Genomic DNA, 57671 nt, shown 5'->3' with positions numbered 1-57671 from the left:
GGCAACGCGACGTTCCTGCGGCTGCCCGAGGTGATCGAGGCGCTGGAGGGCGCGGCGCAGGCGGGCAAGCCGCGCATCCGGCTCGACCTGACGGGGGTGACGCACCTCGACCACGCGTGCCGCAGCCAGGTGGAGGAGTTCGTGGCGCAGCAGCGGGGGAAGGGGCTGCGGGTGGAGCTGCTGATGCCGAACGAGAGGCGCGAGAACGACGAGCCTGTGGAAACGCAGGAGAAAACGGTTGCAGCAACACCGTCGCCCGTCCCTTCCGCCACGGCGGAGTGGTTCTACCTCGACACGACACCGGTACCGGAGGAGTACGGGTACTACGGGTCACCCCAGGAGTCGTACGAGTCGTACGGGTATTACGCCAACCGGTGACCCGCCCCGCCCCTCACCCCCCTCGCCTCACCCCTCGTACCCCACCCCCGTCATCCGCTCCGACACCTCCCACAGCCACTCCGCCACCCGGTCGTCCCGGGTGCGCGGCGCCCGCCAGGACGGCGCCGGCGCCCCCCGCCACATCGCGAAGGACGGCCCGGTGAAGGAGTCGGGGCGGACGGCGTCGGCGGTGGCCGCGTAGAGGATGGGGAGCGCGCCGGCCTCGGCGGACTGGGCGAACGAGCGGTCGCCGAGCTCCATCAGGAACCGGCTGCCGCGCCCGCCGACCCCGGACGCGAGCCCGGTCGCCGCGTACCCGGGGTGCGCGGCGGCGGCCACGACGGGGGAACCGGCGTCGGCGAGGCGGCGCGCGAGGGCGTGGGTGAAGAGGAGGTTGGCGGTCTTGGAGCGGGCGTACGCGGTCCAACGGTGGTAGCTGCGCAGGCCGTTGGGGTCGCGGAGGTCCACGTTGGACATGGCGTGCATCATGCTGGAGACGGTGACGACGCGGGCGCCGGGACCAGCTTGCAGGAGCCGGGGCAGCAGCAGTCCGGTGAGCGCGAAGTGCCCGAGGTGGTTGACGCCGAACTGCGTCTCGAAGCCGTCCACGGTGGTGCCGTACGGCACGGCCATCACGCCCGCGTTGTTGACGAGCAGGTCGAGCTGGTCGTACGGGAAGCGGTCCGCGAAGCGGTGTACGGAGCGCAGGTCGCCGAGGTCGAGGAGGCGGACCTCGGCTTCCGCGCCGGGCACCTCGCCCCGCAGCCGTTCGGCAGCCGCTTTCCCTCGCGTTTCACTCCGGCACGCCAGGACGACGTACGCCCCCTTGCGCGCCAGCTCGCGCGCGGCGATGTACCCGAGGCCGCTGTTGGCCCCGGTGACCACCGCCACACGGCCCTCCTGATCCGGAATCTCCCCCGTGCTCCAGCCGCCCATGGCCCGCTGCTCCCTCCTCAAGTGGTGATCTATCCACCCTAGGAGGGTCACTGTCGGGGCGGCGTATGTACGCAGCACGGACAGCGTGAAACCGCGTACGGAAAGTTGCACAAGAACCGCACGGAGGGCGGCGCCCCCGCACAGGGCGCCGCCCTCTCCTGTGGACCGGAACCGCCGCCGATCGGTGAGGGTCGGGGACCGACGGCGGTTCCGGGGCCGGGAGTCGGTCAGCGGTGGTCGCTGCCCTCCGACTGGGTCGCGGCGCGGCCGGCTTCGAGGCGGGCGACGGGGATGCGGAACGGGGAGCAGGAGACGTAGTCGAGGCCGACCTCGTGGAAGAAGTGGACGGACTCGGGGTCGCCGCCGTGCTCGCCGCAGACGCCGAGCTTGAGGTCGGGGCGGGTACGCCGGCCGGCTTCCGCTGCGGACCTGACCAGCGAGCCGACGCCGTCGCGGTCGATGGTCTCGAAGGGGGAGACCCCGAAGATGCCCTTCTCCAAGTAGGCGGTGAAGAAGGAGGCTTCGACGTCGTCGCGGCTGAACCCCCAGACGGTCTGGGTGAGATCGTTGGTGCCGAAGCTGAAGAACTCGGCGGCCTCGGCGATCTGATCGGCCGTCAGGGCGGCGCGGGGCAGTTCGATCATCGTGCCGATGGACAGCTTGAGTTCGGTGCCGGTGGCGGCCTCGACCTCGGCGATGACCTGGTCGGCCTCCTCGCGGACGATCTCCAGCTCCTGGACGGTGCCGACGAGCGGGATCATGATCTCGGCGCGCGGGTCGCCCTTGGCGGCCTTGCGGCTGGCTACGGCCTCGGCGATCGCGCGGACCTGCATGGTGAACAGGCCGGGGATGACGAGTCCGAGGCGTACGCCGCGCAGGCCGAGCATCGGGTTCTGCTCGTGCAGGCGGTGGACGGCCTGGAGGAGGCGCAGGTCGTTCTCGTGCGGGTCCTTGCGGGACTCGGCGAGTGCGACGCGGACCGACAACTCGGTGATGTCGGGCAGGAATTCGTGCAGCGGCGGGTCCAACAGGCGGACGGTGACGGGGAGTCCGTCCATCGCCTCGAACAGCTCGACGAAGTCCCGCTTCTGGAGCGGGAGAAGCCCCTTCAGCGACTCCTCGCGCTCGACGTCGGTGTCGGCGAGGATGAGCCGCTCGACCAGCTCGCGCCGGTCGCCGAGGAACATGTGCTCGGTGCGGCACAGGCCGATGCCCTGGGCGCCGAACCGCCGTGCGCGCAGGGCGTCTTCGGCGTTGTCGGCGTTGGCGCGCACCCGCAGCCGGCGCTTGCGGTCGGCGAACGCCATGATGCGGTGGACGGCCTCGACGAGTTCGTCGGCGTCGTCGGCGCCCGCGTGCATACGCCCCTCGAAGTACTCGACGACCGGCGACGGTACGACGGGCACCTCACCCAGGTAGACCTTGCCGGTCGAGCCGTCGATGGAGATGAGGTCACCCTCCTCCACGACATGCCCGCCCGGTACGGTCATCCGTCGCCGCTTGGTGTCGACCTCCAGCTCCTCGGCGCCGCAGACACAGGTCTTGCCCATGCCGCGCGCGACGACGGCCGCGTGGGAGGTCTTGCCGCCCCGGCTGGTCAGGATGCCCTCGGCGGCGATCATGCCGTCGAGGTCGTCGGGGTTGGTCTCGCGCCGCACCAGGATGACCTTCTCGCCCGAACGCGACCACTTGACGGCCGTGTACGAGTCGAAGACGGCCTTGCCGACGGCCGCGCCCGGCGAGGCGGCGATGCCCCGGCCGACCTGGTCGGCCTTGGCGTGCTCGTCGAAGCGGGGGAACATCAGCTGCGCCAGCTGGGCGCCGGTGACGCGCTGGAGGGCCTCGGTCTCGTCGATGAGGCCCTGGTCGACGAGCTGGGTCGCGATACGGAACGCGGCGCCCGCGGTCCGCTTGCCGACCCGGGTCTGGAGCATCCACAACTGGCCGCGCTCGATGGTGAATTCGATGTCGCAGAGGTCCTTGTAGTGGTTCTCCAGCGTCTTCATGATCGCCATCAGCCGGTCGTAGGACGCCTTGTCGATCGTCTCCAGCTCCGCGAGGGGGACGGTATTACGGATACCGGCGACGACGTCCTCGCCCTGGGCGTTCTGGAGGTAGTCCCCGTAGACCCCCTGGTGTCCGGAGGCGGGGTCGCGGGTGAAGGCGACGCCGGTGCCCGAGTCGGGGCCGAGGTTGCCGAAGACCATGGAGCAGACGTTGACGGCGGTGCCGAGGTCGCCGGGGATGCGCTCCTGGCGGCGGTAGAGCTTGGCGCGGTCGGTGTTCCAGGAGTCGAAGACCGCGTGGATGGCGAGGTCCATCTGTTCGCGCGGGTCCTGGGGGAAGTCCCGGCCGGTCTCCTTCTTGACGATCTTCTTGAAGGTGGTGACCAGCTTCTTGAGGTCGGCGGCCTCCAACTCGGTGTCGACCGTGACCTTCTTGGTGTGCTTGGCCTTCTCCAGCGCCTCCTCGAAGAGGTCGCCGTCGACGTCGAGGACGGTCTTGCCGAACATCTGGATCAGGCGGCGGTACGAGTCCCAGGCGAACCGGTCGTCGCCGGCCTGCGCGGCGAGGCCCTGCACGGACCTGTCGGAGAGGCCGATGTTGAGGACGGTGTCCATCATGCCGGGCATGGAGAACTTGGCGCCCGAACGGACCGACACCAGAAGGGGGTTGTCGGCCTGGCCGAGCTTCTTGCCCATCCGCGCCTCCAGCGCGTCGAGGTGCGCACTCACCTCGTCACGCAGTGCCGCGGGTTCCGCGCCGCTCTCCAGGTAGACCTTGCACGCGTCGGTCGTGATGGTGAACCCGGGGGGTACGGGAAGTCCGAGGTTGGTCATCTCGGCGAGGTTCGCGCCCTTGCCACCGAGGAGGTCCTTGAGGTCCTTGTTTCCTTCGGTGAAGTCATAAACGAACTTCGGGGTCTGCGGTGTTTTGTTCTCCGACACAGTTCTCGACTCCTCAAGGACGCGGCGGCTGCCCTGACGACGAGGAACATACCCAGATCAAAGGCTTCTCGGGAGGTCCAGGCACGCGTCACATGCCTGTAACCCGCCGTGCACCACGGGATCGAAAGTAAAGCCGGGGCAATAAAAAGACCCGCCATGTGTTCACTTCTTGAAATCAATCCCCCTCTTCAACCCAGCTTAGCGCTCATATGAGCGCCATTCAACACGCATGATTTCGATCGATGAACGATCAAAGGGTGGCACTGGGTGCCACCCTTTAAGGAAGTGCAACGGCTCAAGATCCGCTCATGTGAGCACCTCGCCGATCAAAGGTGGTGAGAATCACTCCTGCGGGGTACCCGTCTAATACCCGAGAGCCATCAGCCGCTCCTCCACCCGCTCCGGCGCGTACAGGTGCTCCACGACCAGCGCCCCCGCCCCGATCAGCCCCGCCCGCTCCCCCAGCAGCGAGGTCACGACCTCCAGATGAGCGGTCGAGCGCGGCAGGGCCCGCTGGTAGAGCAGCTCGCGCACACCGGTCAGGAACGGCGTCCCCGCGAGATCCCCGGCGATCATCAGGACGCCCGGGTTGAGGAGGGTGACGACGGTGGCGAGCACGTCGCCGACCTGCCGCCCGGCCTCCCGCGCGAGCGCCGCCGCCCCCGTGTGCCCCGAGGCGAGCAGATCCCGTACGTCGGCTCCCGACGCCGCCGGCACCCCGCTCTCCGCGAGCCTGCGGGCCACGGCGCCGCCGCTCGCGACGGCCGCGAGACAGCCGTACGACCCGCAGCGGCACAGTGCGTCGGTGCCCACCCGGATATGGCCGATGTCGCCCGCGCCGCCGTCGATCCCCCGGAAGATCGAGCCGCCGACGACGACGCCGGCGCCGATCCCGGTGGACACCTTGACCAGCACGAACGCCGAGCAGTCGGGGTGCGTGGCGCGCTGTTCGCCGTACGCCATGAGGTTGGCGTCGTTGTCGACGAGGACCGGGACCGTCGGGGCGCCGGTGCGGTCGGTGAAGGCCCTCGCGAGACGGCCCCGTATGTCGTACCCGTCCCACCCGGGCATGATCGGCGGCTGGACGACGCGGCCGGTCTCCATGTCGACGGGGCCGGGGACCGCGAGGCCGATGCCGCACACCTCGTCCGGCAGGTGGCCCGCCTTCTCCAGCAACTCCGCGAACCAGCCGCCGAGTTCGCCCAGGACCTGGTCCGGGCCGTCCTCGATGACGAGGGTCCCGGAGTGCTCGGCGAGGATCTCCCCCGTGAGGGTGAGGACGGCCGCGCGGGCGTGCCGCGTATCCAGATCCGCCGTGAGGACTACGGCGTGCGCGTCGTCGAACTCCAGGGTGATGGAGGGCCTGCCCCCCAGGGGTGAGTCCACCGGACCCCCGGCGCCCTCGCGCAGCCAGCCCGCCCGGAAGAGCCGGTCGAGCCGCTGGCCGACGGTGGCCCGGGACAGTCCTGTCATCTGCTGGAGCGCGCCACGCGTCGTCGCTCTGCCGCTGCGGACGAGCCCGAGCAGTTCTCCGGCGCTCGCCTGACCCCGAACCTGACCCCGTGCGGACGTACGACCGGTCATGCGCACCCCCTTGTGTTTCTCAAGCTTGCATTACATATTGAGTTTTGCGTGTTAAATAGACGTAACCCTACGGTAGCCACTACCGAACCGGCCGGTCAGCCATGTCGTCGTCGGGGAGCCCCGAGTGGATCGCACTGCCCAGCTCATCGCCCGCTCAGCCGGGCACACCACTGCATACGATCCCGGTGGTACGGGGTCGCCGCCCTCCAGGGCGGTACGGGTACTACAGGAGAACTGGACCGGGACCTCGACGGTCCCCTCGCGCAGCCTGTACCCGCACCAGTGGTCGTGGGACTCCGCGTTCATCGCGATCGGCCTGAGGCACGTCTCGCCGGTGCGCGCGCAGACCGAGCTGGAGACGCTGCTCGCGGCCCAGTGGGGCGACGGCCGGATCCCGCACATCGTCTTCAACCCCTCCGTCCCGCTCGACGCGTACTTCCCGAGCCCCGACTTCTGGCGCTCCTCGGTCGCCGGGCGCGCGGCGGGTGCCCCGCGCACGGTACAGACCTCTGGCATCGTGCAGCCACCGGTCCACGCGCTGGCCGCCTGGCTGGTGCACTGCGCCGACCCCGGCCTGTCGTGGGCGCGCGGCTTCCTGTCCCGGGTCTACCCACAGCTCGCGGCCTGGCACCGCTATCTGCTGCACCGGCGCGACCTCGGGGGCGGCGGGCTGGTCTCCGTCGTCCACCCCTGGGAACAGGGTATGGACAACTCCCCTTGCTGGGACGCCCCGTTGGCGCGGATCACACCGGCCCCCGCGCGGTCCTTCCGGCGCGCGGACCTCGACCACGGCGCTCCCGAGGACCGGCCGACGGACCTCGACTACGGGCGGTACGTCCGGCTCGCGGCCGACTACCGGGACCGCCAATACGCCGACGGGGCGCGGGAGTTCGCCGTCGAGGACCCCGCGTTCAACGCGCTGCTCGTCGCCTCGGAGCACGCACTCGCCCGTATCGCCCACGAGTTGGGGGCGACCGGCACCGCACGGCACGCGCGCGCCGAGCGCCTCACGACCGCACTCCTCGACCGGCTCTGGGACCCGGCCGAGGGGATGTTCTTCTGCCGGGACGTCGTCGGCGGCGACCTGATCCGCGAGCGCGGCGTCTCCGGCCTCGTCCCGCTGCTGCTGCCCGGCCTGCCGCGCGACGTCGCGCAGGCGGTCGTACGGACGCTGTGCGGACGGCACTTCGGGCTCGGGACGTCCACGCGGCTCGTCCCCTCCTACGACCTGCTGGGCGAGGCGTTCGACCCACACCGCTACTGGCGCGGGCCCGCCTGGTTCAACACGAGTTGGCTGCTGGAGCGGGGACTTCGGCAGCACGGCGAGACCCTGCGGGCCGATGCGCTGCGCGCCGACTTCCTCCGGGCCGCCGACACCTCGGAGTTCGCCGAGTACGTCGACCCGTACACCGGCGAGGCCTGCGGGGCGACCGGCTTCGGCTGGACCGCCGCGCTCGCACTGGATCTGCTGCACGACACAGAACTTGACGACATGTCAGACATGGGCATTGCGGGGACCAAGGGAGGGGACCGGGGATGACGGACCGGCATCATCTGCTCGTGTACGGCGGTACGTTCGCCGCCGTCGGCGACCGTGGAGACATCAGCGGCGTAGGCTCCGGGACCTCCCTGGAAGGCCTCTTCGTGCGCGACGCGCGGCACTTGAGCCGCTGGCAGCTCACCGTCGACGGGGCCGTGCCGGAGGCGCTGACGCCCGTCACCGCCGGGGACACCGCCTCGTGCGTACTCGTCCCGCGCGGCGGGCGCAACGAGCCGCCGTCCTGCACGCTCTTCCGTGAACAGGCCGTCGGGGACGGGTCGTTCATCGAATCGCTGCGGGTCGTCAGCAACCGGCCGGTGCCGACCGTCGTACGGCTCGCGGTCACCGCCGACGCGGACTTCGCCGACCAGTTCGAACTCCGCTCCGACCACCGCACCTACGCCAAGACCGGCATCGTCCGGCGCCGTCAAGTCCTCGACGACGGGGTCGAGTTCACGTATCAGCGCAGTGAGTGGCGGTCCTGTACGACAGTTACGGCCGACCCCGCGCCCGACGGGGTCGAGGAGACCGGGACCGGGGCCCGACGGCTCGTGTGGTCACTGGAGTTGGAGCCGCACGGGGCCGCCGAGGTGACCTTGCGGGTGATGGCCCGGCCGCACGGGGAGAAGCGGGCGTTGCGCGTGCCGCGGTCGCCCGCCGCCGTCGGTGAGCAACTCATGGCTCTCGAAGGGGAGTTCATCCAGGGGGTCGCGTTCCCCACCGGGTGGCCCGAGCTGGCCGCCGCCTGTGCCCGGGGGCTCGCCGACCTCGCCGCGCTCCAGGTGCCCGCCGTCGGGCCCGACGGGGAGGAGCTGCGGGTGCCGGCCGCCGGGGCGCCGTGGTTCCTCGCGCTCCTCGGGCGGGACGCCTTGCTGACGTCCCTGTTCGCTCTGCCGTACCGGCCCCAGCTGGCGAGCGCGACGCTGCTGGCGCTGGCCGCGAGCCAGGCCACCGAGACCGGGCCGCACGCCGTCTCCCAGCCCGGGAAGATCGTGCACGAGGTGCGGCACGGGGAGCTGGCGCACTTCCAGCAGGTGCCGTACGGGCGGTACTACGGGTCCGTCGACGCGACGCCCCTGTTCCTCGTCCTCCTCGGGGCGTACGTCGAGCAGACCGGGGACCTCGCCCTCGCTCGGCGGCTTGAGGGCCATGCCCGTGCCGCCGTCGACTGGATGCTCGATCACGGGGGGCTGTCCTCCCGGGGGTACCTCGTCTACCGCGCCGACCAGGGTGGGTTGTCCAACCAGAACTGGAAGGACTCCCCCGGTGCGATCTGCTCCGCCGACGGGACCCGGGTACGGGGGACCGTGATGGCCGCAGGAGCCCAGGGGTACGCGTATGACGCCCTTCGGCGTACCGCCTGGGTATCACGTACCGCCTGGGGGAACGAGACGTACTCCGCTCTGCTCGAACAGGCCGCCGCGGATCTGCGGGACCGGTTCCAGCGGGATTTCTGGATGCGGGACGCGTCCTTCCCCGCGCTCGCGCTCGACGGGGAGGGGCGGCAGGTCGACGCCATCGCCTCCGACGCCGGGCATCTGCTCTGGTCCGGGCTGCTCGACAAGGAGTACGGGGAGGTCGTGGGGCGGCGGTTGCTCGAACCCGACTTCTTCTCCGGGTGGGGTGTGCGGACGCTGGCCGCGGGGCAGGCCGCGTATCACCCTCTCTCGTACCATCGGGGGTCCGTGTGGCCCCATGACAACGCGCTCATCACTCTTGGGTTGGCTCGGTACGGGCTTCATGACGAGGCTCGGACCGTGGCTCATGCGTTGGTCGATGCGGCTACTGCTACCGGGCATCGGCTGCCGGAGGTACTTGCGGGGTACGGGAGGGATACGCAGGGGGTACCTGTGCCTTATCCGCACGCGTGCGTTCGCGAATCGCGGTCCGCTGCTACGCCGTTGGCTTTGTTGACTGCGGTGGGTGGGGCCTAGCGCGGTTCGGGGTGCCTCGGGAGGTTGTCTGGCGGCTGCGGGTCCGTTGTGGCTTGTCGCGCAGTTCCCCGCGCCCCTGATATATGCAGGCCCGTCGCGAGCCTCAAGGGCGATTGAGTTGCCCCTTGGGCCGTCGTTTGCCCTGTGTTTGCCTGCTTCTGCCCCTGGGGGGTGAACACAGGTCCAGAACAGCCCGTACGAAATGATGGCGGACCCGGACCTCCACACCGGGTCCGCCGGCCATCTGGGCCACTGCCTCGTACGGAAGGACCTTCGGGTGCCTGTCTCCACAGACTCACGTCAACAACCGGAACCGACGCCGTCCGAAGAGACGGTGGATGCCGTGAGTACCGAAGCGGAGGCCGGCCAGGTAGAAGAAAGCGAGCCGCCCGCCAAGCGGTTCGCCCTCGTTCGGGAGTGGCGGAGTCGGTATCCCCTCGCCGCCAAGGTCGTCTGGTGGACCGGGACCGTGCTCGCCGTGTTGCTGGTCTACACCTCGTTCCTGCTGCCCGTGTCCATCGCCGCCTTCAAGTGGTCCACGTTCATACGGCTGCCCGGTGAAGCCGTCATCGTCTCCGCCCTGTTGATCTCCCTCCCCCGGCGGCCCCGGTTCTGGTTCGCCGTCGTCGGGGGCATCGGGCTGGCCGCGCTGACCGTCGTCAACGGGCTGGAGATGGGGTACCGGGACTACCTCGGCCGGAGCTTCAACCCCGTGCTGGACTGGGAGTTGCTCGACGACGCGAAGTCGTACGTGGCGGACTCCTCGGGGAAGACGGCCGCGAACCTGCTCGCGATCGGGCTGGTCGTGCTCGTCGCGGCGCTGTTCGTGGGGATGGTGGGCGCGCTCGTCCGGATCGGGAACATCCTCGGGCGGGATATCCAACTCGCCACGCGGGGCACGTTGTTGGTCGGCACCGCGTGGATCACGTGCACGATCCTCACCGTGAACGTCGCGGGGATCCCGTTCGCCTCGTACCGGGCTGCGGCCGGGTTGAACTCCCAACGGCGGCAGGTCGAGGCGACGTTGAAGGACGAGGCCGCGTTCAAGAAGATCGCGAAGAGCGACAAGTTCGGCAACACGCCGCCGTCGCAGCTCGTTCCGGACCTGCGCGGCAAGGACATGCTGTTCACGTTCATCGAGAGCTACGGCCGCAGCGCGATCGAGGACCCGATCATGGCGCCGGGCGTCGACAAGATGCTCACGGAGAACACGGCGGCGCTCGCGAAGATCGGATTCCACGCGAAGAGCGGCTGGTTGACGTCGTCGACGTACGGCGGCGGCAGCTGGTTCGGGCACTCGACGACCATGTCGGGCCTGTGGATCGACAACCAGCAGCGCTACCGCACGGTGATGGCGAGCGACCACCTCTCCCTCACGAAGGCGTTCCAGAAGACCGGCGCGTGGGACACCGTCGGCATCATGCCGGGCGTGCAGAAGAGCTGGCCGGAGCAGAAGTACTACGGCCTCGACAAGGTCTACAACGCCTTCCAAATGGGGTACCAGGGACCGAAGTTCAGCTGGTCGACGATGCCGGACCAGTACGCGCTGGAGTCGTACCAGCGCCTTGAGCACAGCAAGAAGCGGGACAAGCCGCTGATGGCCGAGATCATCCTGACGTCCAGCCACATGCCGTGGGCGCCGATCCCGTCGCTGGTCGACTGGGAGGACGTGGGCGACGGTTCGGTCTTCGACGCGATCCAGAAGGCGGGCAAGAAGTCCTCGGACGTCTACAGCGACGACACCAAGGCCCGCGAGGAGTACGGCAAGGCGGTGCAGTACTCGGTGACCTCGCTGACCCAGTGGATGGAGCGGTACGCCGACGACGACACGGTTCTCGTCTTCCTGGGCGACCACCAGCCGAACGCCAAGGTGAGCGGCACCAAGGCCAGCCGCGACGTACCGATCTCGATCGTCGCGAAGGACCCCAAGGTCCTTGAAAAGGTGGCCGATTGGAACTGGACGGACGGCCTGAAGCCCGCGCACGACGCGCCGGTGTGGAAGATGGACCAGTTCCGCGACCGCTTCCTCACGGCGTACGGCTCGACCCCGCACCCGAAGACCAACTGACGCGTCACAGCGGCTCGTTCATCGCATCGCGCGCCGCTTCCACGAACGCGGCCAGGGAGGCCGAGTAGGCTTCCATGGCCGCGTCGAAGCGGGCGAACGCCTCCGGCTCGCCCGGGGAGATCCCGGCGAGGGAACCGTTGGTGCGGGTGGCCGCCGCCAGCACCGCCTGGGCCGGCCCCACGAGCCCGCCGGGCCCCTCCAGCGAGATGACCCGCACGCTGTGCATCAGCGGGTCGTACGCCTCGCGCGCCTCCACCCGCAGTTCCTGAACGCGTGTCAGAAACCGTTCGGGGTCGGCGGGTCGGAAGCGGACGTCGCCGACCTTCCAGTAGAGCTCGCTCATCCCGTGCGCCCGGCGCATCAGCTCCAGGTACGCGTCCCGCCGCAACTCCCGTATCCGGCTCTCCTGTTGGGCCTTCGCGGACGCCTCCGCCTGGACCCTGGCCGCGCGGACGTTCCCCAAGGTGGTGACCCAGCCCGCCAGTACGGCCGTACCGCCGGTCAAAGCCGCGACCCACACCGCGCTGTCCGCCACGCGATCAGTGTCGGCGGGCTCCGGCGCGGTGTCGAGAGGGCGTCAACTCAGCCGCCGGACGTGTCGAGTTCGGCGTCCTCGCTGATGCCCGCGCAGTCGTACGGGTCCTTGAGCCAGCCGTCCGGGAGGACGACGCGGTTGTTGCCGGACGTGCGGCCCCGGGGGCCGTCGGCGCCGGTCGGCCAGGGCTGGGCGAGGTCCAACTCGTCCAGTCCTGCTCGGAGTTCGGCCAGGGAGGACGTGATCGCGAGGCGTTTGCGCATCTCGCTGCCGACCGCGAAGCCCTTCAGGTACCAGGCGACGTGCTTGCGGAAGTCGATGACGCCCCTCGACTCGTCGCCGAGCCACTCGCCGAGGAGGGTCGCGTGGCGGACCATGACGTCGGCGACCTCGCGAAGCGACGGGCGGGCGAGATCGTCCAAGCGCCCCTCGAAAGCCGCGACCAGGTCCGAGAACAGCCACGGCCGGCCCAGGCACCCCCGGCCCACCACAACTCCGTCGCAACCGGTTTCCCGCACCATCCTCAGCGCGTCCTGAGCCGACCAGATGTCGCCGTTGCCGAGCACCGGGATCTCCGGGACATGCTCCTTGAGGCGCGCGATGGCCTCCCAGTCGGCGGTGCCGCCGTAGTGCTGGGCGGCGGTCCGGCCGTGCAGGGCGATCGCCGTCACGCCCTCCTCGACGGCGATACGGCCGGCGTCGAGGTAGGTGATGTGGTCGTCGTCGATGCCCTTGCGCATCTTCATCGTGACCGGGAGGTCCCCGGCACCGGAGACGGCCTCGCGGAGGATCGCGCGCAGGAGGTTGCGCTTGTACGGAAGGGCCGAGCCGCCGCCCTTGCGGGTGACCTTCGGGACGGGGCAGCCGAAGTTCAGGTCGATGTGGTCGGCGAGGCCCTCTTCCGCGATCATGCGGACGGCCTTGCCGACGGTCGCCGGGTCGACGCCGTACAGCTGGATCGAGCGGGGGGTCTCGGTCGCGTCGAAGCGGATGAGCTGCATGGTCTTGTCGTTGCGCTCGACCAGCGCGCGGGTGGTGATCATCTCGCTCACGAACAGGCCTTTTCCGCCACTGAACTCCCTACAGAGAGTGCGGAACGGGGCGTTGGTGATACCGGCCATGGGCGCCAGGACGACGGGCGGCTGGACGGTGTGCGGGCCGATCTGGAGCGGCTGGGCGGTCGTGGACATTCCCCCATTGTCGCGCATGGGACGAGTGGGCCGAACGGGTGAAGTCCAGAATCTTGTACAGGTCATTAGTTAGACGCACTATCGATACGGGCGTACAGTGGTGGGCATGCCGGAGCTCAGCCCTAACCGTCGACTGCTGGTGCTCGCGATCTGCTGCATGAGCCTGCTGATCGTGAGCTTGGACAACACTGTGCTGAACGTGGCGCTGCCGTCCATGCAGCGCGATCTCGATGCGAGTACGTCGGGTCTCCAGTGGACCATTGACGCGTACACGCTGGTGCTGGCCTCGCTGCTGATGCTCGCGGGGTCGACCGCCGACCGGATCGGGCGGCGCAAGGTCTTCATGACCGGGCTCGTCGTCTTCACGGTCGGGTCCGTGCTGTGTTCTCTCGCGCCGAACCTCGAACTGCTCGTCGTCGCGCGGATGGTGCAGGCCGTCGGGGGGTCGATGCTCAACCCCGTCGCCATGTCGATCATCACGAACACGTTCACCGACGCGCGGGAGCGCGCGAGGGCCATCGGTGTGTGGGGTGCCGTCGTCGGGATATCCATGGCGGCCGGGCCGCTCGTCGGGGGGCTGCTCGTCGACTCCGTGGGGTGGCGGGCGATCTTCTGGCTGAACCTTCCCGTCGGGGTGGCCGCACTGCTCCTCACGCTGCGGTTCGTTCCCGAGTCCCGCGCGGAGCGGGCCCGGCGGCCCGACCCGGTCGGGCAGGTGCTGGTGATCGCGCTGTTCGGTGCGCTCACCTGCGCGATCATCGAAGCGCCGGTCTCCGGGGCCGGGGTCAGCGTGCCGTTCGGGGTGCTCGCCGCCGCCGCGCTCGCCGGGTTGCTGTGGTACGAGCCCCGGCGTGCCGATCCCCTCATCGACCTGCGGTTCTTCCGGTCCGCGCCGTTCAGCGGGGCGACGGTGATAGCGATCTCCGCGTTCTCCGCCCTCGCCGGGTTCCTGTTCCTGTCGACGCTGTACCTCCAGAACGTCCAGGGGCTCGACGCGCTGCACGCCGGGCTGTGGATGCTGCCGATGGCCGTCCCGACGTTCCTCTGCGCACCCATCTCCGGGCGCCTGGTCGGTACGCGCGGGCCTCGCATCCCGCTCCTCATCGCCGGGGTCGCCATGTCCTCGGGCGCGCTGCTCTTCGCGGCCTTCGACGCCGGGACCTCCGACGCCGGGCGCTTCCTCGGCTACCTCGTCTTCGGCATCGGCTTCGGCTTCGTCAACGCGCCGATCACGAACACGGCGGTGTCCGGCATGCCGCGCGCACAGGCCGGGGTTGCCGCAGCGGTGGCCTCCACGAGCCGACAGCTCGGGCAGACGCTGGGGGTCGCGGTGGTGGGAGCAGTCCTGGCCTCGGGCATCAACGCATCGTCGTACCGCACCACCTTCGCCTCCGCCGCGACGCCGGGTTGGTGGATCATCGTCGGCTGCGGGCTGTCCGTACTGACGCTGGGACTCCTCACCAGCGGACAGTGGGCACGAGGGACGGCGGAGAAGACGGCCGCGCGGCTCCGGGCGCCGGAACTTCGGGGAGTGGAGGCGGGAGTCTCAGCGAGGTGAGCCACCGGAAGCGCACCGGCACGTAAGGCACGAAGGGCGACTCCCTCCCGTACCCCCCTGGTACCCCTTCCCCGACTCGCGTCCTCGCCCGACCGGCGTAACCCTGGTAGATGCACCCCAGGGGGATCCCCGTAGAAACGGACGTCACCCATGAACTCCGTGCCCCACAGCCGGATCGCCCGCGCGCTGGCCGCCGGCGCGATGTCCGTGGCGTTGGCGGCAGGCGGGGCGACCGCCTCGTACGCCGCCGCCTCGCACCCCGCCGCCGCCCCGAAACCGAAGCCGAGCGCGTCGTACATGAACGACGCCTCGATCACCGTCAAGGCCGACAAGTCCTCGGTGAAACAGGGCGACGAGGTCACCTGATCCACGAAAACCGGGCCCCTGCGACAGGGGCCCGGTTTCAAAAAACATCACCGATACTTCAGCAGCCGATCAGCCGGCTCGCCAGGTACCCCTCGATCTGGTCGAGAGACACCCGCTCCTGCTTCATCGTGTCCCGCTCCCGCACCGTCACCGCGTTGTCGTCGAGCGTGTCGAAGTCGACGGTCACACAGAACGGCGTACCGATCTCGTCCTGACGACGGTAGCGGCGCCCGATCGCACCCGCGTCGTCGAACTCGATGTTCCAGTGCTGGCGCAGCGCCTGCGCGAGCCCCTTCGCCTTGGGCGACAGGTCGGCGTTGCGGGACAGCGGCAGCACCGCGACCTTCACCGGCGACAGGCGCGGGTCGAGCCGCAGGACGGTTCGCTTCTCCAGCTTGCCCTTGGCGTTGGGCGCCTCGTCCTCGACGTACGCGTCGAGCAGGAACGCGAGCAGCGAGCGGCCGACACCGGCGGCGGGCTCGATGACGTACGGCGTGTAGCGCTCGCCCGCCTCCTGGTCGAAGAAGGAGAGGTCCTGGCCGGAGGCCTTGGAGTGCGCGGTGAGGTCGTAGTCCGTGCGGTTGGCGACGCCCTCCAGCTCACCCCACTCGTTGCCGCCGAACTGGAAGCGGTACTCGATGTCCGCGGTGCGCTTGGAGTAGTGGGAGAGCTTCTCCTTGGGGTGGTCGTACCACCGCATGTTCTCCTCGCGCATGCCGAGGCCGGTGTACCAGTTCCAGCGCTCCTGCATCCAGTACTCCTGCCACTTCTCGTCCTCGCCCGGCTTGACGAAGAACTCCATCTCCATCTGCTCGAACTCGCGGGTGCGGAAGATGAAGTTGCCGGGCGTGATCTCGTTGCGGAAGGACTTGCCCATCTGGGCGATGCCGAACGGCGGCTTCTTGCGCGAAGCGACCTGCACCAGCGCGAAGTTGGTGAAGATGCCCTGCGCGGTCTCGGGCCGCAGGTAGGCGACGGAGCCGGTGTCCTGGGTCGGGCCGAGGTGGGTGGAGAGGAGGCCCGAGAACTGCTTGGGCTCGGTGAACTGGCCCTTGTTGCCGCAGTTGGGGCAGTTGATGTCGGCGAGGCCGTTCTCCGGGAGGCGGTTGTGCTTCGCCTCGTACGCCTCTTCCAGGTGGTCCGCGCGGTACCGCTTGTGGCAGGCGGTGCACTCGGTCAGCGGGTCGGAGAACGTGGCGACGTGGCCGGACGCGACCCAGACCTCGGGGGCGAGGATGACGGACGAGTCGAGACCGACCACGTCCTCGCGCGACGTCACCATGTAACGCCACCACTGGCGCTTCAGGTTCTCCTTGAGCTCGACACCCAGGGGGCCGTAGTCCCAGGCGGCCTTCTGGCCGCCGTAGATCTCACTGCAAGGGAAAACGAAGCCACGGCGCTTGCTCAGGCTGACGATGGTGTCGATCTTGTCGGCGGCCACGGTGCTCTCTTCATAACGACGGTAACGGCGGCGGACGAAGCGGAAACGCCCGCGGAAGAAGCGGAGAAGTGTGCTTCGGGGGCGCGTGCTTCGGAGCGAACCCTCAGGGTACCGGCGGGGACTCCCCCTCCTCCAAATCGGAACCGTCATCCGCTCTTACCCAGCCCTTGTTGACAACGGTTTCCATATTTGTTGAAAATGGCTTTCATGAACGTACGACGACTCATATCGGGCACCGCCCTCGCGGCGGCCGGCACCCTCTCCCTCGCCGCCCTCACCGGCTGCTCCTCCGACAGCGCCGCCGCGAGCAGCGACGGCAAGCTCGACGTCGTCGCGTCGTTCTACCCGATGGCCTTCCTCGCGGAGCAGATCGGCGGCGCCCACGTCAGCGTGACCAGCCTGACCCAGCCCGGCCAGGAGCCGCACGACCTGGAGATCAGCGCCAAGCAGACGGCGAACCTGGAGAAGGCGGACGCGATCGTCTACCTGAAGAACCTCCAGCCGTCGGTGGACGCGGCCGTGAAGCAGTCCGGCGTCAAGACCAAGATCGACGCCGGCTCCCTCACCACCCTGGAGAAGCACGGCAACGAGGTCGGCGGCCACTCCGCCGAGGCCGACCACACCGAGAACGAGGAGCTGGCCGGCCTCGACCCGCACATCTGGCTCGACCCGGTCCGCTACTCGCAGGTCGCGCAGGGCGTCGGCAGCGCGCTGGAGAAGGCCGACCCGGACCACGCGGCGGACTACAAGAAGAACACCGCGGCCCTGGTCACCAAACTCGCCGCCCTGGACACGCAGTTCAAGACCGGGCTGGCCAACACGAAGACCAAGGTGTTCATCACCACGCACGCCGCCTTCGGCTACCTCGCCGAGCGCTACGGCCTGACCGAGGAGGCCATCAACGGCCTCGACCCCGAGTCGGAGCCGAGTGCCGCGCGCGTGAAGGACCTTGAGAAGATGGCCAAGGCCGACGGCGTCACCACGGTGTTCTACGAGACGCTCGTCAGCGACAAGACCGCGAAGACCATCGCCTCGGACGCGAACCTGAAGACGGACGTCCTGGACCCGATCGAGGGCATCACCGAGAAGTCCCGCGGCAAGGACTATTTCTCGGTCCAGGAAGCCAACCTCAAGGCCCTCCAGACCGCCCTGGGAACAAAGTGAGCTCGAAGTGACTTGGAGGACGGCATGACCACTGAGCCCGTCATATCCCTGCGCGGCGTGCGCGCCGAGCTGGGCTCGCGGCCCGTCCTCCGCGGGATCGACCTCACCGTGCGGCGCGGTGAGGTCGTCGCGCTGCTCGGCGCCAACGGCTCCGGCAAGTCGACGGCGATCCGCAGCGTGATCGGACAGGTCCCGCTGAGCGCCGGGGAGATCGACCTGTTCGGCACCCCCCGCAAGCGGTTCCGCGACTGGGCACGCGTCGGGTACGTCCCGCAGCGTACGACCGCCGCCGGCGGTGTCCCGGCGACGGTCACCGAGGTCGTCTCCTCGGGCCGCCTGTCCCGCACCCGCTTCGGCGTCCTGCGGGGGGCGGACCACGCGGCCGTACGGCAGGCCCTGGAGCTGGTCGGCATGGCGGACCGGGCCAAGGACAACGTGGACGCCCTCTCCGGCGGCCAGCACCAGCGCGTCCTGATCGCCCGCGCCCTCGCCTCCGAACCCGAGCTGCTGATCATGGACGAGCCGATGGCGGGCGTCGACCTCGCGAGCCAGGAAGTGCTGGCCCAGACCCTGAAGGACCAGGTCGCGGTGGGGACGACGGTCCTGCTCGTCCTGCACGAACTCGGGCCGCTGGAACCGCTGATCGACCGCGCGGTCGTCCTGCGCGACGGCTGCGTGCAGCACGACGGCCCGCCCCCGCGCGCGCTCGGCCAGCACGCCCTGCCGGGCCACGACCACGTCCACCCCCACGAGCCCGAGCCGATGCGTACAGGACTGCTGAGCTGACATGGACTTCCTCGACTACGCCTTCATGCAGCGGGCCCTGCTCGCCGCCGTCCTCGTCGGCATCACCGCCCCCGCCGTCGGCATCTACCTCGTCCAGCGCCGCCAGGCCCTCATGGGCGACGGAATCGGCCATGTCGCGATGACCGGCGTCGGCCTCGGCTTCCTGCTCTCCTGGTCGCCGGTGTGGATGGCGACGCTGGTGTCCGTACTGGGCGCGGTCCTCATGGAGTTGATCCGCTGGTACGGCAAGACGCGCGGCGACATCGCGCTCGCGATGCTCTTCTACGGCGGCATGGCGGGCGGTGTGATGTTCATCAACCTCGCGCCGACCGGGTCCAACGCGAACCTCACGTCGTACCTGTTCGGGTCGCTGTCGACGGTCTCGCAGTCCGACGTCACCGCGATCTGCGTCCTCGCCGCGTTCGTCGTCCTCGTCACGCTCGGCCTGCGGCGGCAGCTGTTCGCCGTCAGCCAGGACGAGGAGTTCGCGCGGGTCACGGGGCTGCCGGTGCGCGCACTGAACCTGCTGACCGCGATCACCGCCGCCGTCACCGTCACCGTCGCCATGCGGGTCGTCGGATTGTTGCTGGTCAGCGCGCTGATGGTGGTCCCCGTCGCCGCCGCGCAGCAGCTCAGCCGGAGCTTCGCGGCGACCTTCGCCGTCGCCGTCGCCATCGGGGTGAGCGTGACCATCGGCGGGACGATCACCTCGTACTACCAGGACGTGCCGCCCGGCGCGACGATCGTCCTGCTGACCATCGGCGCGTTCATCCTGCTCACGGCGCTCTCGGCACCCCTCGCGCGGCGGCGCGCCCGCGCGCACGCCCTCGCACAGCCCGGCGGGGATCCCGCGGAGTGCGCGATTCCGGCCACCCGGAAGACGGGCGACGGGGTCGGCGTCTGACCGGGCACAGGCCGGGCTGGCACAATGGCCCGGCAGGTGTTCAGACGTTCAGGAGGCAACGGTGACGACCGCTGGACCGCCCGTGAAGGGCCGCTCCACCCGGCAGCGCGCCGCAGTGGCGGCGGCGCTCGACGAGGTCGACGAGTTCCGCAGCGCCCAGGAACTCCACGACATGCTGAAACACAAGGGCGATTCGGTGGGCCTCACCACGGTCTACCGCACCCTCCAGTCCCTCGCGGACGCCGGCGAGGTGGACGTCCTGCGCACCTCCGAAGGCGAATCCGTCTACCGCCGCTGCTCCACCGGCGACCACCATCACCACCTCGTGTGCAGAATCTGCGGCAAGGCGGTGGAGGTGGAGGGCCCGGCGGTCGAGAAATGGGCCGAGGCGATCGCGGCGGAACACGGTTACGTGAGTGTCGCGCACACGGTGGAAATCTTCGGCACGTGTGCGGACTGTGCCACTAATTAGCCTCGATTGAAGCAGCGCTGCAATTCCGTGAAGTCGTAGAACTTGCTGTTCTTCGCCACCGGCTCGCAGTCCGCCTTGAAGGGGATCTCCTTCTCGTTGTAGAGCATCCGTACGAGGTACTGGGTGCCCTTCTGGTACACGTCCCACTGGATGTTGGCGCCCAGGGGAGCCACGTCGGCGCCCCTCCAAGGGTTGTTCTTGTACGTGTACGACTGACCCGGAGTCGCCGGCTTCGTGCTTTCCGGGAGGCCCATCAGAGCGGCGAGGGGGATGATTTCCTCGGCGTGGGTGAAGCGGAGTTCGGCGCCCAGGGTCGAGGTGCCGGACTTCTTCGCCTTCACCTGGTTGAAGAAGTCGTCCAGCAGGACGTTCGCCATCTTGTACGTGATGTCGGAGTCCGAGAAGCCGGGGCCCTTTTCGTAGAAGTCCTCGGCGTCTCCCAGGTATCCGAACCAGGCCGCGTCGGAATGGGAGATGTACCTCTCCAGACCCCAGCCCTTTCCTTCCGGGCTTTCCTGGATCATCGCGGGGGCAATGGCGTACAGGTTGTAGACGGCTTCCGCTGCGGCCACCTGGTCGGAAATGCCGTCCACGAAATCCCGCTTGAAAAGCTTGCGCAGGACGCTGGTCGCCGCCCGCTGCGTCTTCGGCTGGTCCGTGATCGACTTCAGGGTCGACGCGAGGCGCTGGTCGTTCGCGAGGTACTCCTGGTACGCCTTGCCGCCCGCCGCCTTGTGGAAGTACAGGAGGTCCTTGTCGGTGCGGGTCGCGCCGATGAGCGGCTTCAACGCCGGGTCCTTCGCGGCGAGTTCACCGGCGTACGTGTTGGCGCTGTCGATCGCGCGGCCCTGGCCGGAGCTGACGACGTCGATCTTCTCGCCGGATGCTGAAATCTTGCTGAAGAGTCCCGGAAGCCTGGCCGCCATCCGGTCGGCCGTCTCGCGCATCTCCTCGCGGCCCCGCCCGCTCAGGTTCCCGTACCCGACCTTCGCCATCGCCGCAAGCAGCGCCCGCACCTTGGGCCCGAACTCCTCGCCCTTGCCGGTGAGTTGACCGGACGCGGACGCCTGGTCCCAGAGCGCGAGGATCAGGTCGCCGTCGTCGCTGTCGGTGGCGGCGCGGGAGCCGTGCCGGGAGACGTTCTCCGTGAAGACGGGGACGAAACCGGCGGGGACCTTGCCGTAGGAGGCGGGGTGCTGCTTCGGCGCATACGGCGCCTTCGTGCCGTAGCTGTCGGCGTGCGCCGGCGGCCTGGACGCGGCGAGTGCCGGGGGCGCCGCGACCACTACGGCGCAGAGGGCCGCGAACGCGGGGGTTACGTGCTTCATGGGCGGATCGTCCGTGAGCCGCGTGAACCCCCGGTGGCGCTCAGGTGGACGTCTCGTCCTCCGACGTCCTGCCCTCCATCGCGAGGAGTTCCTCGTTCGGGATGGCCCCGCCGAAGCGGCGGTCGCGGGAGGCGAACTCGACGCAGGCGCGCCACAGGTCGCGGCGGTCGAAGTCGGGCCACAGGACGTCCTGGAAGACCATCTCGGCGTAAGCGCTCTGCCAGATCAGGTAGTTGGAGGTGCGCTGCTCGCCGCTGGGCCGCAGGAAGAGGTCGACGTCCGGCATGTCCGGGTAGTACAGGTACTTCGCGAGGGTCTTCTCGCTGACCTTGGACGGGTCGAGCTTCCCCGCCTTCACGTCCTCCGCGAGGGCCTTCGCCGCGTCGGCGATCTCCGCCCGGCCGCCGTAGTTCATGCAGAAGTAGAGGGTCAGCTTGTCGTTGCCCTTGGTCTGCTCCTGCGCGATCTGGAGCTCCTGCGCGACCGACTTCCACAGCTTCGGCATCCGGCCGACCCACCGCACGCGGATGCCGAGCGCGTCGAGCTGGTCGCGGCTCTTGCGGATGAAGTCGCGGTTGAAGTTCATGAGGAAGCGGACCTCGTCGGGCGAGCGCTTCCAGTTCTCGGTGGAGAAGGCGTACAGCGAGATGTTCCTCACACCGATCTCGACGGCGCCCTGGAGGACGTCGAGGACCTGCTCGGCGCCGACCTTGTGGCCCTCTGTGCGGGGCAGCCCGCGCTCCTTCGCCCAGCGGCCGTTGCCGTCCATGACGATCGCCACGTGCTCCGGCACCAGCTCGCCGGGGAGCTTCGGCGGGCGCGCGCCGGAGGGGTGCGGCTCCGGCGCCCGGTACTCGCGCCGCTGACGCCCCAGGATCCCGCGTACGACCATGTCCTTCTCGTCTCCCTAGCTTTTTTCCACGTACCTGAGCGAGCGCAGCCCCCGCTCCAGGTGCCAGTGCAGATACGCGGACACGAGCCCGCTGCCCTCCCTGACGTGCCGGGCCTCCGCCGCGTCCGCCGCCTCCCAGTCTCCCGTAAGCAGCGCGCCCAGGAGGACCAAGGTCTGCGGGGAGGGTACGACGCTGCCGGGGACGCGGCAGTCGACGCAGATGCAGCCGCCGGACCCGACGGAGAAGAACCGGTTGGGGCCCGGGAGTCCGCACTTGGCGCAGTCGCCGAAGCTGGGGGCGTAGCCGTTGACGGCGAGCGAGCGCAGCAGGAACGCGTCGAGGATGAGGTGCGGGGCGTGCTCGCCCCGGGCCAGCGTCCTGAGCGCGCCCACGAGGAGCAGGTACTGCTGCACCGCCGGCTCCCCCTCGTGGTCCGTGAACCGCTCGGCCGTCTCCAGCATGGCCGTCCCGGCGGTGTACCGCGCGTAGTCACTCACGATCCCGCCACCGTACGGAGCGATGGTCTCGCTCTGCGTGCACAACGGCAGCCCCCGGCCGACCAGTTCACTCCCCCGGGTAAAGAACTGCACATCGACGTGCGAGAAAGGTTCCAGACGCGCCCCGAACTTCGATTTTGTCCGCCGCACGCCCCGGGCGACTGCGCGTACCCTGCCATGGCCGCGCGTGAGCAAGGTGATGATCCGGTCCGCTTCGCCCAGTTTCTGGGTGCGTAGGACGATGCCGTCGTCGCGGAACAGGCTCATGGGTCCATTCTCGCATCGAGCGGCTTTTCTGAAGGGCGGGGGCGTTGGTGGGGCGGGACTTCCGGTGGTTGTGGGGGGCCTACGCGGTCAGTGTGTTCGGTACGTGGCTGGCGTTCGACGCGTTTCCGATGATCGCCGTGCTGGCGCTGGACGCGAGTCCGGCGGCCGTGTCGGCGCTGGCTGCGGTGGGGCCGGCCGTGGGGGCGCTCACGGCGGTGCCGCTGGGGCCGTGGGTGGAGTACCGGCGCAAGCGGCCCGTGATGGTCGCGATGGACCTCGTCCGGTGCGTGGCGCTGCTCAGCCTGCCGCTCGCGTACGCGCTCGGGGTGCTGGGGTTCGCGCAGTTGCTGCTGGTGTCGGTGGTGGTCGCCGCCGCCGACATCACGTTCACCTCGGCGAGCGGGGCGTTCGTCAAGTGGCTCGTGCCGAAAGACCAGTTGCTCGCGGCCAACGGGCGGTTCGAGTCGACGATGTGGACGGCGACGATGGTGGGTCCGCCGCTCGGGGGTGCGGCGATCGGGGTGGTGGGGCCGGTCGTGACGGTGATCGCGAACGCGGTGAGCTTCCTGCTGTCGGCGCTGGGGCTGGCGAGGGTGCGCGGCGAGGAGCCCCGGCCCTCGAAGGCGCCCGCGCTCAACTGGCGTGAGCTGCTGGAGGGTTGGCGGTACATCCTCGCGCACCCCGTGCTGCGCCCCCTGCTCCTCAACGCGATGGTGGTCAACGGCCTGATCATGGCCGGCGCCCCGCTCCTCGCGGTCCTCATGCTGGGCGAACTCGGCCTCCCGCCCTGGCAGTACGCGCTCGCCTTCGCCGTACCGTGCATCGGCGGACTCATCGGCTCCCGGCTCGCCCGCAGGCTGGTGCCCCGGTGGGGGCGACGCCGGATGCTGCTGTGGTCCGGCGCGCTGCGGGCGTGCTGGCCGGTGGGCCTCGCGTTCGTGGGGACCGGGGTGGCGGGGGTGGCACTGATCATGCTGGTCGAGTTCGGGCTGATCATCTGTTCCGCCGCCTACAACACGGTCCTCTCCACCTTCCGCCTGGAGTCGACACCGTCCGACCGCGTGACACGGGTCCTGTCGGCGTGGTCGGTGAGCACGAAGGCGGGCATCGCGTCGCTGACGGCGCTGTGGGGGGTGGTCGCGGGGGTGACGGGGACACGGACGGCACTGGGGGTGGCGGGGGTGGTACTGCTGGCAACTCCGGTGATGCTGCGGGGGGTTGGGAGGGCGGCGGTGGGGGCGGAGAAGGTCGCGGGCTAGAACCGGCGTACGTACCGGCTCTGCCAGGGCGTCTCCACGGCCCTTCGGCGATAGTTCCGGCGCACGAACTCCACGGCCTCGTCCGCCGGTACGCCGTCCAGGACGGCCAGGCACGCCCCCGCCCTCCCCCGCACGCCACCTCGACGCGCTCCTCCCCAGCCCTGTGCCACGCCTCCGTGAACGCCTCCCGCGCGTCCCGCCGGTCCTTCGGCAGCCGGAAGTCCGGCCAACGGACCCATCGGGAGGGCCAGTTGTGGGGTGGTGGCGGGCTGCCGAGGAGATAGAGGCCGTACGTGGGGGTGGGGGCCGTCTCCGGGAAGGGGTTCCGTAGTCCTCTCCCCCGTATCCGTCGGCCCGACGGCAGTTCCAGTACGCCCGGTGTGTCCCTCTTCCAGATCTCCATCCGACGATTCTTTCCCGGCCGGGCAACCCTTTTCGCGTTCTGTGTGGTCTGGGGGGCGAGGAGGAGTTACCTGATGCGTGACGAGCTGGAAGAGCAGTTCCAGGAGTTCGTGCGGGCGCGGTGGACGCGGCTCGTGCGGACGGCGTACCTGCTGACGGGGGACCCGCACCACGCGGAGGATCTGACGCAGACCGCCCTGGCCAAGGCGTACCGGTCCTGGCGGCGGGTCTCGCGGGCGGACAGCCCGGAGGCGTACGTCCGTCGCATGCTCGTCACCTGCAACAACGACCGCTTCCGCAAGCGCCGGGTACGGGAGTCGCTGACAGCGGCGCCGCCCGACACGGTCGCCTACGCCGACCACCCCGTCGAGGACCGCGGCCCCCTCCTCACCGCCCTCGCCGAACTCCCCGACCGCCAGCGGGCGGTGGTCGTCCTGCGCTACTGGGAGGACCTCTCCGAATCCGAGGTCGCCGAGGTACTGGGCTGCTCCCAGGGCACGGTGAAGAGCCAGGCGTCGAAGGGCCTGGCGAAGCTGCGGTCACATCCAGGGCTGGCCCGGACGCCGGGGGGTGGGCCCCACGGGGGTGGACCCTCCCTGCGGGCGTCCGGGCCGGGGGCGGCGGCGTCGGGGGGTGGGTCCCACGGGGGTGGGCCCACCCGACCGGCGTCCGGGCAGACGACGCCGGAAGCTGACGCGTCCGCCTGCGCCGGCTCTCAGGAACGGCCGGCCATCTCACCCGCGACACGCACCCACCCCACCTCGGCTCCCCTCGGCCCTCGCCCCCTGTCCCCCACCCCGACACTTCAGAAAGGAACCGGCGATGAGCGGTGAGCAGGACGGACGACGGAAGGACGCCGGGGACGGCGAGGAGTGGGAGTTGCTCGCGGAGGGCGGGGGCGGCGAGGACGAGGAGTGGGTATGGGGGCTGCTCGGGGAGGACGCCGGGGGCGGTGACACCGGAGCGCGAGGGCCGCTCGCCAAAGACGCCGGGGACGGTGAAACCGAGGAGTGGGTACGGGAGTTGCTCGCCGAGGATGCGTACGCCATCAGCCCCTCGCCCGTGCCGTACCCGGCGATCCGGCGGCGGGGTGTGGTGGAGCGCAGGCGGCGGCTCGCCGTGGCGGGTGCGGTGATCGTGGCGCTCGGGGTCGCGCCGGTGGCGACGTGGACCGTGGTCCGGGGGGACCAGGCCGACACGGTCGTGGCGGGACCTCCGGCTGAGGACTCCGGCACCCCGGACAGCAGCTCCTCGTACGCCTCACCCCCCGCCACCCCCCAAGGCCCCACCCCCCCAGCCACCCCCGCCCAACTAGTCGCCGGCATCACCTTCCCCCAAGCCGCCGACGGCCTCGAAAAATGCCTGGCCTACGACCGCTCAGGCGCCCAGCCCGGCGAGGAGGGCCCGGGCGAAGCCTCGGAGTACCGGATCATCCTGGCCATCCCCAGCACCGGCGACTCCAACTCCCCCGGCGACGGCATCTACGTCGTCGCCGTCAAGGAGAAGCCGACCCCGGTCCGCCTGATCTGCACCCTGCGGAACGGCAGAGCCGAGGGCGTCAACAGCAGCGGCACCGACGAGAACGAACCCGTCCCGCTGGTCTACCCGGACATCAACAGCAAGCTCTACCAGCAGTCGTTCCTCGACCGGGGCAACTGGAAACTCCCCTTCCGCTGGGGAGTCATCGGCACGTACATCCCGGCAAAGGTCACCCGGGTAACCGCCTCGTACGGTACGAGTACCCCCGTAGAAGCAGCCCTGGACCACGGCTGGTACGTGGCGACCGGCGTCCTGGACCGCCAGGTGACCCGAGCCCCCCACCTCAAGGGGTACGACTCCAGCGGGAGGCTGGTCTACGACTCGGACACGGACACGACGTACGAACACACCCTGCCCTGATACCTGTACCCCGCGAGGACTACGACGGCGTCCGCGCAGCCGCCAGCAGCCGCGTCACATCCTCCGCCCCGATACTCAACGCCACCCCCACGGTCGCCAGCGTCTCCCGCTCGGCGGGCGTGTACGGCCCGTCCGCGAGGGCGATCCGCGCGCCCTGCAAGAGGATGGACTCCCGCCCCACGGCGGCGAGATGGGGCGCGAGGGGGTCGAGCGCCTCGTGCAGCTCTATGGCCAGCCCCGGCCCGCAGGGCGTCCCGTACGCCCGCCCGGTGTCCGCGGCGACCGCCTCCACGAGCGCCACGAGCTGCTCCCCCGTACAGTCCTGGAACCCGGCGGCACGGACGGCGGCGGTGGCCGTCTCCAGGGCCGTACGGGACGACGTACCCCCCGCCGAGAGGACCGCGAGAGCGACCGTGTGGACGGCGTCGCGGAGCATCGCGGAGAACCGCGTGGTGGTGGGATGGTCGAGGACGTCGATGGGGAAGTGCCGACGGCAGGCGGCGCACTCGACGACGGGCCCGGTCTCACCCCGAGGCAGTACGGGTACCCCCAGGCACGTGAACCGCCGACGCCCGGTCAGCCGCTGGTAGTTGCGGTCCCCGCCGCACCCGGGACAGAAGAACTCCCCGTCCCCGACGGGCGTCCACGCGGTACGGGTCCCCAGGATGCGGGCAACCCCGGTGGCCCGGCTGTCTCGTCCCGGTCCTGGCAGCACGTCGCACCTCCGTCACCAGCGCGGCCCCATCGCCACGTCTGCGTGATGTTAGCCACATCGGACAGGTGTAGTCAGCACCTTCGACGAGACCTTCTCGTGATCTGCACCCGGAAATGGCCGATATACGCCGGAGCCCGGACCGTCGCACAGGACGGCCCGGGCCTCCGGCACAGCCGGGTGAGTTACCGCGTCGCGCGGTTGACGGCGGAGACGACCGCCTTCAGGGACGCGCGGGTCGTGTTCGCGTCGATGCCGATACCCCACAGGACCTTGTCACCGACGGCGCACTCGATGTAGGAGGCGGCCTGCGCGGACGCGCCCTCGCTCATCGTGTGCTCCTGGTAGTCCAGCAGGCGTACGTCGATGCCAATGCCCTGGAGCGCGTGGAAGAAGGCCGAGATCGGACCGTTGCCGGTGCCGACCAGAGTCGTCTCCACGCCGTCGACCTCGGCCTCGACGGTCAGCGTGTCCACGCCGTCCTTGTCGGTGGTCGACTGGCCGGCCTTGAGCTGCATCCGCCCCCACGGGTTCTCGGGGTTGGGCAGGTACTCGTCGCGGAAGACGGACCAGATGTCGCCGCCGGTGACCTCGCCGCCCTCGGCGTCGGTCTTCGCCTGGATCAGCTTCGAGAACTCGATCTGCATCCGGCGCGGCAGGTCCAACTTGTGGTCGTTCTTCAGGACGTACGCGATACCGCCCTTGCCGGACTGCGAGTTGACGCGGATGACGGCCTCGTACGAACGCCCCACGTCCTTGGGGTCGATGGGCAGGTACGGCACGGCCCACTCGATGTCGTCGACGGTGACGCCCTTGGCGGCGGCGTCGGCCTCCATCGCGTCGAAGCCCTTCTTGATGGCGTCCTGGTGGGAGCCGGAGAAGGACGTGTAGACCAGGTCGCCCACGTACGGGTGGCGCGGGTGGACCTCCATCTGGTTGCAGTACTCCCACGTACGACGGATCTCGTCGATGTCGGAGAAGTCGATCTGCGGGTCGACGCCCTGGGAGAAGAGGTTCATGCCCAGCGTGACCAGGTCGACGTTGCCGGTGCGCTCGCCCTGGCCGAAGAGGCAGCCCTCGATGCGGTCGGCGCCGGCCATCAGCGCCAGTTCGGCCGCCGCGACGGCCGTACCGCGGTCGTTGTGCGGGTGGACGGACAGGACGACGTGCTCGCGGCGGGAGAGGTTGCGGCCCATCCACTCGAAGCGGTCGGCGTGCGTGGAGGGGGTCGAACGCTCAACGGTGGCAGGCAGGTTGAGGATGATCTCGCGGCCCGGGCCGGGCTGGTAGACGTCCATGACCGCCTCGCAGACCTCCAGCGCGAAGTCCAGCTCGGTGTCGGTGAAGATCTCCGGGGAGTACTGGTAGCCGAACTCGGTCTCGGGGCCCAGCAGTTTCTCCGCGTACTCCATCACCAGGCGGGTGCCGTCGACGGCGATCTGCTTGATGTCGTCCTTGGAGCCGCGGAAGACGACGCGGCGGAAGACCGGCGCGGTCGCGTTGTACAGGTGGACGGTCGCGCGCCTGGCGCCCTTCAGGGACTCGACGGTCCGCTCGATCAGGTCCTCGCGGGCCTGGGTCAGGACGGAGATCGTCACGTCGTCCGGGATCGCGCCCTCTTCCTCGATGATCGAGCGCACGAAGTCGAAGTCGGTCTGTCCGGAGGCCGGGAAGCCGACCTCGATCTCCTTGTAGCCCATCTTGACCAGCTGGTCGAACATCCGGCGCTTGCGCTCGGGCGACATCGGGTCGATCAGGGCCTGGTTGCCGTCCCGCAGGTCGGTGGAGAGCCAGCGGGGGGCGGTGGTGATCCGCTGCTCGGGCCAGGTGCGGTCGGAGATGTCGACCTGGTCGTACCGGCCGTACTTGTGGATCGGCATCTGGCTGGGCTGCTGGCGATTCGCCATGGGGATTCAGGCTCCTCAAGGGGGTCCGGATGAACCGGCCGACACGCACCACCAAGCTCCGCGGGGAGGGAGTCGGCCTTCTTTACAGGCCCTCGCCGCGGCAGCTAAGGAGAAGCAGCCCGAAACGCATAGTGCTCTGCACTCTAACGGAGGCGCTGGTGGGGCGCGGCTCCGTCCCAGTATGCGGGACCGGTGGGACGAACGGTACGAAACGTGCGCCGTACCACACAGCGGAATCATTCACATCCCTATGTGGGGGTATTTCACCAATCATGGTTGCGGGTAGTGACAGGCGCGTGACTCAGTGCCAAGGTGCCCGACATGACTCACCACGGGGGCTTCGAGCCCGTCTTCTGCACCATCATTCCGCCACACGTCCTGGACCACGTGGCCCGCCACGAGGACGCGTCCATCGCCGACCGGGTCGCGCGCACGCTGGAGCGCGACTCCCTCCAGCGCACCCGCCGCCGGCTCACCATCGAGCGCGGTCTGATCGCCGCCGCGCCCGCCGCCGGCACCGGCAAGCCGAAGCGCACCATCTACGACGCCGGCCACACCACCGACCTGCCCGGCACCGAGGTACGCGCCGAGGGCTCCGAGCCGGGCCAGGACGCCACCGTCAACCGCGCGTACGCCGGGCTCGGCGCGACGTTCGACCTGTACCTCAACGCGTACGGCCGTGACTCCATCGACGGCAGCGGGCTCGCGCTCGACGCGACCGTCCACTACGACCGCGACTACGACAACGCGTTCTGGGACGGCCAGCAGATGGTGTTCGGCGACGGGGACGGGGAGCTGTTCCTCGACTTCACCATCCCGGTCGACGTCATCGGGCACGAACTCACCCACGGCGTCACCCAGTTCACCGCCAACCTGGAGTACTACAGCCAGTCCGGCGCGCTCAACGAGTCCGTCTCCGACGTCTTCGGCTCCCTCATCAAGCAGTACGCCCTCGGGCAGACCGCCGACCAGGCCGACTGGCTCATCGGCGCCGGCCTCCTCGGCCCGGCGATCGACCGCGGCGAGGCCCTGCGCTCCATGAAGGCGCCGGGCACCGCGTACGACGACGACGTCCTCGGCAAGGACCCGCAGCCCGCGACCATGGCCGACTACGTGAAGACCAGCCGCGACAACGGCGGCGTCCACATCAACTCCGGTATCCCCAACCACGCGTTCTACCTCTTCGCCACCGAACTCGGCGGCAACGCCTGGGAGAAGGCTGGTCAGGTCTGGTACGACGTGCTGACGGGCGGGGAGTTGGCGACGGACGCCCGCTTCACGGACTTCGCGAAGCTCACGGCCGCCGCCGCGAAGGCCCGCTACGGCGACGGCGACGTTCACAAGGCCCTCCTCGGCGCATGGGGCCAAGTCGGGGTGTCGACCACCTGAGTTCTGTACTAGACAGGGCTCCATGCGGATTCAGGTGCGACGCACCGGCGGTTTCGCCGGCATCGAACGGTACGCGCAGCTCGACACGGCCGGCCGCCCCGACGCGGCCGAGTGGCACACCCTCGCGGAACAGGCGGTGGCCTGCGCGCGGACGGTACGCCCGGTCGGGGTGCCGGACGGGTTCAGCTACGAGATCACGGTGGACGGCAAGACCGTGTACGCGGCCGACCCTCAGCTGACCGAGGAGCAACGGACGCTGATCTCCAGGGTGTTGAAGGAAGGGGCTTAAGGGAGGGCCGTAAGAGAGGGGCGTTCCGGACGGGGGATTCCGGGACGCCTCTCCCGTTCTCCTGTTCTCCGTCAGGGCGTTGACTTCCCTACCCGTCGGTACGGATGATCCGCGCATGGCGATTGACGCAGGTAACGCGATACCTCAGTTCCCGGCGAACTTCCTCTGGGGAGTGTCGACTTCGGCGCATCAGATCGAGGGGGCCGGGGGGCGGGGGCCCTCGGTGTGGGACGAGTTCTCCGGGGTGAAGGACGGGTCCACGGCCGACGTCGCCTGCGATCACGTCAACCGGTACCGGGAGGACGTCGCGCTGCTCGCCGGGCTCGGGGTGGACGCGTACCGGTTCTCCGTGTCGTGGCCGCGCGTCGAGTCGCCGGGCGGGCTGGACTTCTACGACCGGCTGGTGGACGAACTCCTCGCGGCGGGGGTGCGTCCCGTCCCCACCCTCTTCCACTGGGACCTCCCCGTCGGCCTGGACTGGCTGGAGCGCGACACCGCGTCCCGGCTCGCGGAGCACGCGGCCGTCGTCGCCGGGCGCCTCGGGGACCGCGTACAGAAGTGGATCACCCTCAACGAGCCCGCCGAACACACCCTGCTCGGCCACGCGCTCGGCACGCACGCGCCCGGCAAGCAGCTCCTCTTCGACGCGCTCCCGGTCGCCCATCACCAGCTCCTGGCCCACGGGCTCACGGTCCAGGCCCTGCGCGCGGCCGGTGCGACCGATGTCGCGATCACCAACTCCCATGGCCCGACGTGGCCTTCGTCGGACGACCAGGCCGACATCGAGGCGGCGGCCTTCTACGACACGCTCCTCAACCGGCTCTTCGCGGAGCCGGTCCTGCTGGGCGAATACCCGGACGGCCTGGGCGAGTTGATGCCGGGCGACGTCTCGGCGGACCTCAAGATCATCTCCGAGCCCCTCGACTGGTACGGCATCAACTACTACGCCCCCACCCGGGTCGGCGCGCCCCAGGGCGAGGAGATCAACTTCGGCGGCGTCACGATGCCGGCCGAACTCCCCTTCTCCGTACGGCAGATCGAGGGCGTCCCGACCACGGACTTCGGCTGGCCGGTGGTCCCGGAGGCCCTCACGGAACTCCTCACCACCTTCAAGTCCCGCTACGCCGACAAGCTCCCCCCGATCGTCATCACGGAGAACGGCTGCTCCTACGAGGGCCTCGACGACCAGTCCCGCATCACGTACCACGCGACCCACATCCAGGCCCTGCACAAGGCGTTGGAGGCGGGGGTGGATGTACGCGGCTACTTCGTCTGGTCCCTCCTCGACAACTTCGAGTGGGCCGAGGGCTACGCCCGCCGCTTCGGGCTGGTGCACGTGGACTACGCGACGCAGGAGAGGACGCCGAAGGCGTCGTACGGGTGGTACCGGAACGCACTACGGGCCCAGCGCTGAAGGCAGGACCCGTAGCTCTCCGGTACTCCGTCTTTAGAAGCCCAGCTTCCGGAGCTGCTTCGGGTCCCGCTGCCAGTCCTTCGCGACCTTCACGTGCAGGTCGAGGAAGACCGGCGTACCGAGGAGGGCCTCGATCTGCTTGCGGGACTTGATGCCCACGTCCTTCAGGCGGCGGCCCTGGGGGCCGATGATGATGCCCTTCTGGCTGGAGCGCTCGATGTAGATGTTCGCGTGGATGTCGAGGAGGGGCTTGTCGGCGGGGCGGTCCTCGCGGGGGAGCATCTCCTCGACGACGACGGCGATGGAGTGCGGCAGCTCGTCCCGGACGCCTTCGAGGGCCGCCTCGCGGATCAGCTCGGCGACCATGACCTGCTCGGGCTCGTCCGTGAGGTCGCCCTCGGGGTAGAGCGGGGGGCTCTCCGGCATCATCGGCGCGAGGAGGTCGGCGAGCAGCTCGACCTGCTGGCCCGCGACCGCCGACACCGGCACGATCTGCGCCCACTCGATCCCCAGCTCCTTGCCGAGCAGGTCGATCGCGATGAGCTGCTCGGCGAGGGTCTTGGAGTCGACGAGGTCCGTCTTCGTGACGACGGCGACCTTGGGCGTGCGCTTGATCCCGGCGAGCTCCTTGGCGATGAACCGGTCACCGGGGCCGAGCTTCTCGTTCGCGGGCAGGCAGAACCCGATGACGTCGACCTCCGCCCACGTCGTCCGCACGACGTCGTTGAGCCGCTCCCCGAGCAGGGTCCGGGGTTTGTGCAGGCCAGGGGTGTCGACGAGGATCAGCTGCGCGTCCTCGCGGTGGACGATGCCGCGCACCGTGTGCCGGGTCGTCTGCGGCCGGTTGGAGGTGATCGCCACCTTCTTCCCGACGAGAGCGTTCGTGAGGGTGGACTTGCCCGCGTTGGGACGCCCCACGAAGCACGCGAAGCCCGCACGGTGGGCGGCGCCGCCCGACTTCTCGGACGGCGAGGATGACTGGGAACGAACGCTCATACCCCCATTCTCCCTGATCCACGAAGCACCGCCGCACACACGAGCGGCCGGCCACCCCCACGGTGAGTTTCCGGAAACCCATCCGCAACGAAACTCCCCGGAAACACATCCGTACGCGGCCGGAAACCGGAACCGGTGACCCTCTGACGAGCCCCGACCCCGTTGGAGACCCCCGTGCCCCTCGCCGCCGCACAGGTGAACACCGGCGACACCGCCTGGCTGCTCGCCGCGACCGCCCTCGTCCTGCTGATGACCCCGGGCCTGGCCCTGTTCTACGGCGGCATGGTCCGCACGAAGAGCGTCCTCAACATGCTGATGATGAGCTTCGTGTCGATCGCCCTCGTGACGGTCGTCTGGCTCGTCGCCGGCTACTCCCTGGTCTTCGGCGAGGACACCGGCGCGGGCCTGATCGGCGGCCTCGCGCACGCGGGGATGGCCGGTATCACCCCGGACAGCGTCCAGGGCACCGTACCGACCCTCCTGTTCGCCACCTTCCAGCTGACCTTCGCAATCATCACGGCCGCGCTGATCAGTGGCGCGATCGCGGACCGCGCGAAGTTCGGGGCGTGGCTGGTATTCGTCCCCGTGTGGACGCTGCTCGTATACGTTCCGGTCGCGCACTGGGTCTGGGGGCCCGGCGGGTGGATTTTGGAAAGGCTGGGAGCGCTGGATTTCGCGGGCGGACTGCCGGTGGAAATCACCTCCGGGGCGTCCGGACTGGCCCTCGCGATCGTCGTGGGGCCTCGGCTGGGGTTCAAAAAAGATGCCATGCGTCCCCATAACCTCCCCATGGTCGTCCTCGGTGCCGGTCTCCTCTGGTTCGGCTGGTTCGGCTTCAACGCCGGGTCCGCGCTCGGCGCGAACGGCCTCGCCGCCGCCGCGTTCCTCAACACCCTGGCCGCCGGCTGCACCGGCCTGCTGGGCTGGCTCTTCGTCGAGCAGCGGCGCGACGGCCACCCCACGACGCTGGGCGCGGCGTCCGGCGCGGTCGCCGGGCTCGTCGCGATCACCCCGTCCTGCGGGTCGGTCTCCCTCCTCGGCGCGCTGGTCATCGGGCTCGCGGCGGGGGTCGTCTGCTCGTACGCCGTGGGCTGGAAGTTCAGGTTCGACTACGACGACTCGCTGGACGTCGTCGGCGTGCACCTCGTCGGCGGGGTGATCGGCACGCTCCTCATCGGCGTCTTCGCCGCGAGCGAGTTGACCGGGGGTACGACGGGTCTCCTGTACGGGGGTGGCCTCACCCAGCTCGGCAAGCAGGCCCTGGCGGTCGTGGTCGTAGCCGGGTACGCCTTCGGAGTGACGTACGGCATCGGCAAGCTCATCGACAAGGTCATGGGGTTCCGGGCTGACGAGGACCACGAGCACACGGGCCTGGACCTTACGGTGCACGCCGAGACCGCATACGATCACGGCGTCCTCGGCCACGGTGCGCCCATCTCGCACTCCATCCAGAAGGTGACACCGCCCGCATGAAGCTCATCACCGCGATCGTCAAGCCGTACCGCCTCGATGCGGTCAAGACGGCGCTGCAAGAACTCGGCATCCATGGTCTGACCGTGACGGAGGCGAGTGGGTACGGGCGCCAGCGGGGGCACACGGAGGTGTATCGGGGGGCGGAGTACCAGATCGATCTGGTGCCGAAGGTGCGGATCGAGTTGGTGGTGGAGGACGCGGATGTGGAGCCGGCGATCGAGGCGATCGTGAAGGCGGCGCAGACGGGGAAGATCGGGGACGGGAAGGTGTGGGCGGTGCCGGTGGAGACGGTGGTGAGGGTGAGGACGGGCGAACGGGGCCCGGACGCGCTGTAGGTCTTAGCGCCGGGTTCGCTGTGTGCTTTTGCTTTTAGGGGCGCGGGGAACTGCGCGACAAGCCACGACGGTGCCGCACCCGCTAGACGGCCTTCTGCGGCTCGACAGTGGCTGGTCGCGCAGTTCCCCGCGCCCCCAGAGGGCGGCTACGCCGCCATTTGAGCAGCACCCCGGCTCCTACAAGAACCCCCACAGCCGCCCCCACCGCAGCCCACGGCACCGCCAAGAACGACGTACTCCCCTTCTCCTCCGTCCCCGTGGCGCTAGCCGTCAACGTCACCCGGCCTCGATCCAACTGCGGTGCGCCGCCCCACCGTTCACTCAACCGAACCCGCTGCCCCGGCAACAACTCCGCCGGCACCTTCGTCAGTTCACGACTCAGCAGCGTACGTCCGAACAACCCCGTCGCCTTCAACCGCACCCGGGGATCCAGCGTCACATTCCCCGTGTTGTGCAGCGTGTACGAGACGGTCGCCGTACTGTCCCCGAACCCCGGAACCAGCGGACGATCCTGAGCGATCCGGACGTCCTCCACGGCGAGCGCCCGCAGTGAAACCCCCGTGACCTGCAAATACACCCGCGCCCCGACCGCCCGCTGAACCCCGAGCGCGACCCCTCCCCCACCCTTCTCGACCTTCTCGTCAAGCGCCACGATCGCCCCGGGATGATCACCGGGCTCGGCGCCTTCAGGCACCTCGATCGCGAACGGCACCGTGACAGTCCCCCGAGCCGGCACGCTGACGGAACTGCCGGGAAGCTTCGCCCACGCCCCGACGCCGAGCATCTTCTCGCCGACCGACTTGACGGCAAAGCCACCATCGCGGGCGGTGTTGTACGCATCGGCCGCGTAGAGCCGGAACTTCATGGCCTGGTCGGTCTTGTTGGCGATGACGACCTTGTCCCGGACGGTACGCCCAGGATCGGCGGAGACGAAGAAGTACGGCCGCGCCGCGACAGCCGTGGACGCCGGATAGACGGACCAACTCCCGTTGTCGGCGGCCCGAGCCGGAGCCGGCAACAACAGGAGGAGCAGAACCGGGACAAGCCCGAAGAGCTTCCGCATGGAGACGAACCCCCCTGGTGCGAAGGGAAGTTGGACGGTCGGGCGGATGCGGACCAGTGGGGTGGACGCCCGGCCGTCAGAACCCGGCGCTCAGGTCAGCGTCAGGGTGAGGACGCCGGCGTAGCTGCCCGGAGGCGTGAACGCCGGTACGTCGAGGGAGAGTTGCGCGCCAGCGGTGAACTCGCCGCCGGCTCCGGCCGCGTCGGGCGTGGACGCGAGAGTCGCGCCCGCACTGCCGACAGCGCCGGCGCTGCCCGCCTGACACGTGCTGGGCGAGCCCACCTTGGTGGCACAGGAAGGTGTCCAACTCAGCTTGCCCGCCGCGATCTTGGCGCCGGGCCCGGTGAAGTCGGTGACCTTCCCGGTCAGGGACCACCCCGCGGGACCCCCGCGGAAGTCCTTGACGGTGACGGTCTGGAGCGCACCGGTGGACGCGTTGCCGCTGCCGAAGTCGACGGCGGAGAGCGCGACCGAGTCACCGGCCTGGGACATGGCGAGCGTCCCGGCCTTGACGGTGGCGGTGAGCTTCTGGCTGCCGGGCGGTACGGGCGTGTCGTTGACGACGACGTACGCGGCCGGCCCAGCCCCCTTCGTGTCGGACCAGGCGCCACCCTCGTAGGCGACGATCCCGGTGGTGGTCAGGTCGTTGACGGTGAGCGAACCGCTGATCGCGCCACTGGAGTTGGCGGTCACGGTCGCCGTGTCCTGCGTCTGGCTCGCCCCCGCGCGCCCGGCCAGCGTGACGCTCGCGCCGGCGGTGAAGTTGCTGCCGCTGACGGTAACTGCCGTACCCGGCGCGCCCGTTGCCGAACTCAGCGAGATCGTCCGGGTGTTGGCGGGCGGGTTGGCCGTGGCGGTGACCGTCTCCGAGGTCGGTGCGGGCGGGCTGGTGACGGTGCAGGGCGTGTCCAGCTCCAGGATGTAGCTGGTGTGGATGTTGTAGTCGCCGGGCGAGAGGGTGATCGCGCCGGGCGCGGTCACGGTGAACGACCCGGACATGGAGAACGACGGGAAGGGCGCCCGGCCGGGCACCGGATCGTTCTTCTTGGGCCCGGCGACCGTGAAGCTGCCGCTCTGGGCGCCGCCGAGGGTGACCTTCCCGGTCGGGGTCATGATGTCGGCCGGGAGAGCCAGGTCGGTGGGGTTGCCGGCGGCCGGAGTGACCACCGTGTAGGTGACGTTGACGGTGTCGCCGACCTTGGGCGACGTGTTGTCGACGGCGATCTTCGCGGTGGTGGTGCCGTCGATCGGCGGTATCCCGGCGACCGCCGGGGGGATGCAGTGGGTGGGGAAGTCGACGTTCGTCGCGGCCGACGCGGGGCCGGCGAGCGCGCCGCCCGCGCCGAGCGCGAGCGCGGCCGTCCCGAGCAGTGAGACCAGACGCCGTCTTCGGGTGGGTGTGCGACCCATGGGTGGTGCCCCCTCCTTCTTGGGGTGAAGGCGCAGCGGCTCTTCTGCGCCGACAGGGGGCATTGACGTGGAGGCGGCCGAAGAAGTCAATGGACTCGGCGGACAAAGCTGACGGTCGGTCAGCTACAGAACTGACAGACCGTCAACTCACTTCGCAGGTGCGAGGGTTCAGCTGTAGACGAACGGCGCGGACTGGTGGCCGGTCGCCGTACAGGTGACCGTGACGCCGAAGACGACCATCGTGAGGCCGCCGCCGAAGATGTCCAGGCTGTCGCCCGAGGCGACGGTGCCGTTCAGCGGGCCGACGGTGATCGGGTCGTTGATGGCCATCGCCGGGTTCGCGTTACCGGTGAAGACCCGGTTCGCACCCGTCGAATTCGTCATCGTGAGCGTGGAGTTGATGCTGTTCGCGCCGATCGGGAGCGGCGCCTTGACCGCCGCCGTGGACAGGGTGAGGGTGGCGGCGGTCCCGTTCTGGGTCGCCGTGAGGGTGGCCGAGCCACCGCCGAAGATGCCGCAACTGGCGGTGAACGTCGCCGTCGTGGGGCTCACGGCGACAGCCGTGGGAGCGAGCGCCAGCCCGGTGACCGCGAGGGCCCCGGCCAGCAGTGCCGCACCTGATCCGATTCGCTTGCCTCTCATGGAGTTTCCGGCTCCTTCCGGGGGGGGAGAGACGGACGGCCGATCGGGGCGGGAGGGTGCGGACTCCGGCCCCGGTGAGGAGATCTGACGGCCCGTCGGAATCAACGGCTCCATTGATGCGTGGGAGACGAGCGAGGGCAAGGCCCCTTTTCAGCCAACGGCGAGAGTCCGCAGTACGGTCCCGTCGGGCCCCGCCACCAACACGGGTGTCCCCACGCCCCCCAGGTCCCGCACGGCGGCGAGGTCCTCGTCGGCAACTTCTCCCTCACCGGTCACGACAGCCGCGGCCTCCAGCGACTCGGCGCCGGACGCCACCGCCATCGCCACGGCCGTACGCAGCGCGCTGAGCTTCAGCGACGGCAGCTCCACCGTCGCCGCGACATACGTCCGCCCCGTCCCGTCCCGCACGGCCGCCCCCTCCGGAACACCGTTACGGGCCCGAGCGGAACGGGCCAGGGTGACGATCTTGCGGTCCTCGGGGTCGAGGGAGGTGGTGTCGGTCATGGTCAGAGCATACGAGCGGCTCAGGCCGGAGCCGGGCCCAGGTCGCCCTCCAGTACCGCCACCGGGAGCACCGAGCGGTCGAAGAGGGTGAGGATCTCGTACGTGAGGGCTACGAGGGCGAGGGGGTGGTGGTCGGGGCCGCCGCCGTTCGTTTCGATGGACGCCGCCAGCAGGGTGCCCGGGACCGCGTCCGCATCCAGGAGGGTGCGCCAGTCCTCGTAGGGGAGGCGGAGGTACTCCAGGGCGGGGAGGCCGGCGAGCTGCGCGGGGTCGGCGAGGGTACCCGGGTACGCCGTGAGGGTGCGCAGGCGCGGGAGGCCCAGCACGGGGGCCAGGCTGAACGGTTCGCCGTCCCACACACCGAAGGAGAGCACTTCGAGCGCCGGGCCGGCGACAGCCTCGACGCTCGTCCCGGCGTACCGGTTGATGCGGGCGATCTCGGGCAGCTCGTCCCGCTCGCGGTACTCCTCCTCCCGCTCACCGTCCACGATCAGCTCGGTGAGGGAGCCGGCGAGCAGCACCCCGCCCATGTCCTCCTCGTGGCTCAGCAGGATGACCTGCCCCAGGTGACCGCGCGGCCCCGGCGTCAGGTCGACGACGATCCCGTCACCCCCGCCGTTGTCCCCGATGGTGATCCACCCCGGCGATCCGGCGAGCCGCTGCACCGCGTCGTCGGCCCTGGTCGCAACGGCCTCCATCGCCGCGAACTCCCAGGGCGTCGCCCGGTGTTCGGCGTCGGCGACGAACACGTGCTCCAGCCCGAAGAGTTCGAAGCCCACCGACTCGCAGTGGTGCCGGGACGCCGCGTAGTCATCGTCCGTGCTCCAGTCCTCCCACCTGGCCCGCGTCACCCTGTAGAGGGCCTTCACCTCCTCCGGAAGGACGACACCCAGCCGCGCCTCGGCCGCCGCGATCTCCTCTTCGGTGGCCCCGATCGCGTCGGGAAGCCGTTCCCGCAGCACCCGTTCCAGCTCGCCCGCGTCGGCCGACGGCGCCGGCACCGCGTCCGGCGCCGGCTCGGGCAGCCTGCGCCACGGCTCGGGCACGGCGCCGTCCGCGAGGATCATCGTCCCGCCCTGCGGCCCGCCGGCCCCGGGCTCGACGTCGGGCCCCGTCCCGAACAGCCGCAGCGTCGTGGCCCCTTCGGCCGTGCACTGGACGAGGAACGACACCCGCTCGACCCCGGCCGCGACGACCGCCGCGCGCAGCGGCTCGACGGCGTCCCACTCCGCCTGGTTGTCCGACACCTGGGCCGCCTGCCCCGGCGGCGGGTACACCCGGCGCAGCGGCACGCTCCACGAGCCCTGCCCGATGTGCCCCTTCACATACCCCTCGGGGGCGGCGAGCCGCTTCGGGTTGCTCTCCCGCACAAGCCTCAACAGCGGCTCCCAGGAAGCGAATTCATACAGCGCGGACAAAGCGGAGCCCCCTAGGGCCGGTCCAGCCGCAACCGCTCCGCCCTCGGCAGACCGGCCACGACAAGGTCGTACGAGTCCTCCACCAGCTCCCGCACCAACCGCTCCGGAAGACCGGCCGCCAGATCGACCGTGTTCCAGTGCCGTTTGTTCATGTGATACCCGGGAGTGATCACCCCTGGGTACTCCCCCCGGAGGCGTACAGCGTCGTCAGGGTCGCACTTGAGGTTGACCTTCAGGGGTACGGCGTCCATCCAGCTCAACGCGAACAGTTTGCCGCAGACCTTGAAGACGGAGACCTCCGGCGAGAACGGGAAGTCCTCGACGGACGCGTTGAACGACAGGCACAGGGAACGGAGTTGCTCCGGGGTCACGCCGACTCCTTCTCGGGGTCGTCCCCGACGGGCTCCACCAGCACGGTCACGATCTTGTTCCGCCGCCCGGCAGCCGCCTCGGCGGTCAGCCGCAGCGTCCGGTCGTCCGGAAGGCGTACGACCGCGGAGGCACCGGCGATCGGCACCCGCCCCAGCGCCTTCGCGAGGAGCCCGCCGACCGTCTCGACGTCCTCGTCGTCGTACTCCTCAAGTCCGTACAGCTCGCCCAGGTCCGTGATGTCGAGGCGCGCGGTGACCCGGTGCCGGTCGTCACCCAGGTCCTCCACAGGGGGCAGCTCACGGTCGTACTCGTCGGTGATCTCGCCGACGATCTCCTCCAGGATGTCCTCGATGGTGACGATCCCGGCCGTACCCCCGTACTCGTCGATGACGACGGCGACGTGGTTGCGCTCCTGCTGCATCTCGCGCAGCAGGTCACCCGCGTTCTTCGTGTCGGGGACGAACGCGGCGGGCCGCATGGTCGTGGAGACGAGGGCGGACTCGGCGTCGCGGCTGATGTGCGTCCTGCGGACGAGGTCCTTGAGGTAGACGATGCCGACGATGTCGTCCTCGCTCTCCCCGGTGACGGGTATCCGGGAGAACCCGGACCGCAGCGCCAGGGTGAGCGCCTGACGGATCGTCTTGTAGCGCTCGATGACCACGAGGTCGGTCCGGGGGACCATGACCTCCCGTACGAGGGTGTCGCCCAGCTCGAAGACGGAGTGCACCATCCGGCGCTCGTCGTCCTCGATCAGCGACTCCTTCTCCGCGAGGTCGACCATCGCGCGCAGCTCCGCCTCGGAGGCGAACGGGCCGCGCCTGAACCCCTTGCCGGGGGTGAGCGCGTTGCCGATGAGGATCAGCAGCGACGGGATCGGGCCCATGATCCGGGCCAGCGGCAGCAGGACGTACGCCGCCGCAGTGGCCGTGTTGAGCGGATGCTGGCGGCCGATCGTGCGCGGGGAAACGCCGACCGCGACGTACGAGACGAGGACCATCACGCCGATCGCGGTGAGCAGCGCCGCCCACGTCCGGTCGAAGTCCTGGAGACAGGCGTACGTCACGAGCGCGGCAGCCGCCATCTCGCAGGCCACCCGGACCAGCAGGGCGACGTTCAGATAGCGGGTCGGGTCGGCCGCGACCTGCGCGAGCCCCGCGCTGCCCCGGCGGCCCGACTTGACGGCCTCCTCCGCGCGGAAGCTGGACACGCGCGCGAGGCCCGCCTCCGCGCAGGCGGCGAGCCAGGCGACGACGACCAGCGCGACGGCACCGCCGATGAGCTGGACGCTCATGAGACGGTCGGCGCGGGAGAGGGGCCGGTGATGCCCTTCTCGGCCCGCCAGCCGTCCACGATCGCCGCCTGGAGGCCGAACATCTCGGCCTTCTCGTCGGGCTCCTCGTGGTCGTAGCCCAGCAGGTGCAGCACCCCGTGGACCGTCAGGAGCTGGAGCTCCTCGTCCATGGAGTGCTGCGTCGGCGCTTCCTCACCCTGCTTCTTCGCGACCTCCGGGCACAGCACGATGTCCCCTAGCAGCCCCTGCGGGGGCTCCTCGTCGTCCTTCGCCGGGGGGCGCAGCTCGTCCATCGGGAACGACATCACGTCCGTCGGGCCGGGCAGGTCCATCCACTGGATGTGCAGCTGCTCCATCGCGTCGGCGTCCACGACGATCACCGACAGCTCGGACAGCGGGTGGATCCTCATCCGCGCCAGCGCGTAGCGGGCGATGTCGAGGACCGCCTGCTCGTCGACTTCGGTTCCGGACTCGTTGTTGACGTCGATCGACATGGCGCTGTTCTGCTACTTCCGCTTGGGCCGGCCGCCCTTGTGGCCGCCGTTGTCCGTACCGTTCTCGCTGTCGTACTTCTCGTACGCGTCGACGATACGGCCCACCAGCTTGTGCCGGACGACATCCTGCGACGACAACCGCGCGAAGTGCACGTCGTCGACCCCATCCAGAATGTCCTGCACCTGCCGCAGCCCGCTCTTGGTCCCGCTAGGCAGGTCGACCTGCGTCACGTCCCCGGTAATAACGATCTTCGAGTCGAACCCGAGCCGCGTCAGAAACATCTTCATCTGCTCGGCGGAGGTGTTCTGGGCCTCGTCGAGGATGATGAAGGCGTCGTTCAGCGTGTTGTGGGTGAGCAGGTAGTCCGTGGTGACGTACAGCGAGTCCTCCGCCGCCACCTGGATACAGACCGTCTCCTCCCGGCCCGCCGGTTCGATCGAGTCGATGAACCGCATCGGACGTCCGCCGCCTCCGGCCGCGAGGTACTTGTCGCGCTTGCGGGCGAGGCGGAAGGGTTCGATGTCTTCGGGGAGGCGGATGTCGATGACGTGGGCGTCGTGGCGGTGCGCACCCAGCGCGCTCCCCTGCTCACGTCCCTCAGCCATGCGGCGGTGTGTGTACGCGACCCCGCCGAGCGACTGGACGAGGGCGATCACGTCGTCGCGGAGCATGATCGACGTCGTCGAGTACTGGATACGGCACGTCCGGTCCTTCTGCGTGACCGGGCCGCCGTCGGAGTCCAGCAGTCCCTGAAGCACCGCGAGCCGAATCTCGGCGGAGTTGTACAGGTAGCTGTCCGGCACGAACTTGGTGTGTGAACGCGTCCGCAGGAGGTCCAGTTCACGCAGGACGCGGGTGACCGGGTTCTCCAGCGTGACGACGTCCCCGGGGGACTTGATCCGGTTGAGGACATAGTCCGGCCCACCCTTGTGCCGTACCCGCACTCCGGGCAGGACCGATTCCAGGGCGACCGCCAGTTCGGGGTCCTCCGTGGCGAAGGACGGCGTCGTGGAGCCGGTCAGGCAGCCGTCGCCCAGCAACAGTCCCAGCGCGTACGGGTCCATGGGGACCTCTTGCTCCGGGAAGCACACCGGCGCCGTCAGCATCGGCAGCTCGTACCGGCGCGCGTGCGCCGCGCGCAGGTTGCCGATCATCTCCTGCGTCTCCAGGACCCGCCACGGCTTGTCACGGCGCTTGTCGTCGCGCGCGCGGACGGTCCACAGGTGCTCGCCGCAGGCCAGGGTCCAGGAGCCGTCCTGAGCCGTGACACGGTAGACGTCCTTCTCACCCTGCGGGTAGACGCCCAGAACCGGGGTGGGTTCGCCGTTGGAGCCGATGACCAGGTCACCGACCTCAAGGTCACCGATGGGGCGCCAGCCGTCCGGTGTGAGGACGTTGGTGAACACAGGCTGCGCGCGTCCCCGCATATATGCCAGCGGCGCCACCTCGATCGTCCCCGCTGCCATCAGGCGCGGGATCGAGTCGGGGTCCAGCATGTCGTGGAGGGCGTCGTACAGGGGGCGCAGGTACGGGTCGATCTTTTCGTACAGGGTGCCCGGGAGGAAGCCGAGGCGTTCGCCCGCCTCTACCGCGGGGCGGGTCAGGATGATGCGGTTGACCTGCTTGGACTGGAGCGCCTGGACGGCTTTCGCCATGGCCAGGTACGTCTTGCCGGTGCCGGCGGGGCCGATGCCGAAGACGATCGTGTGCTTGTCGATCGCGTCGACGTAGCGCTTCTGGTTGAGGGTCTTGGGGCGGATCGTGCGGCCCCGCGAGGACAGGATGTTCTGCGTGAGCACCTCGGCCGGGGTCTCCTGGCCGTCGCTCGTCCCGTTCTCACTCGCCCGCAGCATGGCGATCGAGCGTTCCACCGCGTCCTCCGTCATCGGCTGCCCGGTGCGGAGCACCAGCATCATCTCGTCGAACAGACGCTGGATCAGGGCGACTTCCCGTACGTCCCCGACCGCGCTGATCTCATTGCCCCGGACATGGATGTCGGCCGCCGGGAAGGCCGTCTCTATCACGCGCAGTAGGGAGTCGCCTGATCCCAGCAACGACACCATGGGGTGCTGGGCGGGAACGGTGAACTGTGCTCTCGCCTGCCCCTGCGCGGGGGCCTTGGCCGTGGGTGTCTGCGTCATAGTCCGGCCCGTAGGGCCTCTACGTCCTCCCGAACACGTCTCGCCTGCCACAAGGGCGGCCTGGCGATTTCAAGAGTACGCCTTGCCACTGACAACGCCGTAGGGGTTTTCGCACGGCCGTACGGGGTGCGGCGGGGGGCCGGGTACGTCGCTCCCGGCGCCCCCGCGCGCGGGTTCACGCCGAGCGTCTGAAGCCGATCGTCGGGACGGCCCTGCGCAGCGGCCAGGGCCGTGCGTCACCGTCGGACAGGAGGTCCGCGAGGAACGCGTACCGGCGCAGGGCCTCGGGGTCCTGCGTGTCCACGGAGCGGACCTTGCGCCACCACGCGGCGATCTCGGACCAGCCCGGCGCGGAGAGGGAACCGCCGAACTCCTGGACGGAGAGGGCCGCGGTGAGGCCCGCGAAGGCGAGGCGGTCGGCGAGGGGCCAGCCGGCGAGGGTGCCGGTGACGAAGCCGGCGACGAAGACGTCCCCCGCGCCGGTGGGGTCGAGCGCCTCGACGGCGATCGCGGGCACCTCGGCGGTCTCGCCGGTGCGCCGGTCGACCGCGTACGCGCCCTGCGCCCCCAGCGTGACGACCGCGAGCGGTACGTGTTCGGTGAGCGCGTGCGCGGCCTCGCGGGGGCAGTCCGTGCGCGTGTACCGCATCGCCTCCTCCGCGTTGGGCAGGAACGCCTCGCAGTGCTCCAGGTCGGCGAGCCCGGCGAGGTCCCACGCGCCGGTGTCGTCCCAGCCGACGTCGCCGAAGATCCTCGTCCCCTTCGACGCGGCCTGCGCGATCCACGGCTCGCGCCTGCCCGGCGTGAGCGAGGCGACCGCCGCGCGCGCGGGCGGGGGGCAGGCGGGGGCGGGCTCTTCGGGGGGCGCCTCGTGGCCGTGGGAGACCATCGTGCGCTCGCCCTCGTACGCCATCGACACGGTGACCGGGGAGTGCCAGCCGGGGACCGTGCGCGAGGGCGTCAGGTCGATGCCCTCGCCCTGTTCCAGCGCGTCCCAGCAGTACTCGCCGTAGTGGTCGTCGCCGAAGGCCGCCGCGAGGGACGTGCGCAGGTTGAGGCGGGCCAGCGCGGTCGCCATGTTGGCCACGCCGCCGGGGCTTGAGCCCATGCCGCGCGCCCAGGACTCGGTCCCGCGCACGGGTGCGGAGGCCAGACCCGTGAAGATGATGTCCAGGAACACGGTCCCGGTCAGGTACACGTCGCACGCCGGATCGCCGGGCGCGCGCACCCCGGCCAGCGGATCCATCGGACACTGCCGGTCCTGGCGGATCCTGCTCCTCGGTACGGTCTCTCCTGCCGACGCGTCGGACGGGGTCACGGTGCGCTCCCTGCGAGTGGTGCCGATCCGGCAACCCGCGTCCCGTGAACGCCCCCACGGCGGTGCGTCCTCGCGAGTGTGCCGATCCGGCCAGTGTGCACCACCCCACTGACAACAGGCCCCTCAACAGGCCCGCACCACCCCACCTACGCGCGCGTGCCCCTCGAAAACACGCCCCGCCTCACCACCGAGGCACTGAAGGCGTCTCCCACCCCGGCTCGGCCACCCGCATCGCCGCCGCGTCGTCGCGGTCCCGCAGCGTGCCGTCGTCGTCCAGCCACCGCTGGTGCAGGAAGGCGAGCCGGTCGCGGTCGAGTTCGACGCCCAGCCCGGGGCCGTCGGAGACGGTCAGCTTGCCGCCCTCGAACGTGAGGCGTTCCGTGAGGACGTCCTCGGACTGCCACGGGTAGTGGGAGTCGCAGGCGTGGTGGAGGTCGGGGACGGTCGCCGCGACGTGGGTCATCGCGGCGAGCGAGATGCCGAGGTGGGTGTTGGAGTGCATGGAGATGCCGACGCCGAACGTGCGGCAGACCGCGGCGAGTTGCTGGGTGTTGCGCAGCCCACCCCAGTAGTGGTGGTCGGAGAGGACGACCTGGACGGCGCCCCGGGTGAACGCCTCGGGGATCTCGGCGAACGTCGTGACGCACATGTTGGTCGCGAGCGGCACTCCGGTCCGCGCGGCGACCTCGGCCATCGCGTCGGTGCCGAGCGCGGGGTCCTCCAGGTACTCCAGGACGTCGCCGAGTTCCTTGGCGACGGTCAGGGACGTCTCGACGGACCACGCCCCGTTGGGGTCGAGCCGCAGCGGATGCCCGGGGAACGCCTCGGCGAGCGCGCGGACCGCGGCGATCTCCTCCGCCGGCGCGAACACCCCGCCCTTGAGCTTGAACGACGTGAACCCGTACCGCTCGGTGAACTTCCGCGCCTGCTCGACGACCCCGGCGGGATCGAGGGCGGCCCCCCAGTCGTCCCGCTCGGCCGGGACGCCGGCGGGGTGCTCGGCCCACTTGTAGAACAGGTACGCGCTGTACTCGACGGCATCGCGCACCTTCCCGCCGAGCAGCGCGTGCACGGGCAGCCCGAGGGCCTTGCCGAGCGCGTCGAGACAGGCGACCTCGAACCCGGAGACGACGGACAGCCGCAGCTTGTCGGCGGTCTGTACGCCCCGCAGCCCGCCGACGTCGACCTGGTCGACGACCCGCGCGCGGTCGACGTCCACCCCGTTCATGACCGTGAACAGCCCGTGGTGATCGGCGACGGACCTGCCGACGAGCCGCTCCGCGAACGGCCGCGCCAGCTCCAGGTACTTGGTGTCCCCGTAGGTCTCCCCGAGCCCGGCGACCCCGTCCGCGGTGACGACTTCGACGATCAGCCGAGGGGTGTACGGCTGGTGCACCCCCTGCGTGTTCAGCAGCGGCGGGTCCGCGACCAGGATCGGCGTGAGGCGTACGTCGGCGATCGTGAGGTCCACCTGGTCATCTCCCTCTCAACGTATCCATGTACGGAAACATAGGTTATATACGTGAACCTGAGCCGTCAATGGAGCGTCCGAGCCCGCCGCATCGCGTAGACCCCGGCCAGCGCCAGCAGCGCCGCGATGCCCGCGACCGCGCCGACGGTCACCCCGGTGGAGGCGAGGCTTCCCCCGGTGGTCGTAGTACCTCCGAGGGACCCCCCGGAGGACGTAATACCCGTGGTACCCGTAGTACCTGAGTCGTCCCCCGTGGACCCGGTACTACCCGTAGTACCCGTAGTACTCGTAGTCCCCGTCTCCGGATCGGTCTCCACCGGCGCCTGCCCCACGAAACTCACCGGCACCTTGACGTCCTGCGACCGGTCCCCGGACAGCGTGTGATCGGCCCGGGTCGCCAGCACGCACGTCACCTTGAAGCAGTCGGTGTACGCGTCCTTGGCATCGAGGGCCAGCGAGACGGAGAACGTCCCCCCGTCCCCGTACGGCGTCGCCAACTCCTCGCCGTAATCAGGCGGGTTGGAGGAGATCCACGCCGAGGAGTGCGACGCGCCGGTCATGTCGACGCCCCCGATGCACGGCGTCGGCAGCTGCCCGGCACCGTTGTCGACGCAGAGGGCGACGTAGACACCCTTGGCCTCGTCGTACCCGGACCCGGTGACCCGCACGGTCTGCTGCTCGACGGCCAGGTCGTTGACCGGCGTGACGGTCAGCTTCTGCCCCTCGGCGCCGGTGACGGTCCGGGTCCCGGACGGCATGGTCTCCCCGGGCGTCTCACCGCCGCCGGTGGTGGCACCGGCTTCCTTCACGGTCAGCGTGAACTCCGAACTCCGTGTCGTACCACCGGCGTTGGAGAAGACGACGCGGTAGCGATAGCCGTCCTGCGCGGCGCGCGCAGTGAAGGAGTACGTCCGGGACGTGGCGCCCGCGACGACGTTCCAGGTCTGCCCGTCGTCGGCGCTGACCTCCCACTTCTGCCCCGGCGCGGGGACCCCTTCGGCGGCGGCGACGAAGGTGACCTCGTCCCCCGCGAACACCGTCTGGTCCGTCGGGGTCTGGGTGACCTCGGGCGACACCCGCAGGTCCACCTTGACGACCTTGCTCTCCGCGTACTTGGTGAGGTAGACGGAGGTCGCGCCGGGCGTGACCGCGACGCCCGCGTAGACCGTGCCCGCGATGCTGCCGGGCAACGCGACGGGCGCGGCGGCCTGTTCGAAGGTCGCGCTGTCGAGGATCTGGAGCGAGCCGCTACCGTCGGCGCCCTCGGCCGCCGTGCCGTAGTCCTCGCGCAGGACGAACGCGCGCCCGGACACCTTGTCGAAGGCCATCGCGAGCGGACGGTCCTTCGCGGTGAGCGTCTTGAGGAGCTTGCCGTCCTTGTCGAGGACGAGGACGGCGTCGTCGACGGCCACCCACACGCTGCCGTTCGCCGGGTCGACCTCGACGAAGTAGACGGAACCGGCGGGGAGTTCGGCGGTCGCGGTGACCGCGAAGGCGGCGGACCTCGTGTCGACGCGCCGCAGCACCTTCTTGCCGTCGGCCGAACCCACCGACCAGACAACGCCGTTGACGGCATCGCCGCCCAACTGGGCACCACCTTCGAGGGAGATGGTCCGCTTCACCGTGCCGGTGAGGGTCTCGACCTCGGAGAGGGTGGCGCCCTGCGCGACGAGGACGGTGGACGCGGTGGCGGGCCCGGTGCCGGTGACGGTCGAGCCGTTCAGCCAGGTGCCCTCGGCGCGCGCGTCGCCGTCCTTGGCGGTGGCGAGGCCGCGCAGCGGGAAGTGGAAGGAGACGCCGTCGCCGGGCAGCGGGGCGACGATCTGCCGGACCACGCGCGCGGCGAGCGTCCCGCCCGCGCCGGGCGCCTGGGCGATGTGGCTGAGGAGCTTTCCGGTGGCCGGGTCGAGGGCGTAGAGGCCCTGTTCGGCGATGTCTGCGGTGTCGGGGATGTTGTCCGAACCGACGTACAGCTTCCCGGAGTCGGGGTGGACCAGTACGTCCAGGGGACGACCCGCGGTGGTGAACTCTGCGGCCTGCGCGTAGGAGACGGTCCCGGCGGGGACGTCCACGCCGCCGTCCTCGCCACCACCCGGGTCCTGGCCCTGGAAGGTGACGGGGATGCGTACGTCCTGGGAGCGATCGCCGGGTGCGTTGTGGTCGACGCGGGTGACGACCGAGCAGGCGGTCTGCGTGCAGTCGAGGCCGCCGTCCTTCGCCCTGACGTCGAGCCGTACGTCGAAAGTACCGCCCGCACCCCACTTCTCGGCGGCCCCGGCGGGGGCCTCCGTGGAGTCGGCGGGGACGATCCACCGGGACGCGCCGCTGCCGCCGGTCTGGTCGGCGCCGCCGAGGCAGGGGGTGGGGATGCGGTTGTCGCCGTTGTCCTTGCAGAGCGCGACGTACACCCCCTTGCTGACGTCGTACCCCGAGCCGGTCACCCTCAGGGTCTCCCCCTCAAGAGCCAGTCCGGCCGAGGCGGAGACGGTGAGCCGCTGGCCGTCCTTGCCGTACGCGGTACGGGGGGTGTCGGCGGCCTGTGCGGCCGGGCCCACCGTGACCGCCGTCGCCGTCGCCGTCGCGGCCACGAGTGCCACCGCGCCGAGCAGAGCGGCGGGCCGTCTCAGCCGCCGGGCGGGGGTGTCGTCTGTCATGAGAGGTCCCTCGGAGAGGTAGTACCCGGGTAGTACCTGAGCGGTACCGAGGGGCACCCCGCAGCAGGCGCCCCTCGGAGAGCAGGAGTAGTGCGGGACTACTGGAAGGTGATCGGCACGTGGACGTCGTAGGCGCGGTCGTTCGTGTCGAAGTGGTCGGCGCGGGTCACGACCGCGCACTCGACGTCCTGGCCGCAGACACTGCCGTCGTCCAGCGTGGCCTTGACGAAGACGTTCACGCTGAAGGTGCCGCCGGTACCGAACTTGGAGCTGTTGGCGAAGAGGCCGCCGTAGGTGTTGTTGACCCAGTGGGAGGCGCCGGTGGAGCCGGACTCGTCCTGGCCGCCGAGGCAGGGGGTCGGCTTGTTGACGCCGGCCGCGCCGTCGACGACACACAGGCCGACATAGATGCCCTGGCCGGTGTTGTAGCCGGAGCCGGAGACGGTGACGACCTGCCCGGCGGCGGTCGCGGTGCCCGGCGAGGTGAGGGAGAGGGTGTAGGTGGTGCCGCCGTCGGTGACCGTGCGGGTGGCGGTCGCGGCGGAGGCGGAGGTGGCCAGGCCCAGAGTGAGCGCGGACGCGGCGGCGACGGCGAGACCGGCGCGGGCGGCGGTGCGGGCGGAGGCGACTCTCATGAGGGAGACCCTTCTGATCGGTCCAAGCCTGAATGACCTGAATTTAGGTAAGGCTAACCTAATTACGATCTTCGGTTATTTGTCAAGGGACGGTAAAGGAGCTGTGGCGTACGCGACTCGGCCCACGGGTTCGCCCACCTCGAACTCGGCGCCTACGACGGCCTGTTCACCGGTCACCGCCGTCACCTCGACCGCGTGCGCGCCCCGGGCCGCGTTGCCGTACACGGGGAAGTCCTGCGCGAATCGGCCGTCGCCGTCGGCCACCGCCTGATACCGGGTGTCCCCGTCGATCGCGACGAGCAGCACCGCGCCGGGGGTGAACCCCTCGCCGGTGAGGCGCTGTTGGCCCCCGGCGGGGAGGGTGGGGCGGGTGAGGGAGACGGCAGCCGCAGCCTCGGGAGACGCCTCCGCACCCGAACTCCCCGGCGTCGGCGTGGGGTTCGTGGCCGGTGCCCCGACGTGCTCCTCGGCAACCCCGGTGCCGACCGTCACGTCGAGCACCCCGAGCCCGTCTCCGGCCACGAACCCCCGCCCGCTCCAGGAGGAGAGCAACTCGGCGCCCTCCTCGGAGAGTTCGGCGCGCAACCCGGCCCACGTCACGGCGCCCTCCCGGACGACGGGCCCCGCGTCGGGCGCGGCGACCTCCGCGAGCGTCACCTCACGGGCCCGCCCGTCCACGGCTGTACGAGCCTGGAGCGTGCCCGCTTCCCCGCTGAGCCGCAGCGTCAACCCGGCGAGGACCAGGGGCTGTTGACCCTCGGCGCCGTCAAGCCGGACGGCGCCGCCCAACCGCACCTCCCCCGAGGCCCGTTGGACGTCGAGCCCACCGCCGACGGCCGGGAAGGAGACGCCCGCCGACTCGACGGCGGGTTGCGTCACGCCGAACGACACACCCCGCGCGGCGAGTTCACCGTCGATGCCGGACCAGGCGGCCCGCCCTTCGGTGACGCCGGGCAGCTCCTGACCGGCGAGCGCGCCGGGGCTGCCGAGTGCGAGCAGGGCGCCGGTCGCCAGGGAGACGACGGCCGTTCTCTTCGCCATGTTCGGTTCCCTCTCGGGGGTATGGAGTTCTGGGTACGGAAGTTGATGAGACGTCAGCCTGGGGACTTCAGCTCTCGCCGACGCCGAGCCCACACCCACGCACCCCCACCCGCCGCCAGCAGCCCCGCCGAGGCGATCCCCAGCGGAAGCGCGAGGCCGGACCCGGTGTCGGCCATGGACCCGGACGGCGCGGAGGAGGTCACCGACCCCGAGGAACCGCCCGTGGCCAAGGCGGACGCAGTAGCACTCGGCGAGGTCGAACTCCCGCCCGTAGCACCGGAGTCCGCGCCCCCGAACGTCACCGGAACCCGCACGGTCTGGCTCTGATCGCCGCCCCGCGTATGGTCGTTGCGCGTGATGACCGCACACGTCACCCCGGCCGCCGCGCAGTCGGTGTTCGCGTCCTTCGCCCGCACCTTGAGCTGGACGCTGAACGTCCCCTGATGCGCGCTGCCGCCGTACGGTTCGGCCAACCCCTCGCCGTAGGAAGGGGGGGTGGACGAGACCCACACGGACGCGCCGGACTCGCCGGACATGTCGACGCCGCCGACGCAGGGCGTGGGCGTCTTGCCGGGGCCGTTGTCGACGCAGAAGGCGACGTAGATGCCCTTCTCCGTGTTGTAGCCGGTGCCGCTGACGGTCACCGTCTCGCCCGTCGCGGCGAGGCCGGACGTCTTGGACACGGTGAGTCTCTGGCCCTCGGGACCCGAGGCGGTACCGCTCGCGGCGGAGGCCGTCGGGGCGGTCGCGAACAGGGCGACGGCCGCGAGAGAACACACAACTCCCTTGCTGCGTACGCCACTTGCCGACGCCATGAGCACACCCCCACCTAGCGAAACTAAGGGAAGGCTAACCTAAACTAATCACCAAGGAACTGCCAAGCATCGCCGAGAGGAAAGACCATGCGGAGACGACTGGCCGCCCTGGGGGCGGGCCTCGCGCTGCTGACGGCGGCCTGCGGCACAGGCGGCGCGAGCGACACGCGGGAGGCACCGAAGACCACGAGCGCACGGGCCGCCGTCGCGGTGGAGCGGCTCGCCGAGAACACCGTCGTACCGCTCGAAGACCCCGCCCCCGCACCGGAGTTGCCGGTCACGGTCGACTCCTCGGACGGCCGGAAGGTGACCGTCGCGGACGCCTCACGCATCCTGCCGCTCAACGGCGGGGTCGCGGAGACCGTGTTCACGCTCGGGCTCGGGAAGAACGTCGTCGGGCGGGACATCACGGCGACGTTCGAGGAGGCGAAGAAGCTTCCGCAGGTCACCAAGGCGCACGACGTGAGCGCGGAGAGCGTGCTGTCGCTGAGGCCGACGGTCGTGCTCGCCGACACCGACACGGGCCCCGAGGAGGCGATCGACCAGATCCGCGCCGCCGGGGTCCCCGTCGTCGTCCTGGACCCGGCGACGAAGCTGGCCGACGTGACGACGCGAACGACCCGGATCGCGACTGCACTTGGCGTCCCCGACGCCGGGAAGGCGCTCAACTCGCGGATGGGGAAGGAGCTTTCGGAGGCGCGGGCCGGGGTGCCTGCGGGGAGCAGGCCGAAGGTCGCGTTCCTCTACATGCGGGGCAGTGCGGCCGTGTACCTGATCGGCGGGAAGGGGTCGGGCGCGGACTCGCTGCTGGAGGCGGCGGGGGCTCAGGACGCGGGCGTGGCCGCCGGGTTCACGCGGCCGTTCACGCCGATCACCACCGAGGCGCTCGCACAGGCGAGCCCCGACGTCATCCTGATGATGACGAAGGGGCTCGACTCGGTCGGCGGCCTGAACGGTCTGCTCCAGGTGCCCGGCATCGCCCAGACCCCCGCCGGGATGAACGAGCAGGTCGTCGACATGGAGGACGGCGTCCTGCTGAGCTTCGGCCCGCGTACACCGCTCGTCATCGACATCCTGGTGGACAGGATCCACCAGCCTTAAAAGACGTACGCCTCGACCTCCGCGAGGTACTTGGCCCGTCGCTCCTCGTCGTCCTCCAGGAAGGACGCGACGAAGGAGTTGCGGGCCAGCTCGCGCAACTGCTCCTGCTTCAGGCCGAGTTCAGCGGCGACCGCGTCGAAGTTGTCGCCCGCGTAGCCGCCGAAGTACGAGGGGTCGTCGGAGTTGACCGTGCACAGCAGACCGGCGTCCAGCATCGCGGGCAAGGGGTGGTCGGCGAGGGTGTCGACCGCCTTGAGCCGTACGTTGGACAGGGGGCACAGCGTCAGCGGTACCCGCTCGCGGACCAGCCGCTCCACCAGCGCCGGGTCCTCCACGCAGCGCAGGCCGTGGTCGATCCGCTCCACGCCGAGGACGTCGAGGGCCTCCGTGATGTACGCGGCCGGGCCCTCCTCCCCCGCATGCGCTACCCGGCGTAGTCCCAGAGAGCCGGCAGCCTCGTACACCTCGCGGAACTTCGCCGGAGGGTGGCCGACCTCGGCGGAGTCGAGACCGATACCCGTAATACGGTGGAGGTACGGCTTCGCCAGCTCCAGGGTCTCCATCGCCGACTCGGCGGACTCGTCGCGCAGGAAGCACAGGATCAGGCGGGTGGAGATGCCGTGCCTCGCCTCGCTCTCGCCGAGCGCCCGCCACAACCCCTCGACGACCGTGCCCAGTTCGACGCCGCGCGCGGTGTGCGCCTGCGGGTCGAAGAAGATCTCCGCGTGCCGGACGCCCTGCGCCGCCGCCCTCGCGAGGTACGCGTCCGCGAGGTCCGCGAAGTCCTGTTCCGTGCGCAGGACCGCCATCAGCGCGTAGTACAGGTCCAGGAACGACTGGAGGTCCGCGAAGTCGTACGCCCGCCGCAGGGCCTCCGTGTCCGCGTACGGCAGCGTCACGCCGTTGCGCTCGGCCAGCGTGAACACGAGTTCCGGCTCCAGGGTGCCTTCGATGTGCAGGTGCAGTTCAGCTTTGGGGATGGGCATCCAAGTATCGTACGGCCGCTTTACCGACGTTTCGGAACCGGCACTCGCATCAAGTCCCTGGCGATGGTCAGCTCGCCCTCGAACCCCGCGGATCTCGCCTGGCGCTCGAACTCCTCCGGGTCCGTGTAGCGCTGGCTGAAGTGGGTGAGGACGAGGTGGCGTACGCCGGCGTCCCTCGCGACTGCTGCCGCCTGTGACGCCGTCAAGTGGCCGTGGTCCTCCGCGAGTTGGGCGTCCTCGTCCAGGAACGTCGATTCGATGACCAGCATGTCGCAGTTCTCCGCGAGTGCGTGTACTCCGTCGCACAGGCGGGTGTCCATCACGAACGCGAACCGCTGTCCGCGTCTCAGCTCGCTCACGTCGTCCAGCGTGACGGTTCCCAGTGCGCCCTCTCGTTGGATTCGGCCCACGTCCGGGCCCTTGATGCCGTGCTCTGCGAGGCGGGCCGGGAGTATGCGGCGGCCGTCCGGCTCGATCAGGCGGTAGCCGTACGACTCCACCGGGTGCGCGAGTTTGTGTGCTTCCAGGGTGTACGAGGGGCCCTCGGCCAGCGTGATCATGCCGCTGCCCGCGACCGGGGCCTCCGTGATGCCGACGGTTTCCCTGTACGCGGTGGAGTAACGGAGTCTGTCGAAGAAGCGCTGGCCTGAACGCGGATAGTGGGCGGTGACCGGATGCGGTACCTGGTCGAGGTTGATCCGCTGAATCACCCCGGCCAGTCCGAGCGAATGGTCCCCGTGGAAATGGGTGACGCAGATCCGATGCAGATCGTGCGCGGCGACTCCGGCCCGGACCATCTGCCTCTGCGTTCCCTCGCCGGGATCGAAAAGGATTCCCTCGGCATCCCACCGCAGAAAATACCCATTGTGATTACGGTGCCGGGTGGGCACCTGGCTGGCTGTACCCAGCACTGTCAACTCACGCACAGACACGCAGAATCACCCCGGAGGCCACTGGAGCCCGCGTCCGCCGAGGACATGGGCGTGCACATGAAACACAGTCTGTCCAGCACCGGTACCTGTATTGAAAACGGTCCGATAACTGTCGAGCTTCTCCTCGTCGGCGACGGCCTGGGTCTCCCGCAGAACATCGGCAACGAGTTCCGGGGCTCCCGCAGCAAGAGCGCCGACGTCCTCATAATGCGCCTTGGGAATCACGAGCACATGAGTAGGCGCCTGAGGATTGATATCCCGAAAGGCAACGGTAGTCTCAGTCTCGCGCACAATGGTCGCCGGAATCTGCCCAGCAACAACTTTGCAGAACAGACACCCGTCTTGCGGCTCTCCTGTCATACGTGTCCCTCCTAGGTAGTAGGGCGAATGGTAGTCGTACGGGTGCGGCGGGTCCGTGGCTGGTCGCGCAGTTCCCCGCGCCCCTGGGTGGGACAACTCACCGCGCCTCAAGCAGCACCGTCCGGCTGGCTCGCGGGCGCAGGGGTACGGCGGCGGGGTGCGGCTAGTACGTGGCTAGTCGCGCAGTTCCCCGCGCCCCTTAGGTAAGACGACTCACCGCACCTCAAGCAGCACCGTCCGCCCGGTTGTACGCCTACCGCCCCGCGAGCGCAGGAGTACAGCAGCGTTCGGGTACGGTCGCGCCCGCGCGGCGGAGCCGCATATCGATACAGCCCCGCGCCCCTAGTGGGACCAGCCGCCGCACCTCAAGCAGCACCGCCCGCCTGGCTGTACGACTACCGCCCCGCAGGCGCGAGAAGCCACAACACAACCCGCACTCAACAAAGCACCACCACCCCCACTACCTAGGGGCGCGGGGAACTGCGCGACCAGCCACGACGGACCCGCACCTGCCCACTCACCCCACCCAGCCGCGGGCAAGCGCCAACACCCCCCTAACCCGCACCCGACAAAGCACCCCCACCCCCACCCACCCAGGGGCGCGGGGAACTGCGCGACCAGCCACGACGGACCCACACCCGGAATCACACCGCACCCCCACCACCTCACCTCAAGACAACGGCACCCCCGGCGCCACCCTCGCCTCCCCCAACCCCTCCAGCGCCATCCTTATCGCCGCATCCAACTGCACATCCACCCCCGCCACATAATCCTGAGGCCGAACCACCACCTCCACATCAGGATCAACCCCGTGATTCTCCACCCCCCACTCGAACCCCTCCAACCAGAACGCATACTTCGGCTGAGTCACCAACGTCCGGTCCACCAACCGATACCGGCTGTCGATCCCGATCGTCCCGCCCCACGTCCGCGTACCCACCACCGGCCCAATCCCCAACGCCTTGATCGCCGCATTCACAATGTCCCCATCAGACCCGGAGAATTCATTGGCAATGGCGACAACAGGCCCCCGAGGCGCATCGAGGGGATACGTCGTGGGCCGCATCCCCCGAGCCACATCCCACCCGATAACCCGCCGCGCAAGCTTCTCGATGACCAACTGAGACGTATGCCCACCCCGATTCTCCCGGACATCGACAAGCAACCCTTCCCGGGCGACCTCGACCCGCAGATCCCGGTGAATCTGAGCCCACCCCGGCGCCTGCATATCAGGGACATGGAGATACCCGAGCCGCCCCCCGGACGCCGCATGGACATAAGCCCGCCGATCAGCCACCCACGCGTGATACCGAAGCGCCTCCTCATCCCCAATAGGCACGACAACGGCATGCCGAACATCCCCCCCATCCGCAGGCGAGACGGTCAGCTCAACAGCCTTCCCGGCCGTACCGACAAGCAGCGGACCGGGCCCGGCGACAGAGTCGACAGGATGCCCCCCGACGGCAACGATCGCGTCACCGACACGAACAGCAACTCCCGGCGCAGCAAGGGGAGATCGGGCATCAGGGTCGGACGTCTCGGAAGGAAGGATCCGATCGACACGCCAACTCCCGTCATCCGCACGGGAGATGTCCGCCCCCAGAAGCCCCTGCCGAGGCCCCCGCCCATACCCCCACCCCGGAGTGACGTACGCATGGGACGTCCCCAACTCCCCCTGAACTTCCCAGAGAAGGTCGACAAGGTCATCATGCGTGGCAACCCGTTCGAGGACGGACCGATACCGGTCGAGAACCCCGGCCCAGTCGACACCCCCAAGATCCTCCCGCCAGAAGTTGTCCCGCATGAGCCGCCCAGCCTCGTCATACATCTGCCGCCACTCCGCAGCGGGATCGACGGTCTGCCGAATCCGCCCGAGATCGACGGTGATGTTGGAGTCGCTGTCCTCGTCCCCGGAGGCCCGCCGATCGCTGGGTACGACTTTGAGCTTGCCGTCGGTCCAGAGCAGCAGTCGCTTCCCGTCGCCACTGACCTCGAACCCATCGGCGTCGTCGGCAAGATGCTCAACCCGCCGCGCGCCAAGGTCGTACCGCTCCAACTCGGTTGTGGCGGCGGGCTCTTCGGGGGTGGCCCGGGAAGTCCCGAGAACCCCCTGAACGGGATGACGCAACCACAACAGCCCATCCTTGGCGGCGCGCAA

The 57671-nt window shown here is 69.8% G+C and carries 49 protein-coding genes and 2 pseudogenes (2 of these 51 only partly in view); 19 read left to right on the top strand and 32 right to left on the bottom strand.

Annotated elements, in window-relative coordinates:
* Positions 1–378: the end of a SulP family inorganic anion transporter gene (locus tag J8M50_RS10830; protein ID WP_010354814.1), read on the top strand. Its footprint begins 1392 nt before the window's first position; 378 of the gene's 1770 nt are visible here — the last part of the coding sequence; its start codon lies beyond the left edge, outside the window; it ends in the stop codon at positions 376–378.
* 27 nt (positions 379–405) lie between these two features.
* On the opposite strand, the gene J8M50_RS10825 is transcribed toward J8M50_RS10830, so the two are convergent.
* The 3 genes from J8M50_RS10825 to J8M50_RS10815 form a co-directional block, all read right to left on the bottom strand.
* Positions 406–1314 carry an oxidoreductase gene (locus J8M50_RS10825; protein ID WP_010354815.1) on the bottom strand — a complete coding sequence of 303 codons (909 nt, stop codon included), beginning with the start codon at positions 1312–1314 and terminating at the stop codon, positions 406–408.
* A 227-nt stretch (positions 1315–1541) separates the two neighbouring features.
* A complete protein-coding gene (ppdK, locus tag J8M50_RS10820; protein WP_010354816.1) occupies positions 1542–4262 on the bottom strand; it encodes a pyruvate, phosphate dikinase in 2721 nt (906 codons plus the stop codon).
* Positions 4263–4625: 363 nt separating this feature from the next.
* On the bottom strand, positions 4626–5846 hold the full coding sequence (locus J8M50_RS10815; protein WP_010354817.1) for an ROK family protein: 1221 nt from the start codon (positions 5844–5846) through the stop codon (positions 4626–4628).
* 124 nt (positions 5847–5970) lie between these two features.
* On the opposite strand from J8M50_RS10815, the gene J8M50_RS10810 reads away from it, so the two are divergent.
* The 3 genes from J8M50_RS10810 to J8M50_RS10800 all read left to right on the top strand — a co-directional run bounded on the left by J8M50_RS10810 (position 5971) and on the right by J8M50_RS10800 (position 11388).
* Positions 5971–7386 carry an MGH1-like glycoside hydrolase domain-containing protein gene (locus J8M50_RS10810; protein ID WP_010354818.1) on the top strand — a complete coding sequence of 472 codons (1416 nt, stop codon included), beginning with the start codon at positions 5971–5973 and terminating at the stop codon, positions 7384–7386.
* Positions 7383–9320, top strand: coding sequence for an amylo-alpha-1,6-glucosidase (locus tag J8M50_RS10805; protein WP_010354819.1), 1938 nt, complete (start codon positions 7383–7385; stop codon positions 9318–9320). Before J8M50_RS10810 ends, J8M50_RS10805 begins: the two co-directional genes overlap by 4 nt.
* 202 nt (positions 9321–9522) lie before the next feature.
* Positions 9523–11388: an LTA synthase family protein gene (locus tag J8M50_RS10800; protein ID WP_010354820.1), complete on the top strand. Its 1866-nt coding sequence runs from the start codon at positions 9523–9525 to the stop codon at positions 11386–11388.
* 4 nt (positions 11389–11392) lie between these two features.
* On the opposite strand, the gene J8M50_RS10795 is transcribed toward J8M50_RS10800, so the two are convergent.
* Both J8M50_RS10795 and dusB read right to left on the bottom strand, forming a co-directional pair.
* The gene (locus J8M50_RS10795) at positions 11393–11923 is read right to left on the bottom strand and encodes a hypothetical protein (protein WP_010354821.1); all 531 of its coding nucleotides are present in this window, start codon (positions 11921–11923) and stop codon (positions 11393–11395) included.
* A gap of 47 nt (positions 11924–11970) precedes the next feature.
* The gene (gene dusB, locus J8M50_RS10790; protein ID WP_010354822.1) at positions 11971–13113 is read right to left on the bottom strand and encodes a tRNA dihydrouridine synthase DusB; all 1143 of its coding nucleotides are present in this window, start codon (positions 13111–13113) and stop codon (positions 11971–11973) included.
* Between the two features lie 106 nt (positions 13114–13219).
* Between dusB and J8M50_RS10785 the strand changes: the two genes are divergently transcribed.
* Both J8M50_RS10785 and J8M50_RS10780 read left to right on the top strand, forming a co-directional pair.
* Positions 13220–14671 (top strand): MFS transporter, encoded by a 1452-nt coding sequence (locus J8M50_RS10785; protein WP_029184010.1) that lies wholly within the window; start codon positions 13220–13222, stop codon positions 14669–14671.
* 150 nt (positions 14672–14821) lie between these two features.
* A complete protein-coding gene (locus J8M50_RS10780; protein ID WP_010354824.1) occupies positions 14822–15037 on the top strand; it encodes a hypothetical protein in 216 nt (71 codons plus the stop codon).
* Positions 15038–15095: 58 nt separating this feature from the next.
* Here the strand turns inward: J8M50_RS10780 and J8M50_RS10775 are convergent, their stop codons facing one another.
* The gene (locus J8M50_RS10775; RefSeq protein WP_010354825.1) at positions 15096–16478 is read right to left on the bottom strand and encodes a glycine--tRNA ligase; all 1383 of its coding nucleotides are present in this window, start codon (positions 16476–16478) and stop codon (positions 15096–15098) included.
* Positions 16479–16685: 207 nt separating this feature from the next.
* Here J8M50_RS10775 and J8M50_RS10770 point away from each other — a divergent pair, with 207 nt between their 5' ends.
* The 4 genes from J8M50_RS10770 (at position 16686) to J8M50_RS10755 (ending at position 19804) form a co-directional block, all read left to right on the top strand.
* Positions 16686–17642: a metal ABC transporter substrate-binding protein gene (locus tag J8M50_RS10770; RefSeq protein ID WP_010354826.1), complete on the top strand. Its 957-nt coding sequence runs from the start codon at positions 16686–16688 to the stop codon at positions 17640–17642.
* A gap of 24 nt (positions 17643–17666) precedes the next feature.
* A complete protein-coding gene (locus J8M50_RS10765; protein ID WP_010354827.1) occupies positions 17667–18428 on the top strand; it encodes a metal ABC transporter ATP-binding protein in 762 nt (253 codons plus the stop codon).
* A 1-nt stretch (position 18429) separates the two neighbouring features.
* A complete protein-coding gene (locus J8M50_RS10760; RefSeq protein WP_010354828.1) occupies positions 18430–19332 on the top strand; it encodes a metal ABC transporter permease in 903 nt (300 codons plus the stop codon).
* 61 nt (positions 19333–19393) lie between these two features.
* Positions 19394–19804: a Fur family transcriptional regulator gene (locus J8M50_RS10755; protein ID WP_010354829.1), complete on the top strand. Its 411-nt coding sequence runs from the start codon at positions 19394–19396 to the stop codon at positions 19802–19804.
* Here J8M50_RS10755 and J8M50_RS10750 read toward each other — a convergent pair.
* The 3 genes from J8M50_RS10750 to recO are packed head-to-tail and all read right to left on the bottom strand — an operon-like array spanning position 19801 to position 22789.
* Positions 19801–21132: a histidine-type phosphatase gene (locus J8M50_RS10750; RefSeq protein WP_010354830.1), complete on the bottom strand. Its 1332-nt coding sequence runs from the start codon at positions 21130–21132 to the stop codon at positions 19801–19803. The two genes, J8M50_RS10755 and J8M50_RS10750, sit on opposite strands and share 4 nt — an antisense overlap.
* 40 nt (positions 21133–21172) lie before the next feature.
* On the bottom strand, positions 21173–22024 hold the full coding sequence (locus J8M50_RS10745; RefSeq protein WP_010354831.1) for an isoprenyl transferase: 852 nt from the start codon (positions 22022–22024) through the stop codon (positions 21173–21175).
* 15 nt (positions 22025–22039) lie between these two features.
* Positions 22040–22789, bottom strand: a complete 750-nt coding sequence (gene recO / locus J8M50_RS10740; protein WP_010354832.1) for a DNA repair protein RecO — start codon at positions 22787–22789, stop codon at positions 22040–22042.
* 47 nt (positions 22790–22836) lie between these two features.
* Between recO and J8M50_RS10735 the strand changes: the two genes are divergently transcribed.
* Entirely contained in the window at positions 22837–24048 is a 1212-nt protein-coding gene (locus J8M50_RS10735; protein ID WP_010354833.1) for an MFS transporter, read from the top strand.
* Here J8M50_RS10735 and J8M50_RS10730 read toward each other — a convergent pair.
* Positions 24045–24451: pseudogene (locus J8M50_RS10730) on the bottom strand (protein-tyrosine phosphatase family protein). The gene J8M50_RS10735 and the pseudogene J8M50_RS10730 sit on opposite strands and share 4 nt — an antisense overlap.
* A 73-nt stretch (positions 24452–24524) precedes the next feature.
* On the opposite strand from J8M50_RS10730, the pseudogene J8M50_RS10725 reads away from it, so the two are divergent.
* A pseudogene (locus tag J8M50_RS10725) lies at positions 24525–25031 on the top strand (SigE family RNA polymerase sigma factor); the annotation flags it as partial.
* A gap of 241 nt (positions 25032–25272) precedes the next feature.
* Positions 25273–26349, top strand: coding sequence for a hypothetical protein (locus tag J8M50_RS10720; RefSeq protein ID WP_010354836.1), 1077 nt, complete (start codon positions 25273–25275; stop codon positions 26347–26349).
* Positions 26350–26368: 19 nt separating this feature from the next.
* On the opposite strand, the gene J8M50_RS10715 is transcribed toward J8M50_RS10720, so the two are convergent.
* Positions 26369–27064 carry a TerB family tellurite resistance protein gene (locus J8M50_RS10715; RefSeq protein WP_010354837.1) on the bottom strand — a complete coding sequence of 232 codons (696 nt, stop codon included), beginning with the start codon at positions 27062–27064 and terminating at the stop codon, positions 26369–26371.
* A gap of 182 nt (positions 27065–27246) precedes the next feature.
* Complete coding sequence (gene leuA / locus J8M50_RS10710; RefSeq protein WP_010354839.1) at positions 27247–28968, bottom strand: 2-isopropylmalate synthase; 1722 nt, start codon at positions 28966–28968, stop codon at positions 27247–27249.
* A 321-nt stretch (positions 28969–29289) separates the two neighbouring features.
* Between leuA and J8M50_RS10705 the strand changes: the two genes are divergently transcribed.
* The 3 genes from J8M50_RS10705 to J8M50_RS10695 all read left to right on the top strand — a co-directional run bounded on the left by J8M50_RS10705 (position 29290) and on the right by J8M50_RS10695 (position 32060).
* A complete protein-coding gene (locus tag J8M50_RS10705; RefSeq protein WP_010354840.1) occupies positions 29290–30357 on the top strand; it encodes a M4 family metallopeptidase in 1068 nt (355 codons plus the stop codon).
* Positions 30358–30379: 22 nt separating this feature from the next.
* Positions 30380–30646: a protealysin inhibitor emfourin gene (locus J8M50_RS10700; protein WP_010354841.1), complete on the top strand. Its 267-nt coding sequence runs from the start codon at positions 30380–30382 to the stop codon at positions 30644–30646.
* Between the two features lie 115 nt (positions 30647–30761).
* Positions 30762–32060, top strand: coding sequence for a GH1 family beta-glucosidase (locus J8M50_RS10695; protein WP_010354842.1), 1299 nt, complete (start codon positions 30762–30764; stop codon positions 32058–32060).
* Positions 32061–32093: 33 nt separating this feature from the next.
* On the opposite strand, the gene era is transcribed toward J8M50_RS10695, so the two are convergent.
* The gene (gene era / locus J8M50_RS10690) at positions 32094–33056 is read right to left on the bottom strand and encodes a GTPase Era (RefSeq protein WP_010354843.1); all 963 of its coding nucleotides are present in this window, start codon (positions 33054–33056) and stop codon (positions 32094–32096) included.
* Positions 33057–33230: 174 nt separating this feature from the next.
* Between era and J8M50_RS10685 the strand changes: the two genes are divergently transcribed.
* Both J8M50_RS10685 and J8M50_RS10680 read left to right on the top strand, forming a co-directional pair.
* Positions 33231–34529, top strand: coding sequence for an ammonium transporter (locus J8M50_RS10685; RefSeq protein WP_010354844.1), 1299 nt, complete (start codon positions 33231–33233; stop codon positions 34527–34529).
* Positions 34526–34864: a P-II family nitrogen regulator gene (locus J8M50_RS10680; RefSeq protein WP_010354845.1), complete on the top strand. Its 339-nt coding sequence runs from the start codon at positions 34526–34528 to the stop codon at positions 34862–34864. Before J8M50_RS10685 ends, J8M50_RS10680 begins: the two co-directional genes overlap by 4 nt.
* Before the next feature lie 82 nt (positions 34865–34946).
* On the opposite strand, the gene J8M50_RS10675 is transcribed toward J8M50_RS10680, so the two are convergent.
* The 15 genes from J8M50_RS10675 to J8M50_RS10605 form a co-directional block, all read right to left on the bottom strand.
* Entirely contained in the window at positions 34947–35927 is a 981-nt protein-coding gene (locus tag J8M50_RS10675; protein WP_010354846.1) for a COG1470 family protein, read from the bottom strand.
* A gap of 90 nt (positions 35928–36017) precedes the next feature.
* Positions 36018–37337, bottom strand: a complete 1320-nt coding sequence (locus J8M50_RS10670) for a beta-xylosidase (RefSeq protein ID WP_010354847.1) — start codon at positions 37335–37337, stop codon at positions 36018–36020.
* 168 nt (positions 37338–37505) lie between these two features.
* Entirely contained in the window at positions 37506–37979 is a 474-nt protein-coding gene (locus tag J8M50_RS10665; RefSeq protein WP_010354848.1) for a hypothetical protein, read from the bottom strand.
* A 150-nt stretch (positions 37980–38129) separates the two neighbouring features.
* Complete coding sequence (locus tag J8M50_RS10660; protein ID WP_010354849.1) at positions 38130–38483, bottom strand: cytidine deaminase-like protein; 354 nt, start codon at positions 38481–38483, stop codon at positions 38130–38132.
* Between the two features lie 20 nt (positions 38484–38503).
* Positions 38504–39901 carry an SMI1/KNR4 family protein gene (locus J8M50_RS10655; RefSeq protein WP_029184011.1) on the bottom strand — a complete coding sequence of 466 codons (1398 nt, stop codon included), beginning with the start codon at positions 39899–39901 and terminating at the stop codon, positions 38504–38506.
* A gap of 11 nt (positions 39902–39912) precedes the next feature.
* A complete protein-coding gene (locus tag J8M50_RS10650; RefSeq protein WP_010354851.1) occupies positions 39913–40272 on the bottom strand; it encodes an MmcQ/YjbR family DNA-binding protein in 360 nt (119 codons plus the stop codon).
* Positions 40269–41564, bottom strand: coding sequence for a hemolysin family protein (locus J8M50_RS10645; protein WP_010354852.1), 1296 nt, complete (start codon positions 41562–41564; stop codon positions 40269–40271). Before J8M50_RS10645 ends, J8M50_RS10650 begins: the two co-directional genes overlap by 4 nt.
* Positions 41561–42058, bottom strand: coding sequence for an rRNA maturation RNase YbeY (ybeY, locus tag J8M50_RS10640; protein ID WP_010354853.1), 498 nt, complete (start codon positions 42056–42058; stop codon positions 41561–41563). Before ybeY ends, J8M50_RS10645 begins: the two co-directional genes overlap by 4 nt.
* Before the next feature lie 12 nt (positions 42059–42070).
* Positions 42071–44200, bottom strand: a complete 2130-nt coding sequence (locus J8M50_RS10635; protein WP_010354854.1) for a PhoH family protein — start codon at positions 44198–44200, stop codon at positions 42071–42073.
* 175 nt (positions 44201–44375) lie between these two features.
* Entirely contained in the window at positions 44376–45518 is a 1143-nt protein-coding gene (locus J8M50_RS10630) for a carbohydrate kinase family protein (RefSeq protein ID WP_075824497.1), read from the bottom strand.
* Positions 45519–45699: 181 nt separating this feature from the next.
* A complete protein-coding gene (locus J8M50_RS10625) occupies positions 45700–46989 on the bottom strand; it encodes a glucarate dehydratase family protein (RefSeq protein WP_010354856.1) in 1290 nt (429 codons plus the stop codon).
* 65 nt (positions 46990–47054) lie between these two features.
* On the bottom strand, positions 47055–49643 hold the full coding sequence (locus tag J8M50_RS10620; protein WP_010354857.1) for an immunoglobulin domain-containing protein: 2589 nt from the start codon (positions 49641–49643) through the stop codon (positions 47055–47057).
* 98 nt (positions 49644–49741) lie between these two features.
* A complete protein-coding gene (locus J8M50_RS10615; RefSeq protein WP_010354858.1) occupies positions 49742–50278 on the bottom strand; it encodes a neocarzinostatin apoprotein domain-containing protein in 537 nt (178 codons plus the stop codon).
* A 75-nt stretch (positions 50279–50353) separates the two neighbouring features.
* Entirely contained in the window at positions 50354–51319 is a 966-nt protein-coding gene (locus tag J8M50_RS10610) for an HtaA domain-containing protein (RefSeq protein WP_010354860.1), read from the bottom strand.
* Between the two features lie 53 nt (positions 51320–51372).
* Positions 51373–52134 carry a neocarzinostatin apoprotein domain-containing protein gene (locus J8M50_RS10605; RefSeq protein ID WP_107116067.1) on the bottom strand — a complete coding sequence of 254 codons (762 nt, stop codon included), beginning with the start codon at positions 52132–52134 and terminating at the stop codon, positions 51373–51375.
* An 87-nt stretch (positions 52135–52221) separates the two neighbouring features.
* Here J8M50_RS10605 and J8M50_RS10600 point away from each other — a divergent pair, with 87 nt between their 5' ends.
* A complete protein-coding gene (locus J8M50_RS10600) occupies positions 52222–53235 on the top strand; it encodes a heme/hemin ABC transporter substrate-binding protein (protein WP_010354862.1) in 1014 nt (337 codons plus the stop codon).
* Here the strand turns inward: J8M50_RS10600 and J8M50_RS10595 are convergent.
* From J8M50_RS10595 to J8M50_RS10580, 4 genes are all read right to left on the bottom strand, one after another.
* On the bottom strand, positions 53232–54221 hold the full coding sequence (locus tag J8M50_RS10595) for an adenosine deaminase (protein ID WP_010354863.1): 990 nt from the start codon (positions 54219–54221) through the stop codon (positions 53232–53234). The genes J8M50_RS10600 and J8M50_RS10595 overlap by 4 nt on opposite strands.
* A 20-nt stretch (positions 54222–54241) precedes the next feature.
* The gene (locus tag J8M50_RS10590; RefSeq protein WP_010354864.1) at positions 54242–55153 is read right to left on the bottom strand and encodes a ribonuclease Z; all 912 of its coding nucleotides are present in this window, start codon (positions 55151–55153) and stop codon (positions 54242–54244) included.
* A gap of 6 nt (positions 55154–55159) precedes the next feature.
* The gene (locus J8M50_RS10585; protein WP_010354865.1) at positions 55160–55513 is read right to left on the bottom strand and encodes a histidine triad nucleotide-binding protein; all 354 of its coding nucleotides are present in this window, start codon (positions 55511–55513) and stop codon (positions 55160–55162) included.
* A 670-nt stretch (positions 55514–56183) separates the two neighbouring features.
* Positions 56184–57671: the end of a S41 family peptidase gene (locus J8M50_RS10580; RefSeq protein WP_010354866.1), read on the bottom strand. 1710 nt of this gene lie beyond the right edge of the window; 1488 of the gene's 3198 nt are visible here — the last part of the coding sequence; the start codon falls outside the window, past its right edge; its stop codon occupies positions 56184–56186.

Source organism: Streptomyces acidiscabies (assembly GCF_020010905.1).
In the GTDB taxonomy this organism is placed as follows: domain Bacteria; phylum Actinomycetota; class Actinomycetes; order Streptomycetales; family Streptomycetaceae; genus Streptomyces; species Streptomyces acidiscabies.
This window is presented reverse-complemented; position numbering and strand designations above follow the sequence as displayed.

Excerpts from the sequence above, each read along its gene's own strand:
- J8M50_RS10825 (WP_010354815.1), bottom strand. The coding sequence starts at position 1,314 with ATGGGCGGCTGGAGCACGGGGGAGATTCCGGATCAGGAGGGCCGTGTG.
- J8M50_RS10815 (WP_010354817.1), bottom strand. The coding sequence starts at position 5,846 with ATGACCGGTCGTACGTCCGCACGGGGTCAGGTTCGGGGTCAGGCGAGC.
- J8M50_RS10805 (WP_010354819.1), top strand. The coding sequence starts at position 7,383 with ATGACGGACCGGCATCATCTGCTCGTGTACGGCGGTACGTTCGCCGCC.
- J8M50_RS10800 (WP_010354820.1), top strand. The coding sequence starts at position 9,523 with ATGATGGCGGACCCGGACCTCCACACCGGGTCCGCCGGCCATCTGGGC.
- dusB (WP_010354822.1), bottom strand. The coding sequence starts at position 13,113 with ATGTCCACGACCGCCCAGCCGCTCCAGATCGGCCCGCACACCGTCCAG.
- J8M50_RS10785 (WP_029184010.1), top strand. The coding sequence starts at position 13,220 with ATGCCGGAGCTCAGCCCTAACCGTCGACTGCTGGTGCTCGCGATCTGC.
- J8M50_RS10780 (WP_010354824.1), top strand. The coding sequence starts at position 14,822 with ATGAACTCCGTGCCCCACAGCCGGATCGCCCGCGCGCTGGCCGCCGGC.
- J8M50_RS10770 (WP_010354826.1), top strand. The coding sequence starts at position 16,686 with ATGAACGTACGACGACTCATATCGGGCACCGCCCTCGCGGCGGCCGGC.
- J8M50_RS10765 (WP_010354827.1), top strand. The coding sequence starts at position 17,667 with ATGACCACTGAGCCCGTCATATCCCTGCGCGGCGTGCGCGCCGAGCTG.
- J8M50_RS10760 (WP_010354828.1), top strand. The coding sequence starts at position 18,430 with ATGGACTTCCTCGACTACGCCTTCATGCAGCGGGCCCTGCTCGCCGCC.
- J8M50_RS10750 (WP_010354830.1), bottom strand. The coding sequence starts at position 21,132 with ATGAAGCACGTAACCCCCGCGTTCGCGGCCCTCTGCGCCGTAGTGGTC.
- J8M50_RS10745 (WP_010354831.1), bottom strand. The coding sequence starts at position 22,024 with ATGGTCGTACGCGGGATCCTGGGGCGTCAGCGGCGCGAGTACCGGGCG.
- recO (WP_010354832.1), bottom strand. The coding sequence starts at position 22,789 with ATGAGCCTGTTCCGCGACGACGGCATCGTCCTACGCACCCAGAAACTG.
- J8M50_RS10720 (WP_010354836.1), top strand. The coding sequence starts at position 25,273 with ATGAGCGGTGAGCAGGACGGACGACGGAAGGACGCCGGGGACGGCGAG.
- leuA (WP_010354839.1), bottom strand. The coding sequence starts at position 28,968 with ATGGCGAATCGCCAGCAGCCCAGCCAGATGCCGATCCACAAGTACGGC.
- J8M50_RS10705 (WP_010354840.1), top strand. The coding sequence starts at position 29,290 with ATGACTCACCACGGGGGCTTCGAGCCCGTCTTCTGCACCATCATTCCG.
- J8M50_RS10700 (WP_010354841.1), top strand. The coding sequence starts at position 30,380 with ATGCGGATTCAGGTGCGACGCACCGGCGGTTTCGCCGGCATCGAACGG.
- J8M50_RS10695 (WP_010354842.1), top strand. The coding sequence starts at position 30,762 with ATGGCGATTGACGCAGGTAACGCGATACCTCAGTTCCCGGCGAACTTC.
- era (WP_010354843.1), bottom strand. The coding sequence starts at position 33,056 with ATGAGCGTTCGTTCCCAGTCATCCTCGCCGTCCGAGAAGTCGGGCGGC.
- J8M50_RS10680 (WP_010354845.1), top strand. The coding sequence starts at position 34,526 with ATGAAGCTCATCACCGCGATCGTCAAGCCGTACCGCCTCGATGCGGTC.
- J8M50_RS10675 (WP_010354846.1), bottom strand. The coding sequence starts at position 35,927 with ATGCGGAAGCTCTTCGGGCTTGTCCCGGTTCTGCTCCTCCTGTTGTTG.
- J8M50_RS10670 (WP_010354847.1), bottom strand. The coding sequence starts at position 37,337 with ATGGGTCGCACACCCACCCGAAGACGGCGTCTGGTCTCACTGCTCGGG.
- J8M50_RS10665 (WP_010354848.1), bottom strand. The coding sequence starts at position 37,979 with ATGAGAGGCAAGCGAATCGGATCAGGTGCGGCACTGCTGGCCGGGGCC.
- J8M50_RS10660 (WP_010354849.1), bottom strand. The coding sequence starts at position 38,483 with ATGACCGACACCACCTCCCTCGACCCCGAGGACCGCAAGATCGTCACC.
- J8M50_RS10645 (WP_010354852.1), bottom strand. The coding sequence starts at position 41,564 with ATGAGCGTCCAGCTCATCGGCGGTGCCGTCGCGCTGGTCGTCGTCGCC.
- ybeY (WP_010354853.1), bottom strand. The coding sequence starts at position 42,058 with ATGTCGATCGACGTCAACAACGAGTCCGGAACCGAAGTCGACGAGCAG.
- J8M50_RS10635 (WP_010354854.1), bottom strand. The coding sequence starts at position 44,200 with ATGACGCAGACACCCACGGCCAAGGCCCCCGCGCAGGGGCAGGCGAGA.
- J8M50_RS10620 (WP_010354857.1), bottom strand. The coding sequence starts at position 49,643 with ATGACAGACGACACCCCCGCCCGGCGGCTGAGACGGCCCGCCGCTCTG.
- J8M50_RS10615 (WP_010354858.1), bottom strand. The coding sequence starts at position 50,278 with ATGAGAGTCGCCTCCGCCCGCACCGCCGCCCGCGCCGGTCTCGCCGTC.
- J8M50_RS10610 (WP_010354860.1), bottom strand. The coding sequence starts at position 51,319 with ATGGCGAAGAGAACGGCCGTCGTCTCCCTGGCGACCGGCGCCCTGCTC.
- J8M50_RS10605 (WP_107116067.1), bottom strand. The coding sequence starts at position 52,134 with ATGGCGTCGGCAAGTGGCGTACGCAGCAAGGGAGTTGTGTGTTCTCTC.
- J8M50_RS10600 (WP_010354862.1), top strand. The coding sequence starts at position 52,222 with ATGCGGAGACGACTGGCCGCCCTGGGGGCGGGCCTCGCGCTGCTGACG.
- J8M50_RS10595 (WP_010354863.1), bottom strand. The coding sequence starts at position 54,221 with ATGCCCATCCCCAAAGCTGAACTGCACCTGCACATCGAAGGCACCCTG.
- J8M50_RS10585 (WP_010354865.1), bottom strand. The coding sequence starts at position 55,513 with ATGACAGGAGAGCCGCAAGACGGGTGTCTGTTCTGCAAAGTTGTTGCT.